The 57,671-nt window shown below is 73.6% G+C and carries 38 protein-coding genes, 1 other RNA gene and 2 pseudogenes (1 of these 41 running past the window's edge); 29 read left to right on the forward strand and 12 right to left on the reverse strand.

The features are described 5' to 3' along the window. Together ACRWNP_RS04475 and ACRWNP_RS04480 are read right to left on the reverse strand one after the other, a co-directional pair. On the reverse strand, positions 1 to 2,149 hold a 2,149-nt coding region (locus tag ACRWNP_RS04475; RefSeq protein ID WP_431959608.1), incomplete at its 3' end, for a bifunctional glycosyltransferase/CDP-glycerol:glycerophosphate glycerophosphotransferase. 24 nt (positions 2,150 to 2,173) lie between these two features. Further along, positions 2,174 to 5,878, reverse strand: a complete 3,705-nt coding sequence (locus ACRWNP_RS04480) for a CDP-glycerol glycerophosphotransferase family protein (protein WP_431959609.1) — start codon at positions 5,876 to 5,878, stop codon at positions 2,174 to 2,176. A 138-nt stretch (positions 5,879 to 6,016) separates the two neighbouring features. Here ACRWNP_RS04480 and ACRWNP_RS04485 point away from each other — a divergent pair, with 138 nt between their 5' ends. After that, complete coding sequence (locus ACRWNP_RS04485) at positions 6,017 to 8,116, forward strand: bifunctional glycosyltransferase/CDP-glycerol:glycerophosphate glycerophosphotransferase (RefSeq protein ID WP_431959610.1); 2,100 nt, start codon at positions 6,017 to 6,019, stop codon at positions 8,114 to 8,116. Between the two features lie 290 nt (positions 8,117 to 8,406). On the opposite strand, the gene ACRWNP_RS04490 is transcribed toward ACRWNP_RS04485, so the two are convergent. The 5 genes from ACRWNP_RS04490 to ACRWNP_RS04510 all read right to left on the reverse strand — a co-directional run bounded on the left by ACRWNP_RS04490 (position 8,407) and on the right by ACRWNP_RS04510 (position 17,704). Next, positions 8,407 to 10,620 (reverse strand): bifunctional glycosyltransferase/CDP-glycerol:glycerophosphate glycerophosphotransferase, encoded by a 2,214-nt coding sequence (locus ACRWNP_RS04490; RefSeq protein WP_431959611.1) that lies wholly within the window; start codon positions 10,618 to 10,620, stop codon positions 8,407 to 8,409. 120 nt (positions 10,621 to 10,740) lie between these two features. Continuing rightward, entirely contained in the window at positions 10,741 to 11,661 is a 921-nt protein-coding gene (locus ACRWNP_RS04495) for a carbohydrate ABC transporter permease (RefSeq protein ID WP_431959612.1), read from the reverse strand. Continuing rightward, positions 11,658 to 12,935 (reverse strand): carbohydrate ABC transporter permease, encoded by a 1,278-nt coding sequence (locus ACRWNP_RS04500; protein WP_431959613.1) that lies wholly within the window; start codon positions 12,933 to 12,935, stop codon positions 11,658 to 11,660. The genes ACRWNP_RS04495 and ACRWNP_RS04500 overlap by 4 nt, the downstream gene beginning before the upstream one ends. An 81-nt stretch (positions 12,936 to 13,016) precedes the next feature. After that, a complete protein-coding gene (locus ACRWNP_RS04505) occupies positions 13,017 to 14,402 on the reverse strand; it encodes an ABC transporter substrate-binding protein (protein ID WP_431959614.1) in 1,386 nt (461 codons plus the stop codon). 218 nt (positions 14,403 to 14,620) lie between these two features. Beyond that, positions 14,621 to 17,704, reverse strand: coding sequence for an FtsK/SpoIIIE domain-containing protein (locus ACRWNP_RS04510; RefSeq protein WP_431959615.1), 3,084 nt, complete (start codon positions 17,702 to 17,704; stop codon positions 14,621 to 14,623). Positions 17,705 to 18,079: 375 nt separating this feature from the next. Between ACRWNP_RS04510 and ACRWNP_RS04515 the strand changes: the two genes are divergently transcribed. The 4 genes and pseudogenes from ACRWNP_RS04515 (at position 18,080) to ACRWNP_RS04530 (ending at position 24,497) form a co-directional block, all read left to right on the forward strand. Continuing rightward, positions 18,080 to 19,807 carry a protein kinase domain-containing protein gene (locus ACRWNP_RS04515; RefSeq protein ID WP_431959616.1) on the forward strand — a complete coding sequence of 576 codons (1,728 nt, stop codon included), beginning with the start codon at positions 18,080 to 18,082 and terminating at the stop codon, positions 19,805 to 19,807. Positions 19,808 to 20,064: 257 nt separating this feature from the next. After that, positions 20,065 to 21,300 (forward strand): annotated as a pseudogene (locus ACRWNP_RS04520) (serine/threonine-protein kinase); the annotation flags it as partial. A 995-nt stretch (positions 21,301 to 22,295) separates the two neighbouring features. Next, positions 22,296 to 23,414: a peptide chain release factor 2 gene (gene prfB, locus ACRWNP_RS04525; protein WP_431959617.1), complete on the forward strand. Its 1,119-nt coding sequence runs from the start codon at positions 22,296 to 22,298 to the stop codon at positions 23,412 to 23,414. Between the two features lie 264 nt (positions 23,415 to 23,678). After that, the gene (locus ACRWNP_RS04530) at positions 23,679 to 24,497 is read left to right on the forward strand and encodes a hypothetical protein (protein WP_431959618.1); all 819 of its coding nucleotides are present in this window, start codon (positions 23,679 to 23,681) and stop codon (positions 24,495 to 24,497) included. 149 nt (positions 24,498 to 24,646) lie between these two features. Here the strand turns inward: ACRWNP_RS04530 and ACRWNP_RS04535 are convergent, their stop codons facing one another. Beyond that, positions 24,647 to 24,838, reverse strand: a complete 192-nt coding sequence (locus tag ACRWNP_RS04535; protein ID WP_406265207.1) for a hypothetical protein — start codon at positions 24,836 to 24,838, stop codon at positions 24,647 to 24,649. Between the two features lie 275 nt (positions 24,839 to 25,113). On the opposite strand from ACRWNP_RS04535, the gene ftsE reads away from it, so the two are divergent. The 5 genes from ftsE (at position 25,114) to ssrA (ending at position 29,036) form a co-directional block, all read left to right on the forward strand. Beyond that, positions 25,114 to 25,803 (forward strand): cell division ATP-binding protein FtsE, encoded by a 690-nt coding sequence (gene ftsE / locus ACRWNP_RS04540; protein ID WP_431959619.1) that lies wholly within the window; start codon positions 25,114 to 25,116, stop codon positions 25,801 to 25,803. A gap of 44 nt (positions 25,804 to 25,847) precedes the next feature. Further along, on the forward strand, positions 25,848 to 26,765 hold the full coding sequence (gene ftsX, locus ACRWNP_RS04545) for a permease-like cell division protein FtsX (protein ID WP_431959620.1): 918 nt from the start codon (positions 25,848 to 25,850) through the stop codon (positions 26,763 to 26,765). A 67-nt stretch (positions 26,766 to 26,832) separates the two neighbouring features. Next, positions 26,833 to 27,996, forward strand: a complete 1,164-nt coding sequence (locus tag ACRWNP_RS04550; protein ID WP_431959621.1) for a S41 family peptidase — start codon at positions 26,833 to 26,835, stop codon at positions 27,994 to 27,996. A gap of 54 nt (positions 27,997 to 28,050) precedes the next feature. Then, complete coding sequence (gene smpB, locus ACRWNP_RS04555) at positions 28,051 to 28,533, forward strand: SsrA-binding protein SmpB (RefSeq protein ID WP_431959622.1); 483 nt, start codon at positions 28,051 to 28,053, stop codon at positions 28,531 to 28,533. Positions 28,534 to 28,649: 116 nt separating this feature from the next. Next, positions 28,650 to 29,036: a transfer-messenger RNA gene (ssrA, locus tag ACRWNP_RS04560) on the forward strand. A gap of 289 nt (positions 29,037 to 29,325) precedes the next feature. On the opposite strand, the gene ACRWNP_RS04565 is transcribed toward ssrA, so the two are convergent. Continuing rightward, complete coding sequence (locus ACRWNP_RS04565; RefSeq protein ID WP_431959623.1) at positions 29,326 to 30,534, reverse strand: MFS transporter; 1,209 nt, start codon at positions 30,532 to 30,534, stop codon at positions 29,326 to 29,328. Positions 30,535 to 30,632: 98 nt separating this feature from the next. On the opposite strand from ACRWNP_RS04565, the gene ACRWNP_RS04570 reads away from it, so the two are divergent. The 6 genes from ACRWNP_RS04570 to ACRWNP_RS04595 all read left to right on the forward strand — a co-directional run bounded on the left by ACRWNP_RS04570 (position 30,633) and on the right by ACRWNP_RS04595 (position 39,833). Further along, complete coding sequence (locus tag ACRWNP_RS04570) at positions 30,633 to 31,622, forward strand: LysR family transcriptional regulator (protein WP_431959624.1); 990 nt, start codon at positions 30,633 to 30,635, stop codon at positions 31,620 to 31,622. 103 nt (positions 31,623 to 31,725) lie between these two features. Next, positions 31,726 to 33,117, forward strand: coding sequence for a nitrate/nitrite transporter (locus tag ACRWNP_RS04575; RefSeq protein WP_431959625.1), 1,392 nt, complete (start codon positions 31,726 to 31,728; stop codon positions 33,115 to 33,117). 154 nt (positions 33,118 to 33,271) lie between these two features. Further along, entirely contained in the window at positions 33,272 to 34,417 is a 1,146-nt protein-coding gene (locus ACRWNP_RS04580; protein ID WP_431959626.1) for a uroporphyrinogen-III synthase, read from the forward strand. Positions 34,418 to 35,293: 876 nt separating this feature from the next. After that, positions 35,294 to 37,573, forward strand: coding sequence for a HelD family protein (locus ACRWNP_RS04585; protein WP_431959627.1), 2,280 nt, complete (start codon positions 35,294 to 35,296; stop codon positions 37,571 to 37,573). Positions 37,574 to 37,931: 358 nt separating this feature from the next. Further along, complete coding sequence (locus tag ACRWNP_RS04590) at positions 37,932 to 39,353, forward strand: NAD-dependent malic enzyme (RefSeq protein ID WP_431959628.1); 1,422 nt, start codon at positions 37,932 to 37,934, stop codon at positions 39,351 to 39,353. Between the two features lie 198 nt (positions 39,354 to 39,551). Next, positions 39,552 to 39,833 carry an HU family DNA-binding protein gene (locus tag ACRWNP_RS04595; protein WP_018564081.1) on the forward strand — a complete coding sequence of 94 codons (282 nt, stop codon included), beginning with the start codon at positions 39,552 to 39,554 and terminating at the stop codon, positions 39,831 to 39,833. Between the two features lie 81 nt (positions 39,834 to 39,914). On the opposite strand, the gene murA is transcribed toward ACRWNP_RS04595, so the two are convergent. Then, complete coding sequence (murA, locus tag ACRWNP_RS04600; RefSeq protein WP_431959629.1) at positions 39,915 to 41,249, reverse strand: UDP-N-acetylglucosamine 1-carboxyvinyltransferase; 1,335 nt, start codon at positions 41,247 to 41,249, stop codon at positions 39,915 to 39,917. 253 nt (positions 41,250 to 41,502) lie between these two features. On the opposite strand from murA, the gene ACRWNP_RS04605 reads away from it, so the two are divergent. The 10 genes and pseudogenes from ACRWNP_RS04605 (at position 41,503) to ACRWNP_RS04650 (ending at position 52,596) form a co-directional block, all read left to right on the forward strand. Beyond that, entirely contained in the window at positions 41,503 to 42,081 is a 579-nt protein-coding gene (locus ACRWNP_RS04605) for a YqgE/AlgH family protein (protein ID WP_431959630.1), read from the forward strand. Between the two features lie 11 nt (positions 42,082 to 42,092). Continuing rightward, positions 42,093 to 42,374 carry a DUF3039 domain-containing protein gene (locus tag ACRWNP_RS04610; RefSeq protein ID WP_431959631.1) on the forward strand — a complete coding sequence of 94 codons (282 nt, stop codon included), beginning with the start codon at positions 42,093 to 42,095 and terminating at the stop codon, positions 42,372 to 42,374. Positions 42,375 to 42,441: 67 nt separating this feature from the next. Further along, entirely contained in the window at positions 42,442 to 43,602 is a 1,161-nt protein-coding gene (locus tag ACRWNP_RS04615; protein ID WP_431959632.1) for a hypothetical protein, read from the forward strand. A 98-nt stretch (positions 43,603 to 43,700) separates the two neighbouring features. Next, positions 43,701 to 44,570 (forward strand): annotated as a pseudogene (locus ACRWNP_RS04620) (family 20 glycosylhydrolase); the annotation flags it as partial. A gap of 261 nt (positions 44,571 to 44,831) precedes the next feature. Then, positions 44,832 to 45,743, forward strand: coding sequence for an FAD binding domain-containing protein (locus tag ACRWNP_RS04625; RefSeq protein WP_431959633.1), 912 nt, complete (start codon positions 44,832 to 44,834; stop codon positions 45,741 to 45,743). Further along, on the forward strand, positions 45,740 to 47,044 hold the full coding sequence (locus ACRWNP_RS04630; RefSeq protein WP_431959634.1) for a (2Fe-2S)-binding protein: 1,305 nt from the start codon (positions 45,740 to 45,742) through the stop codon (positions 47,042 to 47,044). The genes ACRWNP_RS04625 and ACRWNP_RS04630 overlap by 4 nt, the downstream gene beginning before the upstream one ends. Positions 47,045 to 47,105: 61 nt before the next feature. Continuing rightward, positions 47,106 to 49,439, forward strand: a complete 2,334-nt coding sequence (locus ACRWNP_RS04635; RefSeq protein WP_431959635.1) for a xanthine dehydrogenase family protein molybdopterin-binding subunit — start codon at positions 47,106 to 47,108, stop codon at positions 49,437 to 49,439. A 364-nt stretch (positions 49,440 to 49,803) separates the two neighbouring features. Next, positions 49,804 to 51,135, forward strand: coding sequence for a ferredoxin reductase family protein (locus tag ACRWNP_RS04640; RefSeq protein ID WP_431959823.1), 1,332 nt, complete (start codon positions 49,804 to 49,806; stop codon positions 51,133 to 51,135). 14 nt (positions 51,136 to 51,149) lie between these two features. Then, on the forward strand, positions 51,150 to 51,767 hold the full coding sequence (locus ACRWNP_RS04645) for an FMN-binding protein (RefSeq protein WP_431959636.1): 618 nt from the start codon (positions 51,150 to 51,152) through the stop codon (positions 51,765 to 51,767). A gap of 31 nt (positions 51,768 to 51,798) precedes the next feature. Then, a complete protein-coding gene (locus ACRWNP_RS04650) occupies positions 51,799 to 52,596 on the forward strand; it encodes an FAD:protein FMN transferase (protein ID WP_431959824.1) in 798 nt (265 codons plus the stop codon). Here the strand turns inward: ACRWNP_RS04650 and ACRWNP_RS04655 are convergent. Beyond that, positions 52,564 to 53,775: a S8 family peptidase gene (locus ACRWNP_RS04655; protein WP_431959637.1), complete on the reverse strand. Its 1,212-nt coding sequence runs from the start codon at positions 53,773 to 53,775 to the stop codon at positions 52,564 to 52,566. The two genes, ACRWNP_RS04650 and ACRWNP_RS04655, sit on opposite strands and share 33 nt — an antisense overlap. Before the next feature lie 277 nt (positions 53,776 to 54,052). Here ACRWNP_RS04655 and ACRWNP_RS04660 point away from each other — a divergent pair, with 277 nt between their 5' ends. Together ACRWNP_RS04660 and ACRWNP_RS04665 are read left to right on the forward strand one after the other, a co-directional pair. Then, on the forward strand, positions 54,053 to 54,562 hold the full coding sequence (locus ACRWNP_RS04660) for a SigE family RNA polymerase sigma factor (RefSeq protein WP_431959638.1): 510 nt from the start codon (positions 54,053 to 54,055) through the stop codon (positions 54,560 to 54,562). 61 nt (positions 54,563 to 54,623) lie between these two features. Then, entirely contained in the window at positions 54,624 to 55,331 is a 708-nt protein-coding gene (locus ACRWNP_RS04665) for a hypothetical protein (protein WP_431959639.1), read from the forward strand. 925 nt (positions 55,332 to 56,256) lie between these two features. Here the strand turns inward: ACRWNP_RS04665 and ACRWNP_RS04670 are convergent. Continuing rightward, a complete protein-coding gene (locus tag ACRWNP_RS04670; protein WP_431959640.1) occupies positions 56,257 to 57,126 on the reverse strand; it encodes an alpha/beta fold hydrolase in 870 nt (289 codons plus the stop codon). Positions 57,127 to 57,271: 145 nt separating this feature from the next. Here ACRWNP_RS04670 and ACRWNP_RS04675 point away from each other — a divergent pair, with 145 nt between their 5' ends. Further along, positions 57,272 to 57,671, forward strand: the 5' portion of a protein-coding gene (locus tag ACRWNP_RS04675; RefSeq protein WP_431959825.1) for an MFS transporter. The gene runs 968 nt beyond the window's last position; the window shows 400 of its 1,368 coding nt (coding positions 1-400); the start codon lies at positions 57,272 to 57,274; its stop codon lies beyond the right edge, outside the window.

The following is a 57,671-nucleotide window of genomic DNA, read 5'->3' on the forward strand; positions in this document are numbered from 1 at the left end:
AGAGCCGCCGCACGACGCGCTCGGCGGCCCGGCCGTCGTCGAAGGCGCAGAAGCGCCGGCGGAACGCCTCGCGCAGGACGGCCGCCTCCGGGCTGTTCCAGGCGCCGTCGCGAAAGACCGCGATCAGCTCGTCGTCGCTGGTGGAGACCGCGCCGGGGGTCTCGCCGGGCGCGCCGGACAGCAGGTCGAAGTAGACGCCGCGGCTGGCCCGGTAGACCGGCCAGTCGTCGGCGTGGACGACGATGGGCCGGTCGAGGAGCGCGTAGTCGAACATGATCGACGAGTAGTCGGTGACGAGGGCGTCGGCGGCCAGGCACAGCTGTTCGACCGACGGGTGCCGGGAAACGTCCACCAGCAGGCCCTCGTCGTGCAGCGCCTTCAGCCGGGGGTCCTCGCCGTGGAAGTAGTGGATGCGGGTCAGCAGGACGAAGTCCTCGCCGAGCGCCCGGCACACTCGTTCCACGTCCAGCCGCGGCACGAAGTTGCGCTGGTAGTCGCGGGTCGTCGGCGCGTACAGGACCGCGGTGCGGCCGGGGGCGATGCCCAGGGCCGTGCGGGCGCGGGCGACCTCGGCGGCGCCGGCGGTCAGGAAGACGTCGTTGCGCGGGTAGCCGGACTCCAGGTGCTGCCAGGAGGAGGGGTAGACGCGCTCCCAGATCTCGCTGGAGTGCGGGTTGGAGGACAGGCTGTAGTCCCAGCGGTCCACCCGCTCCAGCAGGCGGCGGAAGCTCATGCCCTTGGCCGAGGCGGGGTAGCGCTGCTGGTCGATGCCCATCTTCTTCAGCGGGGTGCCGTGGTGGGTCTGCAGATGGATACTGCCGGGCCGCTTGCGGATGTCGTTGGGGAAGTTGACGTTGCTGATCAGGTACGTGGCCCGGGCCATCAACCGCCAGTAGCGCCGGGTGCGCGGCACGACGTAGTCCACGCCCTTGGGCACCCGGGGTACGTCGGACTTGCGGACCAGCCACACCCCGTGGATGCCCGGGGCGATCTCGCGCGCCTTGTGGTAGATCGCGGCCGGGTTGCAGAACACACCGCGGTCCCAGTACGCCGAGTACACCGCGAGGCCGGGGTCGAGCGGTCGCCGCAGGTGGTAGGCGTACAGGGCGGCCTTGGCCCGCTGTGCGACCTGCCGGCGCAGCCGCCGCCTGCGCCGGGACAGCTCCTTGCGGGCCCCGCGCGCAACGTCGCCCAGCCGGGCAAGCAGCCAGCTGCCGCGGGCCAGCCGCCGGCAGCCGGCGGCCTTGTCCGCTGGCGGCACGAACCCCTCCGGGACGTGGCGGGCGTACCAGCGGGCCGCGAGCCGGAAGAACTCGCCGCGCAGCCGCGGCGGGATCCGGCCGGGGTTGCCGAGGCAGAACAGGAGGTGGCTGACGGCCCGCTCGAACAGCATCGGCCGCAGTGGTGCGAGGTGCTCGCGGCCGGGCGCGTCGAGGAAGTCGAAGAGCCGGGTGTACTGGTCGAGGATGACGAAGTGGTTGCGGCCGGGGCTGCGGGTGCTGGCACCGCTGCGCCGCTGCCGGTACTCCAGCACCACCCGCGCCAGACAGGAGATCCGCTCGGCGCTGAGCATCGTGACGTAGGAGAGGAGGGCGTCCTCGTAGATGCCGTCGCTGAAGGAGAAACCGTGCCCCCGGTAGAAGGCGCGGCGGTAGACCCGGTTGGAGGTCATCGCGAACAGCCGCAGGAACTCGGGGCGTTCGGTGATCCGGAAGACCTCGGTGCCGGCCGAGGCGAGCAGCTCCCCGAAGACGCTCTTCTCGGCGGCCTCCCACCAGTAGGTGCGCACGTGGTCGAAGTAGAGGATGTCCGGGTCCCCGTCCTGCTTCAGCCGCTCCGCGACCGCCTCCAGGGAACCGGGGGCCAGGGTGTCGTCGCCGTCGAGGAAGAGCAGGTAGTCGCCGGTGGCCCGCTCGGCACCGGTGTTGCGGGCCCGCCCCACGCCCAGGTTCTCCTCGTGGTGCAGCGCGATCACCCGGGAGTCGCGGGCCGCGTACTCGTCGAGGATGCGGCCGCAGTGGTCCGGCGAACGGTCGTCGACCGCGATCACCTCGAGGTCGGGCAGTGACTGCGACAGCACCGAGTCGAGGCAGGCGCGCAGATAGCCCTGCACCCTGTGGACCGGGACGATGACGGAGAAGCGGGGCATGTGGATCCTGGGTTCCCTCAGGGGTCAGTGACGGTCGGGTTCGAGCAGCCGGTCGACGGCTCGGGCCGCCGCGCCGCCGTCGTCGAGGTGGCAGAAGGTCGCCCGGAAGTGCGCGTACGCGTCGGCGCTGTGCCGGACCACGGTGCCCAGGTCGCGCAGCGCGCCGGCCAGTTCGGCGGTGGACTGCAGCAGCGGGCCCGGGGCCTGGGCCTCGAAGTCGGGGTAGAAGCCACGCAGGGTGTCGCGGAAGTGCTCCAGGTCGGGGACGAGGAAGAGCATAGGGCGTCCGGTGTTGGCGAAGTCGGCCGCCGGTGACGCGTAGTCGGTGACCAGGACGTCGGCGATGAGCAGCAGCTCCGCCACGTCCGGGTGGCAGGACACGTCGCGCACGAACCCGGAGCGCGGGGTGCGGACGCGGTCGGCGACCAGGGGGTGGGAGCGGAAGAGCAGCACGTGGTCGGCGCCCAGGGCGCGTTCGGCCTCCGCCAGGTCCAGGTGGGGCGACATGCGGTAGTGCTCGGCGTCGTACGCCAGGTCATCGCGGCGTGTGGGCGCGTAGAGCACGACGGTGCGGTCCCCCGGGATCCGCAGCCGGTCGCGCAGCGCGGCGGCGACCTTGTCGCGGTCGTCGGCGAAGAGCACGTCCGTGCGGGGCAGTCCCGTCTCGGCGACCGGTCCGTCGTAGCCGAGCGCGGCGCGCAGCAGCGGGGTGCTGTACGCGTTCGGCGACAGCAGCAGGCTCCACTGGGCGCCCGGGTCGCGCGGCGGGCGGGGCAGGTGCACCAGGTCCGCGCACAGGGTCCCGGCGAGGTCCCGGCCGGTGCGCTTGAGGGGCGTGCCGTGCCAGGTCTGCAGCACGGTCTGGTCCGGGCGGCGTGTGAACCACGGCGGCAGGTGGGTGTTGGTGACGACGTAGCGGCAGCGGGCGAGCGCCTCGTACCAGGCGGCGCTGTGCAGCACGACCGGCCGCGCGGTCGCCGGCGGGGGAGCCTGGCCGTCCCTGACCACCCACAGGTGCTCCAGGCCGTCGGCCGCGCGGCGGCGCAGCAACTCCTCGTGGACGGCGCGCGGAGAGTCGCCGTACGCCCGTCCGTCGAAGGCGCTGTAGAGCACCGCCTCGCGGCGCGGCAGGGCGCGGGTGCGAGGGTGGTGGCTCTCGCGCAGCACCCGCTGCCGGTACGGGCCGCGCTGCGGCTCCGGCACGGTGGGCCGGGCGTCGAGGAACAGCCGGTCGTGGAAGCGCCGGTCGACGGAGAAGGACTTGCCGCCCGCCTCCGCCGCCATCGGCAGCGCCTCGAACACCCCGGGCGCGACCCGTACCGGAGCTTCCGCGCCGGCCCCGTCGCGCAGGTGCAGGTACCAGCGGCCGGCGGGCAGCGGGACGGTGCCGGCGAGGGACTCCAGCGTGCCGGGGCGCAGGGTGGCGGTGAAACGGCGCCCCTCGTACGGGCCCGGCCCCGCGGCGTCCTCCGGCCCCGGCGACGCCCCCTCCGGCCCCGGCGGCAACGGCAGGATGGCGCTTGACGGCGACGGGAAGCCGGGCCGGCGTCCCGGCGGACCGTCGGACTGGACCGGGACGGCGTGCTCCACGCGGTGCGTGCCGTGGCGCAGCACCAGTTCGGCCGGACCGGGGGCGGAGCCGGGCGCGAGGCGGCCCGCCACGACCAGGGCACCCTCGGCGGTCCAGCCGATGGCGTCGGCCACCGGCTGCGGGGTGCGGTCGCGCAGCACCAGCTTCCCCGAGGCCTTCGCCTCGACCAGCAACCGCCGCGGTGTCCCGCCGAGGCGGGGGTCGGTGCCCAGGTCGTAGTGCCCGGCGGGCAGCGCGCCGTCCAGGTGGACGGGGTCGGCGTGCCCGGGGCTCAGCAGCGCCACGTCCCAGCTGTCGGTGTCCTCGGGGCGGATCTCCTTGGGCCCGGCGTCCAGCGCCGACCGGGCGGCCGCCAGGTCGGCGAGGGGCACGCGGGCCCGGCGGCCGCCGTCGTCCGCCTCCCCCCGCGCCACGGGCTCCAGCGGGTACTCCAGCACGGTGGGCGTCGCGGAGTGCGTCAGCCGCACCCGCGTCGCCTGCGGCGCGCCCGTGAAGTCCAGTTCCACCGCGGCGCCGTCGCCGGTCGCCCGGTGCCCGGTCAGCCGCCGCACCTCCGGCTCCACCGACAGGTGCAGCCGCCCCCGCCGGTAGTACGGCACCAGTCGCATGCCGCCGCCGGCCGCGTACGACGGCGGGGACGCCCCCGAGCCCGCGTCCGCGGCCCGCAGGGCCGCCCTGCGGATGACCCCCTTCGCCGCGACGATCACCCCGAGCCGCCAGTGGCCGGCCCGCGGTTCGCCCTGGCGGCGGCCGGTGGTCAGCCGCGCCGGGTCGATCGTGATCTCGAAGCCCGACCAGTCGTAGCAGTGTTCCTCCTGGCGCGAGTTGAGGGTCGCGACGGGCTCCTGCCGGACCCTGACCGGCAGCAGCACCACCTTGGACCGGCGGCCGTGGCCATGGACGGCGACGGCGGTGATGTGCGCGGCGCCCTTGCGGTCCGCGTCGATGTTGCGCAGGTAGGCGTAGCCGCGCAGGACGAGCCGTCCGTTCTCCCGCACCACCTCGCGCACCCGAGCCCGGACCGGGAAGTCCGAGCGCCGCAGCCGGGCGGCCGAGGCCGGCAGGGCGATCCGGCCGCCGTCGGCGCCGCGCAGCACCGCCCGCTTGCGCAGCGGCGGGCCGGTGACGCCGAAGCCGGCGGAGTTGCGCTGCTCATGGTCGAGCACCGCCAGCAGGTCGTCGAGGCGGTCCTTGACGATCAGGTGCCACTTGATGCGCAGCCCCGCGGGCAGCTCAGGGAAGAGGGTGGGGTCGACCCGGGTGAGCCAGTCGCGGCAGCGTTCCATGAAGACCCGCCGGTACTCGGGGCCGGCCATCGGCAGGGCGTCGATGAAGTACAGCAGGTCGTCGGTGAGGACCGAGCGGTCGTAGGCCCGTTTGAAGGAGGTCCAGCGGGTGCGGGCCGGGTCGCCGAGGAAGCGGCTGACGTGGTCGACGGCGGCGATCCGGTCGCGCACGCCCTTGACGTCGGTGCGGCGCCGCGTGATGGAGCCCTCGCGGATCCGCCAGTAGTACACATGCTCGTGGGCCACGTCGACGGCGTCGGCGAGGAAGTGCGCGGGGATGGTCAGCGGGGTGTCCTCGTAGAGCACGCCCTCGGGGAAGGCGAGGTGGTGGCGCTCCCAGAAGGAGCGGCGGAAGACCTTGTTCCAGGCGACCCGGTCCGACAGCAGGCTCAGGTCCCGGGTGATGTGGGTGCCGGTGACGGTGCGGGTCATGTCCCGGTGCTGCCAGGCCTGGCTGCGGCCGTCTGCGGTCAGCCGCCACACGTTGCCGGTCGCGAAGTCCGAGCCCGACCCGTCCAGCAGCCCCACCAGGTTCTGGTAGGCGCGCGGCGGGAGGATGTCGTCGCTGTCCAGGAAGCACAGGTACTCGGTGCGCGGGTCGGCGTGGCGGGTGCCGGTGTTGCGGGCGTGGCCGAGGCCGCCGTTGTCCTGCCGTACCAGGCGGAAGCGCGGGTCGCGGTCGGCGAAGTCCTGGGCGATCTCCGGGCTGGAGTCGGTGGAGCCGTCGTCGACCATGACCACGTCGAGGGCGTCGAAGGTCTGCGCGGCCACCGAGCGAAGGCACTCCTCCAGCCAGCTCTCGACGTTGTGGACCGGAACGACGACAGTGAGGCGGGGCGTGCGCGACACCATGGTGACGTGGCCCTTTCCGGAACGAGGGCGACAGGGGGACGAGGGGTTCAACTCGTGACCGCCTTCTCGGTCACCTCGCCTGCGCCTTTCGGGTGATCCACCGGGCGCCGGGGTCCAGTCCTGCTTACGCTCGGCCCTATGCCTCGGTTCAGCGTGATCGTCCCGGTATGGAAGGTCCAGGGCTACGTCCGTGCGTGCCTGGAGTCGGTGCTCGGGCAGCGGTACGCGGACCTGGAGCTCATCGCGGTCGACGACTGCTCGCCCGACGGATCGGCCGCCGTCGTCGACGAGGTCGCCGCCGCAGACTCCAGAGTGCTCCCGCTCAGGCAGCCCCGCAACGGCGGCGCGGGCCCGGCCCGGGACGCGGGGGCGGCCCGCGCCAGCGGCGACTACCTGCTCTTCCTCGACGCCGACGACCTCCTCGCGCCCGGCGCCCTGGCCGCCCTGGACGCACGGCTGCGGTCCACCGGCGACCCGGAGGTGCTGCTCTTCGACCACGAGGAGCTCGACGTGTGGGAGCACCGCGCGGAGAGCGAGGACGGTCCCTTCCTGCACGCCGCCGCCCTCGCCGGGCACGCCGTCTTCCGGGCCACCGAGCGCCCCGAGTGCCTGACCGTCCTGCCCGCCGCCTGGAACCGGGTGGTGCGGCGCGACTACTGGGGCGGGTTCGGCTTCGGTGCCGGGCCGTACGAGGACGTCCCGGTGGCCTACGAGATGCTGCTCGCCGCCCCGCGCATCGCCTGCCTGGACCGGGTCTGCGTCACCTGGCGCAGGCGCCGCCACGGCAGCTTCTCCAGCACGCCTGGCCCGCAGCACCTCGCCCTGGCCGACCGGTACGACTCCCTGCTGGCCCGGCACGACCTGCCGGTGCTGCGCGCCGAGCGGGACCGGCGGCTGCGTGCCGTCCTGGACGACCCCGGGCGGCTGCGCCCGCAGGACCGCGCCGCCTTCTTCCGCCGCGCCGGGCTGCCCGGCACCTTCGCCGCCCACCGTGCCGCGGAGCTGCGTGCCCGGGCCGCCCACCGGCTGCGCGTACGCCGCAACGCCGCCGCCCGCGAGGTGTACCGCCGCTGGTACGCCCTGGAACGCCGCCGCCCGCTCGACGACGAGCTGGTGGTCTACGCCGCGTACTGGAACCGGGGGGTGCTGTGCAGTCCCGCGGCGATCTACCACAAGGCCCGCGAGCTCGCCCCGCACCTGCACGGGGTGTGGGTGGTACGGCGCGACGGGCGGGACGCCGTCCCCGAGGGCGCCGACTCGGTGGAGGTGAACTCCCGCCGCTACTGGGAGCTGCTGGCCCGCGCCCGCTTCCTGGTCAACAACGCCAACTTCACCGGCGAGGTCGTCAAGCGCCCCGGCCAGGTCTACCTGCAGACCCACCACGGCACCCCCCTCAAGCACATGGGCATGGACCTGCGCGCCCACCCGGCGGTGGCCAGGGGCATGAGCTTCCGCCGCCTGCTGGAGCACGCCGACCAGTGGGACTACTCGCTGTCGGCCAACCCCCACTCCAGCGAGATCTGGGAGCGGGTCTACCCCGGCGGCTACCTGACGCTGCCCACCGGCTACCCCCGCAACGACGCCTACTTCACCGCCGGCGCCGACGACGTGCGGCGGATCCGGGCCCGGCTGGGCGTCCCGGACGGGGTCAGGGCGATCCTGTACGCCCCCACGCACCGCGACTACCAGCGGGAATTCGTCCCGCAGCTGGACCTGGCACGGCTGTGCCGGGCGCTGGGGCGGGAGTACGTGGTGCTGGTCCGCGCGCACTACTTCTACCCGGGAGCCGCCCCCGCGGCGCTGCCGGAGGGGGCGCTGGACGTCTCCGCGCACACGCCGCTGGAGGAGCTGTGCCTGGCCTCCGACGCGCTGCTCACCGACTACTCGTCACTGATGTTCGACTACGCCGGCCTGGACCGCCCGATCGTGGTCCACGCCGCCGACTGGGAGGTCTACCGGGCCGCCCGCGGGGTCTACTTCGACCTGGTCTCCGGGCGCCCCGGCGAGACCCCGGGCGTGGTCGCCCGCGACGAGGCCGCGGTCGCCACCGCCTTCCGCTCCGGCACCTGGGCCTCGCCCGAGGCCGCCGAACTGCGGGCGGCCTTCCGGGCCCGCTTCTGCCCCTGGGACGACGGGCGGGCGTCCGAGCGTGTCGTACGGCGCGTGCTGCTGGGCGAGCCGGATCTGCTTCCCGTCCTCAAGCCGGACGAGCGCACCCCGGCGCCGCCGCCCGGGTGAGCCCCGGCGCCACGGGGAGCGCCGTCCTCCACCCGGTGGGCCGCGACTCGGCGCCGGGGTCGAGGAGGATCCGTCGCGGGCCCGAAGCGGCGCCCGTGCGGCGGGCCTGGTGCCCCGTCCGCACGCTGCGGAGTGATGCGGAGCCCGGGGGCGCCGAGGTCCGTGCCTCACCCGCCGGGCGCACACCGCCGGCCGAGGTCGCGGGCACGGTGTCCGGGCGGCGCGCTCCGGACGAGATCGCCTCATGCCCCCGGGCACCGGCCCGGTGACGCCGGGCCGTGCCCGTGCGGCTACGGGCGTGCCGCCGGGGCCGGGGTGCGGCGCTCCGGTGGGAGGACGGCGGGCTGCCCGCCGTCCTCGCCGAGGAAGACCCGCCGTACGACCCGCTCGGCGGCACGGCCGTCGTCGTACGGGCAGAAGCGGGCCCGGAACGCGGCCCGCAACTGGGCCGAACGGGGACCGCGCCAGGTGTCCGTGGTGAGGATGGACAGGAGTTCGTCCTCGTTTCGGGCGACCGGCCCGGGGGCCTCGGCGGTGATGTCGAAGTAGGTGCCGCGCGCGGCCCGGTAGGCCGTCCAGTCCTCGGCGTGGACCACGATCGGGCGGTCGAGGGCCGCGTAGTCGAACATCAGGGGGGAGTAGTCGGTCACCAGGGCGTCCGCGGCCAGGCACAGCTCCTGGGGCGAGGGATGGGCGGAGACGTCCAGCACGGTGTCGGGCAGCCCCTCGGGCAGCGTGGCCGCGCCGCGGTGACCGTCCGGCGCGCGGTACAGGACCACGCGGCCGGGGCCGAGTTCGCGGGCCAGCCGGACCAGGTCGACGGGCGGGTGGAAGCCGCGCCGGTAGTCGCGGTGCGCGGGCGCGTACAGGATCGCGGTGGACTCCGGCGGGATGCCGAGTCCGGCGCGGATCCGGCGCACGTCGTCGGCGTCGGCGCGCAGCAGGATGTCGTTGCCGGGCCGGCCGTGCTCCAGGGTGGTGTAGCCGGCCGGGTAGGCCCGTTCCCAGACCACCGTCGAGTGCGGGTTGGCGGACAGGCAGAAGTCCCAGCGGTCGGTGTGGGCGAGCATCCGGGCGAAGTCCCGGCCCGCCGAGGCGGCCGGGTGCCCCTGGACGTCCAGGCCCATGCGGCCGAGCGGGGTGCCCTGGTGGGTGTGGAGGTTCACCTGGCCGCGCCGTTTGCGGTAGGCGTGCGGGAAGTTGACGTCGTTGACCAGGTAGGTGGCGCGCGCCAGCGCCGTCCAGTAGGCGGGCGAGCCGGGCTGGAGCCGGCGAACGCCGCGCGGCAGGGTGCGCGCGTTCGCCGGGGTCGTGATCCACGCGGTGCGGATGTGCGGGGCCAGCTCGCGGACGGCGGCCTCCAGGGCGGCGGGGTCGCCGCCGTACCCGGCGTAGCGGCCGGCCGCGAAGACGGCCAGGTCCGGGTCGAGGGGCCGGTGCCGCTGGATCCGGTAGTGCAGCCGCAGGGCCGCCTCCCGGGCCGCCCGGGAGGTGTCCTTCGCGAGCCGCCGCAGCTTCCTGCGCAGCGCGTTGACGGTGCGTACGGCGTCGAAGACCTGCCGCGCGCCGAGCCGTACGAGCAGCCGCCGGGTGGCGCCGGGGACGCCGTGCGCGCGCGGGCCGGGCTCCTGCGGGCGGTAGCGGCGGAAGTGGACGCCGCAGCGCTGGAAGTAGACGCCCCGGGCCGAGCGGGGCAGCCGGCCGGGGGTGTTGTAGACCGCCAGCAGGTGGTCGGTCATCCGGCTGAAGAGGGCCGGCCGCCAGCCGTCGAGGGCGGGATTGCGGTCGAGGAAGGCGAAGACCCGGTCGTACTGGTCGAAGACGTCGAAGTGCCGGCTGCTGGTGGTGCGCAGGATGCTGCCCCGGCGGCGCTGGCGGTAGTGCACGCAGACCCGGTCGAGCACCGCGATGCTGCGGGCGGCCAGCAGCAGGGGGTAGGTCCAGGGGACGTCCTCGTACCAGCCGGGCGGGAAGGCGAGGCCCCGGCGCTGGACGAAGTCCCGCTTGTACGCCTTGTTCCAGGCGACCGGCAGCAGCCGCAGCAGTTCGGGGCGGTCGTCGAGGGGCCCGGCGGGGCGTCCGTCCTGGGCGAGCAGCGGAGCGCGCTGGTTGCGCACGACGCGGCCGTCCCAGTAGGTGCGGGCGTAGTCGTAGACCAGCACGTCCGGTTCGGCGGTCTCCTTCAGGCGGTCGGCGACGGCCTGCAGGGAGCCGGGGGCGAGGACGTCGTCGCTGTCGAGGAAGAGCAGGTAGTCGCCGGTGGCCCGGGCCGTCCCGGCGTTGCGGGCCGGGCCGAGGCCCACGTTCTCCTTCAGGTGCAGGACGGTCACCCGGCGGTCGCGGGCCGCGAAGGCGTCGAGGATGGCACCGCACGCGTCGGGGGAGCGGTCGTCGACGGCGATCACCTCGAAGTCCGAGAAGCTCTGGCCGAGCACGGACTCCAGGCACTCGTGCAGGTAGGCCTGCACCTTGTGGGCGGGCACGATGACGCTGAACCGGGGCAAGGCAGCACATCCGTAATGTCGGCTTACGCGGCGTATGCCCGTTATATCCCGGGCATGCGCCGCGTACGGCGACCCGTCCGGCGACGGAGTGTTGCCCCTGACCTGCGGTGCTTCACGGGGCTACTTCACGGCGCCCGCCATGACACCGGAGACGAACTGGCGCTGGAAGGCGAAGAAGACGACGAGCGGGACCACCATCGACACGAAGGCCCCCGGTGCCAGGACGTCGATGTTGTTGCCGAACTGCCGGACCTGCTGCTGCAGGGCGACCGTGATCGGCTGCGAGCCGGTGTTGGAGAAGATCAGCGCCACCAGCATGTCGTTCCACACCCACAGGAACTGGAAGATGCCCAGCGAGGCGATCGCCGGGCCGCCCAGGGGCATGATCACGGTGGCGAACAGCCGCAGCTCGCCCGCGCCGTCCAGCCGTGCCGCCTCCAGCAGTTCCCGCGGGATCTCCGCGAAGAAGTTGCGCAGCAGGAAGACGGCGAACGGCAGGCCGAAGCCGACGTGGAAGAGCACCACGCCGATGATGTCGCCGAAGATCCCGATCTGGCCGAACAGCTTCGCCACCGGGATGAGCGCGATCTGCACCGGCACCACCAGCAGCCCCACCACCACGAGGAACAGCCAGTCCCGCCCCGGGAACTCCATCCAGGCGAAGGCGTAGCCCGCCAGCGCCCCGATCACCACCACCAGCAGCGTGGCGGGCACCGTGATCAGTGCGGTGTTGACCAGCGAGGAGGTGACGGTGTCGTTGCCGAGCAGTTCCCGGTAGTTGGTGACGGTCAGCTGCGAGGGCGTGGTGAAGACCTTCCACCAGCCGGAGCCGGCGATGTCCACCGGACCCCGGAAGGAGGAGATCAGCAACCCCACGGTCGGCATCAGCCAGAACAGGGCCACCAGCACGAGGAACACCCGCAGCACCCCGCCGCCGGTGCGGGCCGCGACCCGCGAGGCGAAGGACTGCCGGACGGCGGCCGCGGTGGCCCGCGCCCGCGCCGGGCCCGCCGGTTCCGCTGTGCCTGCGACGGTCGTCATCGTCGGGCCTCCCTGCGCAGTCGGCGGATGTTGAAGACCATGACCGGGACGACGAGCAGCAGCAGGATCACACCGATCGCGCTGCCCACGCCCTGGTCGTTGCCGGCCCCGAAGGACGACAGATACAGCTGCAGGGCCAGTACGTTGGCCTCGTCCTTCGAGGTGTCGGGCGCGATGATGTAGACCAGGTCGAAGATCTTCATCACGTTGATCATCAGGGTCACGACGACCACGACCAGCACCGGTGCCAGCAGCGGCACGGTGATCCTGCGGAAGACCTGCCACTCGCCCGCGCCGTCGATGCGCGCCGCCTCCATCAGCTCCCGCGGCACCCCGGCCAGGCCCGCCGCGATGAGCACCATCGCGAAGCCCGCCCACATCCACAGGTAGGCCCCGATGATGGCGGGCGTCACCAGGGTGGGGCCGAGCCAGTCGACGCCGTTGTAGGGCTCCGCGAAGTTCGAGGCGGGCAGCCGCAACTGTGCCCCGGCCGCCGAGGCGGGCAGCGCGAAGGTGCCGTCCGTGCCGGAGGTGGCGGAGGCCACCACCCGCCCGTCCCGCACGGCCTCGACCTTCACGCCCTCCAGCGCCTTCTCACCGGCGTCGATCACCCCGGGCCTGCCGCCGCCGCCCGGTTTGAAGTCCAGCCACACGGTGCCGGTCACCCCCGGCCCGGCGGCGGCCTGCCGGGCCTGCGCGGTGTCCGCGGGCAGCTTCGCCGCGGGGATGCCGATCAGCGGCAGCCCGACAGCCGTCCCCTCCCCGGCGGCGTCCCGCGTGGTGAACGAGCCGCCGCCCGAGGCGGCCAGCGAGCCGTCCGGCCGCGGCCGGGCCCCCGGGTACGCCGAGGACTCGGCGAAGGTGTCGTGGACACCGACCACGACCGCGTTGGCCGCGCCGCGCGCCGGGTCCTGCTCGTACACCAGACGGAAGATGATCCCGGCGGCCAGCATCGAGACGGCCATCGGCATGAAGACGACCAGCTTGAAGGCGGTGCCCCAGCTCACCCGCTCGGTGAGCACCGCGAAGATCAGCCCGAGGGCCGTGGCCAGCACCGGCGCCACGACCACCCAGATCGCGGTGTTCCGCAGCGCCGTCAGGGTGCTGTCGTCGCCGAAGACCGCGGCGTAGTTGTGCAGGCCGACGAAATCCGAGCCGGCCTTGTCGAACAGGCTGCGCCAGGTGGTGTAGCCGATGGGGTACACCACCAGCGCGCCCAGCAGCACCAGCGCGGGCAGCAGGAACAGTCCCGCCACCCAGCGCCTGGTGCCCATGACGCTCCTGCCGCGGGCGGGGGGCGCGCCGCCGGGAGCGGCCGGCCCCTTCGCCGTGGCCGCCGTCGCCATCGCGGCCGCCTAGCCGGCGTACGCCTTGGCGGCGTCCGCTTCCAGTTTGGCCTGCGCGCCGGCGACGTCGGAGGGGTTCCGCAGGAAGTCCTGCAGGTCCTTCCACTCGCCCTTGCCCGCGGTGCCGCCGAAGGCCGCTGGGGCCTGGTCGGACATGTCGAAGCGGAAGTCGTCGCCCGCCGCGATCAGGCCCTGGGCGATCGACCGCGAGACCTCGTTCGGATAGGCCGACAGATCCAGCGACTTGTTCGGCGAGACGAAGCCGCCCGAGGAGGCCCACACCTGCGCCGCGTCGGTGGAGGCGAGGAAGGCCAGCAGCGCCTGCGCGCCCTTGCCGTCCTTCAGCGCCACGGCGACGTCACCGCCGCTGACCACCGGCGCCTTGCCGGAGCCCACCGCGGGGAAGGGGAAGACCTTGGCGTCCTCGCCCACCCTCGCCTTGGTGTTGTCGCCGATGAACGCGCCGACGAAGTCGCCCTCGTAGACCATGGCGGCCTTCGGCGGGTTGCCGGTGAAGGTCTGCGTCACGGACTTCGGGAAGTCGGTCTTGAGCGCGCCGTTCTGCCCGCCGGCGATCAGGTCTTTCTTGCCGAAGAGCTGGGCGAGTGTGGTGAGCGCGTCCTTCACCGAGGGGTCGGTCCACTTGATCTTGTGCTCGGCCAGCTGGTCGTACTTCTCCGGGCCGGCCTGGGAGAGGTAGATGTTCTCGAACCAGTCGGTCAGGGTCCAGCCGTCCGCGCCGCCCACCGATACCGGGGGAGTGCCCGACTCGAAGAGGGTCTCGGCGGTCTGGAGGAAGTCGTCCCAGCTTCCCGGCGGTCCGGAGATCCCGGCGTTCTCGAAGGCCGCGGTGTTGTACCAGACCAGCGACTTGTTGGCGGCCTTGGCGTAGACGCCGTACTGCTTGCCCTCGTACGCGCCCAGGTCCTTCCAGCCGGTGGTGAAGTTCTTGTCGAGCTGTGCCTGGACGTCGGAGGAGAGCGGCTTCAGCCAGCCCTTCTGCGCGAACTGGCGCAACACTCCGACCTGCGGGAGGAACGCCACGTCCGGCGGCCGGCCGCCCTCGATCTTCGTACCGAGGAAGGTGGAGACGTTGTCGCCGGTGGGCACGAAGCCGACCTCGGCCCCGGTCCGCTTGGTGAACTCGTCCAGCACCTTCTGGAAGTTCTTCTGCTCCGGCCCGGTCCACACCGCCGCGACCTCGAGCTTTTGGCCCTTGAGGTCCGGCAGTGAGACGCTCCCGCTCGCGCCGGAACTGCTCCCGCCCCCACCGGGGTCGCCCTTGTCGTCGTCGCCTCCGCCGCACCCGGCGGCCGTCAGCGCCAGGGCGGCTGTCGCCAAAGCGGCGACGACCGTTCGTCGTGTACGTCGCGTGCGCCTGCTGGATGTCCGCATCTGCCTGCCCATCCCCTCAGCGCGGACCCGCGCCGCGGTGGCAGCCCGCCGCATGGCCGTGGCAGCTGCGCCGGGCGTCCCGTCCCCGCGTCATCCGCTGTTGCGCGTTCAGTCCTACGCCCTGTCTGATAACCGCCGCAATAGCGCCTCAGCGCGCGGGCGTTGGATCGTGACCGTCATGTGACCGGACGGGCCAACGGGGTACCGGAACGGGGCGGTCAGAGCAGCGGCGGCGCCGGATCGGCCGCCGCGGACTCCGCGGCACGTTGCAGGGCACTGGCCAGCAGGGCGAGGTCGGTGGGGCCGTTGCCCAGTTCGCGGACCGGCCGGCGCGCCGGCGGATCGCCCATGCGGTCCCACTCCAGCGGGACCACCGTGGGCCGCAAAGTCGCGGTACGCGGGATCCGGCCACTGACCCGGCCGGCCTGGAAGGCGGTGACGGCCCCGTCCGGCCGGCGCAGGTAACCGCGGCCCGGCAGGTCGTCGTCGACGGTCGCCGGCTCCTCGACGGCGACCAGCAGCGCGGCCGACTCCGGCTCCTCGGTGCGCAGTGCGATCCGCAGCCGCGCCGCGTCGTCGGTGTCGGTGCCCGCGGTGCGTTCCGGGCGGCCGGTCGCGGCGACCAGGTGGACGCCGAGGCGCTCGCCGTCGCGCGCCACGCTCTCCAGCGCGCGGACCACCGAGCCCGCGGCGGGCCGGCCGGGACTGCCGAGCGCGGGCGCGACCAGGGCGTCGAAGTCGTCGACCACGACGACCAGCCGGGGCAGCGGCTCGGTGGTGCGGGTCCGTACCCGCACCGCGCCGCGCACCTGCGGGTCCGCGGCACCGGCCGGGGCGTGGCCCGGCTCGGCCTGGCGAGGCACCGCGGGCAGCCGGCGGCGCTCGTGCCACTGCCCGAAGTCCGCTCCGTCCAGCAGTTCGTCACGGCGTTTCAGCTCCGCCGCGAGCGCCTGCGCGAACTCGCGCATCCGCACCGGGTCGGAGGCGGCCAGATAGGTGGAGACGTGCGGCAGGTCGGTGCAGGCGCGCAGCCCCTCGCCGCGCTCCGCCCCGGCGCCGTCGACGAGGATCAGGGCCAGCCGGTCCGGCCGCTCGCCCGCGGACAGGGCGGCGGCCACCGAGCGCAGCAGCTCGGTCTTGCCGGCGCCCGCGGCCCCGCCGACCAGCAGGTGGGGCCCCTCGGTGACCAGGTCGACCAGCACCCGGCCCTCCGGTCCCGTGCCCAGGACGGCCGCGGCGGCACCACCGGAGGGAGCGGGCTCGGCCCAGCGGGTGGCGATCTTCGCCGGGGTGGCGAGCGCCAGGTCCAGCTCGTCCAGGAGCCGGGCCGTGGGCGGCAGCGCGGAGCGCGTACGGCGGGGCGCCGCGGCCTCGCCCTCGCGCAGTGGGGCAAGAGCCCGTGCGAAACGCTCGGCCCAGGCCGCCGACACCGCCTCCATCGTCATGTGCTCCGGGCCGTGCGGCTCCATCCGCAGTGTCGTCGCGACGTCGCCCTCCAGCACGGCGACGGCACCGCACCGGGCGGCCAGCCGCTCCGGGCTCTCGGCCAGGCACAGCAGGTGCACCCCGGCCGACGGCCCGGCGGCCGCGATCCGGCCGGCGGCCTCGCGCAGATAGGCCGAGCCCGGGTCGCCGTCCATCACCAGCAGGGTGTACGGGCCCTCGCGGCGTGCCGCGGCCTCGGCCACCTCCTCGGGGGTGGCGGTCGCCCAGCCCGTGCCGAGCGGCCCCTCCTCGATACGCCGGACCACCTCGGCGACGCGGGCCTCGGCCTGCTCCCGGTCCGTCGCGGTGAGCAGCCGGCAGTCCTGGCCGTGTGCCGGGCGCAGATGCGGCAGCCAGTACAGCCACCCCCACTCCTCGGCCCGCTGCTCGGCGGGGCGGGAGCGGTCGGCGCTGATCAGGACGACCTCCAGCACGCCGGGCGCGTGCAGGGCGCACAGCTGGGCGATCACCGCCCGGGCCAGCCCGGACAGCCGCGGACGCGGCCCGGCGAGGCCCAGCACATGGGTGTGCGGGTCGCGCAGGTCCACGGTGAACGGCACGGCGGGCAGCGTCCGGTAGCCGTCCTCGGCGGTCAGGTCGGCGGTGCCGAGCCGGAGCGTGAGCAGGTCGGGATGGCCGGGGGCGCGCTCCCACAGCCGCGGGCCCGGCCCGAGCGCGGTGAGCAGGACGGCGGCGGGATCGGGCCAGCGCTCGCGCAGCGCGGCGGCGTCGGTCCGGTCGTACGTCGTCCCGCCCCCGGCGCCGGCGGCGTCCGGGTCACCGCGTCCGGTGGTCAGGCGCCTGGCCCAGCTCCCTATGGCGCCGGCCATCCGGCTGCCGGCCTCCGCGGCCCGCCCGCCGCCGCGGCGGCCCGGGGGCAGCGCGACCGTACGGGTCTGCTCGGACAGGCCGCGCTGCGGGGTGTCGCGCCGGGCGGGGGTGCCCTGCGCCGCATCCGCCGGGGCCTGCTCGGGCGTCGGCGCGGCGGGGGAGTCCACCCCGACGGCCCCGGACCCGGTGCCGGTGGTCGTCGGGCCGTCGGCGGGCGCCGCCTCCCGCGCGGCGGACCGCTGCGGGGTGGCGTCGGCGGGAGGGGCGGGACACCAGGTCACCACGCGGCCGCTTTCCGGCCAGGAGGCCGGGGGGAGGGTCACCTGCAGGTGCCCCTCGGCGTCGGGGACGGCGGGGACGGAGGCGGGCGGCGCAGGGACGGCCGAGCCCGGGGGCGCCGGCTCCAGCCGGAGGGTCGACTCGCCGATCCGCAGCAGCGCGCCGGCCGGGAAGGGGACCGCGCGCTCGCCCACGGGAGCGCCGTCGAGGGCGGTGCCGTTGGTGGAGCCGAGGTCGGCGACGGTGACCCGGCCCTCGCCGTCCACCGTGATGGCACAGTGCAGCCGGGAGACGTCAGGGTCGTCCAGCGGCACGTCCGCGTCCACGGACCGGCCGACCCGGATCCGGCCGCCCTGCAGCAGATGGACGCCGCCCGCGTCGGGCCCGCCGACGACGTGCAGCCGGGCGGCGGCCGTGGGGCGGCCGCCCTCGTGCCCGTCGGCGGGGGCGTGCAGCGACAGGACCGCGCCGTCGAGCAGCGGTGGCACCCCGAGCACGGCGGTGGCCGGGTCCAGTCGCTCGCTGCCCGCGTAGAGCGGGGGCGTGGACTTGCCGGCCCGCGCGGGCTGGCCGGAGCCGCCCGAGCCGGACGCGAGGGCGCCGGCCACGGCACCGAGGGGCGTGCCCGCCGGCGCGGTGACGAGCACGTCGCAGGAGCGCGCCGCGCGGCCGCCGCGCGGCCCGAGAACGGTCAGCCGGATCTGCATCTCCGTCCACGGTCCCTTCTGCCCGGATCCACCGCGGCGCGGGCCCCCGGCCCCACCCCGCCGTGCCCGGGACGTCGACACGTACAAGAGCGGAACGGCGGGCTCGCCTTGCTCAGCCGGCCCAACTGGCCCGCTTGCCCGGCGATACGCGATCCGCGAGACGCATCCTCCCACTCGCCGCCGACAGCTTGCCGCCGGTGCCCATCTTTGCGATCTTGAATGGTCAGCATTGGGCGGAAAGAGCAACCAAACGACCGTACCCCGCGTCATAACCCCACACCCGCCCCGTACCGGAACGCAGCCCCGCTCCCACGTGGCGGCACTACAGTGGGCGAAACAGGCCACGGACCAGGCCAAGATCCAGGGAGCGCGAACGTGCGGCCGGTAGGCAGCAAATACGAACTGGTGGAGCCGCTCGGGCGCGGAGCCACGGGCACCGTGTGGCGGTCCCAGGTGCGGGACACCGGCGAGACCGTCGCGATCAAGGTGCTCAAGGAGGAGCTGGCGGGCGATCCCGACATCGTCATGCGCTTCCTCCGCGAGCGCTCGGTCCTCCTGCGGCTGCGCCACCCCCACATCGTCCGGGTCCGCGACCTGGTCGTGGAAGGTGAGCTGCTGGCCCTGGTGATGGATCTGGTCGAGGGTCCCGACCTCTACCGCCACCTGCGCGAGAACGGCCCGTTCTCGCCGGTCGGCGGCGCCCTGCTGACCGCCGCGGTGGCCGACGCGCTCGCCGCCAGCCACGCCGACGGCGTGGTCCACCGGGACCTGAAGCCCGCCAACGTCCTGCTCGCCACCGTCGCGGGCCCGGACGGCACCCAGCAGATGCACCCGATGCTGACCGACTTCGGCATCGCACGGCTGGCGGACTCGCCCGGCGTCACCCGCACCCACGAGTTCGTCGGCACGCCCGCCTACATAGCGCCGGAGTCCGCCCAGGGCCGCCCGCAGACCTCGGCGGTGGACATCTACGGTGCCGGCATCCTCCTGTACGAACTGGTCACCGGCCGCCCGCCCTTCAGGGGCGAGAGCGCGCTCGAAGTGCTGCACCAGCACCTGAGCGAGGAGCCGCGCCGCCCTTCCACCGTGCCCGAGCCGCTGTGGACGGTCATCGAGCGCTGCCTGCGCAAGGAGCCCGGCGAGCGGCCCAGCGCGCAGAACCTGGCGCGCGCCCTGCGCGTCGTCGCGGCGGGCGTGGGCGTGCACTCCTCCCCGGCGCAGTCAGAGGCGGCGCTCGGCGTCGCCGCGCTGCTCGCGCCGGACCCGGCCCCCGCGACCGTCCCGGACACCCCGCTCGTCCCGCCGGGCACGGCCGACCCCACCCAGGTGCTGCCGAACCGGTCGCCGGCCGGCGCATACGACGCGTACGACCCCAATGCCGCCACCAGCGTCCTGCCCGCGTCCGCGGCGGGCACGGCCGACGCGACCCGGGTCATCCCCGGCGGCTCGGCACCGGCCGCGTCCGGCGACGGCACCCGCGTGATGCCGCCGGTGCCGGACGGGCATCCGGACGCCGGTGCCCCGCAGGGCCCGCACCCGTGGGAGTCGCAGCTCAACCGCGCGCGTGCGCGCGCCGAGCAGACCGAGATCCAGTACCTGGACCCGGAGCAGGACCCGCTGCGCCGCAGGCCTCGCCGTCAGGCCGCGCAGCAGCAGCAGCAGCCGCAGCCCCCGCAGGCGTACCAGCAGCGGCCGCAGCAGCCCCAGTACCGGCAGCCGGCGCAGCCCGCCTACGCGCCCCAGCCGCATCCGCAGCAGTACGCGCCGCGGCCCCAGCAGCCCGCGCCGCGCTATGAGCAGCCGCAGCACCAGCGGTACGAGCCCCAGCGGCCGTCCGCGCCCGAGCCGGCCCCGCACCGCGAGCCGCGCCCGCGCAGCGCCAACCCGATGAGGATCCCGGGCCTGGGGTGCCTCAAGGGCTGCTTCACGATGATCATCGTCCTGATCGTGATCGTCGTGCTCGTCTGGTACCTCACCCCGGTCCCGGAGTGGCTGGACACGGGCAAGAGCCTGTGGGGCACCGTCAGCGACGGCGTCCAGAACTTCTGGGACTGGGTCTCGGGCCTCGGCGGATCGTCGGGCGGCTCCGGCAACACCCCGTAGTACGGCGGTACGGCGGCGAGACCGCCCGGGCACGGCGTGGGGCACTGACCGCGCCGTGCCTGCCGGTGCGCCGGTGGCGTCGGCGTCGCTGGCGCACCGTCACCTTCCCGTGAGGCCGGTGTTGGTGATTTGTCGACTTCTGGAGGGTGATTTCTCCCGGAGAAGCCGCACTCACCCCCGACAGGTTCCCCCAACCGGCTCGCATCCGCGTAGCTTTGTCGCCAACACGACGGCACGTCGGAGGAGTCGGAGCAGCCTTGGGACGGAAGATCGGCAGCCGGTACACCGCGCACCAGGTGCTGGGGCGGGGTTCCGCGGGCACGGTGTGGCTGGGCGAGGGCCCCGAGGGCCCGGTCGCCATCAAGCTACTGCGCGAGGACCTCGCCTCCGACCAGGACCTCGTCGGCCGCTTCGTCCAGGAGCGCACGGCCCTGCTGGCGCTCCACCACCCGAACATCGTCGGTATCCGCGACCTGGTGGTCGACGGCAGCGACCTCGCGCTCGTCATGGACCTGGTCCGCGGCACGGACCTGCGCTCCCGGCTGGAGCGCGAACGCAGGCTCACCCCCGAGGCGGCCGTCTCCATCACCGCGGACGTCGCGGACGGCCTGGCCGCCGCCCATGCCGCGGGCGTCGTCCACCGCGACGTCAAGCCGGAGAACGTCCTGCTGGACTCCGCAGCCCCGCCCGGACCGGGCGGGGCGCCCCCGGCGCTCCTCACCGACTTCGGCATCGCGCGGCTGGTCGACTCCCCGCGCCGCACCCGGGCCACCCGCATCATCGGCACCCCCGACTACCTGGCCCCGGAGATCATCGAGGGCCTGCCGCCGCGCGCCTCCGTGGACATCTACGCCCTCGCCACCGTCCTGTACGAGCTGCTCGCCGGCTTCACCCCGTTCGGCGGCGGCCACCCGGGCGCGGTGCTGCGCCGGCACGTCACCGAGTCGGTCGCACCGCTGCCCGACCTGCCCGACGAACTGTGGCAGCTGCTCTCCCAGTGCCTCGCCAAGGCCCCCGCCTCCCGGCTCAGGGCGGCTGAGGTCGGGGCACGGCTGCGCGAGCTGCTGCCCGCCCTCGCCGGACTGCCCCCGCTGGAGGTGGACGCGCCCGGCGACCACCACGGAGAGGATGCCTACGGCCGCGAGCCCGGTTCCGTCACCGAGCCGTACGACCCGCCGGCCGGGCAGCCACGCGGCGCCGTGCCCCTGGTCCGCGGCTCCGCACCGGACTCGACGCGCGACACGCACACCAGCATCAAGCTGCCCACCGCGGAGGAGCTGGCCGGCGGCCGGCCCGCCGCGGTCCCCGGCCCGCGCACCCGGCACCGCCACCGCGCCGTCCCCGACGCGCTCCAGCGCCGCCGCGTCAAGATCGGCGCGGCGGCGGCGGCCGCACTTGTCGTCGGGCTCGGCGGCTGGGCGATCGCGGCCTCCGGCTCCGACGACGACGGCGGCTCCACCAGCCGCGAGGACAAGCCGTCCGGGCAGGCATCGACCACCCCGACCGCCCCCACGGGCGCCGCCGCCTCCCCGCAGGGCGCGGTCAGCAGCCCGGCGGGCACCGCCGAGGAGGCCGCGCTGCGCTGGTCCGGCTACACGGCGCTGCCCCGTTTCCCGGACCGCGCCGTCCATCCGGTGGGCGGCCCCCGGGCGATCTCCGTGTCCGGGACGACGTACGTCTTCACCCGGGGCAGCGACAAGAACGTCTGGTACCTGGTCTCCGGCACCTGGCACCGGCTCACCGGGATAAGCGTCGCCGACGACCCCTCGGTGGTCTCCCCGCGCGCCGGGCAGCTGGACGTCTTCGCCCTCGGCACCGACCACAGGGTCTACCGCCGCACCCTCAGCGGCGGCACGTGGGGCGACTGGTACCAGGTCGACCAGCCGGCCCGCTTCACCACGACCCCCGCCGCCGCGTCTTCCGCGCCCGGCCGGATCGACCTGGTGGGCTGCTCCGGCGGTGACCTCGTCACCTCCTCCTGGGTCGACGGCCGCTGGAACGCCTGGGCGCTGGTCCCCACCGCGGGCCGCGTCACCGCCGCCCCCGGTCTGGTCTCGGCCGCGTCCGGCACCCTCGACGCCTTCGCCGTCCGCAAGGCCGACGGCGCCGTGCTGCGCCTGCCGTACGTGAACGGCGCCTGGCGTCCCTCCGAGATCGTCACCGGCCTCGACGCCACGGGCCGCCCCGAGCCGGCCGTCTCCGGCGGCCGGCTCTACGTCCTCGCCCCCGCCGACGACGGGGCCCTGGCCGCGGCCGTCTCCGAAGGCGGCGCATGGACGCCGGTCCGGCTGTCCGCCAGCACCCCCTCCCACCCCGGTGTGACCACGGCGGACGACACCCTGACCCTCTACCTCCGCCGTGCCGACGGCACGCTCGCCCACGCCTCCGCCCCCGTCCCGGCCTGATCGGCGCGCGGCTCCCGGCCGCCGGCGGGCCCGCCCCGGCTCACCGGCGCGGCAACGCGCGGCGTGCCGGTACGCTGGGGGACGTGGCAGTCCTGGATGTATCCGAAGAGCTCAAGTCCCTCTCGTCGACCATGGCCTCGATCGAGGCCGTTCTGGACCTCGACAAGCTGAGGGCCGACATCGCCGTGCTCGAGGAGCAGGCGGCGGCGCCGTCGCTGTGGGACGACCCCGAGGCGGCGCAGAAGATCACCAGCAAGCTGTCGCATCTGCAGGCCGAGGTCCGCAAGGCCGAGGGGCTGCGCGGTCGCATCGACGACCTCGGGGTGCTCTTCGAGCTCGCCGAGGCCGAGGACGACGCGGACACCCGCGCCGAGGCGGAGGCCGAGCTGGAGTCGGTGCGCAAGGCGCTGGACGAGATGGAGGTCCGTACCCTCCTGTCCGGCGAGTACGACGCCCGTGAGGCGCTGGTCAACATCCGCGCCGAGGCGGGCGGCGTCGACGCCGCCGACTTCGCGGAGCAGCTGCAGCGCATGTATCTGCGGTGGTCCGAGCGGCACGGCTACCCGACCGAGGTCTACGAGACCTCGTACGCGGAAGAGGCCGGCATCAAGTCCACGACCTTCGTGGTGAAGGCGCCGTACGCCTACGGCACCCTCTCGGTCGAGCAGGGCACCCACCGACTGGTGCGCATCTCGCCCTTCGACAACCAGGGCCGGCGCCAGACCTCCTTCGCGGGCGTCGAGGTGCTGCCGGTCGTCGAGCAGAGCGACCACGTCGAGATCGACGAGACCGAGCTGCGGATCGACGTCTACCGCGCCTCCGGCCCCGGCGGCCAGGGCGTCAACACCACCGACTCCGCGGTCCGGATCACCCACATCCCGACCGGCATCGTGGTCTCCTGCCAGAACGAGCGCTCCCAGATCCAGAACAAGGCCAGCGCGATGAACGTCCTGCAGGCCAAGCTGCTGGAGCGGCGCCGCCAGGAGGAGCAGGCCAAGATGGACGCCCTCAAGGGCGACGGCGGCAACTCCTGGGGCAACCAGATGCGTTCCTACGTGCTCCACCCGTACCAGATGGTCAAGGACCTCCGGACGGACTACGAGGTCGGCAACCCGCAGGGCGTCCTCGACGGCGACATCGACGGCTTCCTCGAGGCGGGCATCCGCTGGCGCAAGCAGCAGGACCAGGGTGCCCGCGTCTGACGCGGCATCATCTTTGCGAAATCCTCACAACTGCCGTCCAATGGGCGGCAGTTGTGCGTTTTGGGTCACAGCCGCATAAGCAAGTGGCCGTCATAGTGAGCCAATTCCGGCATTGTGCTTGGAACGCCCTTGACGACGCTGTGAAATCTGGGAATCGTGATGCGCGGCATGCGTATGACTGGGGCGTGAGCGAACGGGGGCGAGCGCGGTCGGTGGCTCACGCCCCGGCCTTGAACGTGAACCGCCCCGCAGGACGCTCCCCCTGTGACGCTGCTCCATGGACGAGAAGCTACTGGGGGTAGTTGCCAGATGAGCAAGAAGAACACGCGGCTGCGGGTGGCCCGCATAGCCGCTGCCGCGGTGATCGCGGCCGGCGCCTCGCTGACGGCCGCCGGTGCCGCGCAGGCCGTCGGCCTGGACATCGGCCTGAGCGCCGGCGAGACCGAGGTCGGCGTTTCCGCCTCCTTGAACGGCGACGAAGATCCCACCTCCGGAGTTTCGGGTGACCCGACGGGTGGTGACCCGACGACGGGTGACCCGACGGGTGGTGACCCGACGACGGGTGACCCGACGGGTGGTGACCCGACGGGTGGTGACCCGACGACGGGTGACCCGACGGGTGGTGACCCGACGGGTGGTGACCCGACGACGGGTGACCCGACGGGTGGTGACCCGACGACGGGTGACCCGACGGGTGGTGACCCGACGACGGGTGACCCGACGGGTGGTGACCCGACGACGGGTGACCCGAGCACCGGTGGCAACGGCAACAGCGGTGGCAACGGCAACAGCGGCGGAAACGGCAACAGCGGCGGTTCCACCGACGGCGGCACCACCGATGGCGGCGACGGCACCACCTGCACCCTCGACGGTGACAGCGTGACCTGCGCCGACAACACCGACACCGACAACGCCGGCAGCAGCGAGGTCGTCACCCAGGGTGACACCAAGGAGGAGCTGGCCGAGACCGGTGCCGGCGAGACCATCTTCCTGCTGATCGGCGCCGCCACGATGATCGCGGGCGGTGTCGGCTTCCGCCTGATGCCGCGCCTGGTCGGCGGCGGCCGCAACGCCGCGGTCTGAGGCCCACGCCCGGACACCGGCGCACACAGGGGCCCGCGGCGCACGCGCCGCGGGCCTCCGCGCGTCCGCGTGAGGCCCCGGGAACGTCACAGGGGCCCGTCGCGCCGAAGCGCCTCGGGCCCCTGTGTTCGTCGTATGTGCGCGCCGCGCTACACGGCGGCCTCGTGGACCACCCACGCCACCGCGAGCAGTGCGACCAGCAGGGCGATGAGGGCTGCCGGAGAGACGGCCGCGAAGGGGTTCTCCTGCTGCATGCGGGCACGATGGGCGCGGCAGACGGCACAGCGGCCCTCGCTGACGGGGCCGGCGCAATTGGCGCACACCAGTCGGTCGACTGTCATGCGGTCGCCTCCTCCCAGGCGGCCGGGCGGCCGCTCCATGAACAACGCGCGACAGGGACGGTACGTTCCCGAGCCCCCCGACCACTGTGCCAGTTTCCGGGACGCTCGGCGCGCCCCGCGCGATTCCTGCGACTCCGAAGAGTGACGCATGTGGCCAATGCCTGCTTTGTCCCCCCGTGGTCGGTGAATAAACCCGTCATCCCGGACCGCGGACTGCGCGGGCCGCGGGCATTCGCGTAAGGTCGCCTCCGATCCCCTGTATCCGGAGTGCGACCGTGATCCGATTCGACAACGTCTCCAAGACCTACCCCCGGCAGAACCGTCCTGCACTTCGGGACGTTTCGCTGGAAATCGAGAAGGGTGAGTTCGTCTTCCTGGTGGGCTCCTCCGGCTCCGGGAAGTCGACCTTCCTGCGGCTGATCCTGCGCGAGGAGCGGACGGACACCGGCATGGTGCACGTGCTCGGCAAGGACCTCGCCCGCCTGTCCAACTGGAAGGTGCCGCAGATGCGCCGCCAGTTGGGAACGGTCTTCCAGGACTTCCGCCTGCTGCCCAACAAAACGGTCGCGGAGAACGTGGCGTTCGCCCTCGAGGTGATCGGCAAGCCGCGCGGCACCATCCGCAAGACGGTCCCCGAGGTGCTCGACCTCGTCGGCCTCGGCGGCAAGGAGGACCGCATGCCGGGCGAGCTGTCCGGCGGTGAGCAGCAGCGCGTGGCGATCGCCCGGGCGTTCGTCAACCGCCCGATGCTGCTGATCGCGGACGAGCCCACGGGAAACCTCGACCCGCAGACCTCCGTGGGCATCATGCGGCTGCTGGACCGCATCAACCGGACCGGCACCACGGTGGTGATGGCCACCCACGACCAGAACATCGTCGACCAGATGCGCAAGCGCGTCATCGAGCTCGAGAAGGGGCGACTGGTCCGCGACCAGTCCCGCGGCGTCTACGGCTACCAGCACTGAGCCTGGACCCCGCCCTGCACACCGCGGCCTTCTGAAAGGACAACATGCGCGCCCAGTTCGTGCTCTCGGAGATCGGCGTCGGCCTCCGGCGCAACCTCACCATGACCTTCGCGGTCATCGTCTCCGTGGCCCTCTCGCTCGCGCTCGCCGGCGGCTCGTGGCTCGCCCGCGAGCAGGTCGACTCGATGAAGGGCTACTGGTACGACAAGGTCCAGGTGTCGATCTTCCTCTGCAACAAGAACGACGCCAAGACCGACCCCAACTGCACCAAGGGCGCCGTCACCGAGGAGCAGAAGCAGGACATCGAGAAGCAGCTCAAGGCGCTGCCGCTGGTGGAGAAGTACTTCCACGAGAGCGCGGAGGACGCCTACAAGCACTACAAGGAGCAGTTCTCCGACTCGCCGCTGGCCGACTCCCTCACCCCGGACCAGATGCAGGAGTCTTTCCGGGTCAAGCTCAAGGACCCGACGAAGTTCCAGGTGGTCGCGAGCGCCTTCCAGGGCCGTCCCGGCGTCCAGGAGGTGCAGGACCAAAAGGCCCTGCTGGACAACCTGTTCGGGCTGCTCAACGGCATGACGCTGGCCGCGCTGGTGGTACTGGCGTTCATGCTCGCGGTGGCGATGATGCTGATCGTCAACACGGTGCGCGTTTCGGCCTTCAGCCGGCGCCGTGAGACCGGGATCATGCGGCTGGTCGGCGCCTCCAGCTTCTACATCCAGATGCCGTTCATCATGGAGGCCGCGTTCGCCGGTCTGGTCGGCGGTGGCCTGGCCTGTCTGATGCTGCTGGTGGGCCGCTACTTCCTGATCGACCACGGCCTGTCGCTGCAGACCAAGGTGCCACTGATCAACTTCCTCGGCTGGGGCGAGGTGGCCCAGGTGCTGCCGCTGGTGCTGGTGGTGGGCATGCTGATGCCCGCGCTGGCGGCCCTGATCGCGCTGCGCAAATACCTCAAGGTCTGATTCGCGCCAAGGGCGCCGTACGGCCAACTTTCCGTACAGCGCCCGCTTCTCGCCTAGACTGCCCGACGTGCTGAGCCACTGTCCGCCCGGAAGACAACGCCGTCTGCGCCGCGCCGCGGCGCTGACAGTGGTCTTCGGGGCGGTCCTGGCGACGGGCGCCGCGGCGGGCTCCTTCGGGGGCCTCGGCGCGGAACGGCGGACGCCGCCGAACTCGCGCATCCCGGCCGGCCCCGTCGCCGACATCGACGAGATCGCGGAGGCGATCGCGGCGGGCAAGGTGGGCCCGCAGGCCGCGCAGGCCCTGGTCAGCCGCAGCGGCGACCGCTGGTCCTCCTTCTACACCGCCCAGGAGTACGAGGGCTTCCAGCAGTCCCTGGACGGCCGGTACGTGGGGGTCGGCCTGTGGGTGCGGCGCACCGAAAACGGCCGCATCGGCATCGACCGCGTCCAGTCCGGCAGCCCCGCCGCCCGGGCCGGCGTGCGCGCCGGGGACCGGCTGGTGAGCATCGACGGCACGGAGGTCACCGGCCGTCCCGTCACCGAGGTCGTCGCCCGGCTGCGCGGTTCGGACGCCGCCGGCACCGTCGTGTCCCTGGGCCTGCGGCGCGGTACGCGCTCCTGGGAGGTCTCACCGCGGCGGGCCCTGCTGCCGACGGAGTCCGTTCGGGTGCGGCACGTTCCCGGCGGCGTCACCGTGGTCAAGGTCGACGCCTTCACCAAGGGCGTCGCCGGGCAGGTCCGCCGTGTCCTGGCCGGCCGGCCGGGACACGAGGGCATACTCCTGGACCTGCGCGGCAACTCCGGTGGCCTGGTCACCGAGGCCGTCGGCGTGGCCTCCGCGCTCCTGGACGGCGGCCTGGTCGCCACGTACGACGTCCACGGCAAGCAGCAGGCGCTCTACGCCGCCGACGCGGGCGACACCGACACCCCGCTCGTCGTGCTCGTCGACGGCGGCACGATGAGCGCGGCCGAACTGCTCGCCGGTGCCCTCCAGGACCGCGGCCGTGCCGTCGTCGTGGGCTCCCGCACCTTCGGCAAGGGGTCGGTGCAGATGCCCAGCCGGTTGTCGGACGGCTCGGTCGCCGAACTCACCGTGGGCCACTACCGGCTGCCCGCGGGCCGTCGGGTGGACGGCCGCGGTGTCGAGCCCGACCTGTTGGTCAGCGGTGGCGCGGACGCCGAGTCCGAGGCCCTCGGGGTGCTGGACGGTCTGGGCACGCCGGCCCGCTGACCGGCGCGCAAACCGGTACCCCCGGCCTCGCCGAGGTGCGAGAATGGCGGCGCTATGGCAAAGGAAACGGGTCGCAAGCTGATCGCGCAGAACAAGAAGGCGCGGCACGACTACCACATCCTCGACACCTACGAGGCGGGCCTGGTGCTCACCGGCACCGAGGTGAAGTCGCTGCGCCAGGGACGCGCGTCCCTGGTCGACGGCTTCGGCCAGCTCGACGGGGGCGAGGCGTGGCTGCACAACGTGCACATCCCCGAGTACACGCAGGGGACGTGGACGAACCACTCGGCGCGGCGCAAGCGCAAGCTGCTGCTGCACCGGGCGGAGATCGAGAAGCTCTTCCAGAAGTCGCAGGAGACCGGTCACACGATCGTGCCGCTCTCCCTGTACTTCAAGGACGGCCGGGCGAAGGTCGAGATCGCGCTGGCCAAGGGCAAGAAGGACTACGACAAGCGGCAGACCCTGCGCGAGAAGCAGGACCGCCGCGAGGCGGACCGGGCCATCTCGGCGGCGCGCCGCCGGCAGCGCGGGCAGTGAACGCCGCCCGCGCCCACGCGCGGGAATGCGCTGGCCACCGTGCGCGTTCGTCACGTACGATGGCGGCAGTCCCACCGGACGGTGACCGCCCGGTGAGCAGCTTGAAAAATCAACATGGGGATGATCGGTTTCGACTGGGGATGTCGAAGCAGGGGAAGCGAGCCGAGAAAGCGGCAATGATCTCGTAAACCATATGCCGAAAAAAATAATCGCCAATAACAAGAGCGATTCCTCCGCCTTCGCCCTCGCTGCCTAATTAGCAGCTAGCGAAGACTCCGCGGAGTGTCAGCCCGGGGCTGTTCCCGACCCGGATCCTGGCATCAGCTAGGGGACTAAACCACTGGGCCCGGCCACGGGGCCCGGTGGGAAACCAAACAGTGGCTGGGCCCGTCGGCGGCTTGTCCGCGTGACTGCCGGGGCCGAGAAAAGCACAGCGGACTGCGCTCGGAGAAGCCCTGGTTCCGCACCACAGGACGCGGGTTCGATTCCCGCCATCTCCACTGACCCAACGGAAGGCGATGCCTGCCGCGCACTGCGCGGGAGGCATCGCCTTCCGTCGTTTCCAGGGGCTCACAGAGCGCTTGGGGCGATCCACCGGCGCAGGGATACACGTTCCCCGCACTCACGCGGGCGCCCGGCGCGCCGAGCGTGCACACCGCCGTCACGGGCCTGCCGTTGTGGGAGGGCAAGGCCTTCGTGCTCGCGGTCGCGATGGCCGAGCACACCATGAGCGTGCTCGTCGTCTCGCCGGCCGCGGGGGACGGCGGCGCCCGGCGGCTGACGGCCGGCACGTCAGGCCCGGCGCCGGGCCGTCCGCAGGGAGGCCGCCGCGACCAGCGCGGCGGTGGCCGCGGCGATCGCCGGTATCGCGTACGCGGGCAGCGCGCCCCGCTGCTCCACGACGGACCCCGCGGCGAAGGAGCCCGAGGCGATGCCGCCCAGGAGGGCCGTGACGGCGAGCGTCATCCCCTCGTTGAGGCGGCCGGGAGGGACCTGGCGCTGGATCAGGGCCATGCCGTTGATCATCGTGGGTGCGGTGGCCATGCCCGCCAGCAGCAGCGCGGGGGCCAGCAGCCACAGGCCGCCGAGGGCCGCCGCGGGCAGCGGGCCGAGCATGAGGACGGCCATCAGGGCGACGCTCGCGGCGAACCGGCCCCCGGCGGTGCCGCGGGGCCGGCGCAGCCCGTACAGCAGGCCCGCCACGCACGAACCCGCCGCCTGGAGGGCGAGCACCGCCCCGGCGGCGCCGCGGTGCCCGTGGGCGTCGGCGAAGGCGATCGTGGTGACCTCCAGGGCGCCGAAGACGGCCCCGGTCGCCAGGAACGTCAGCAGGACGGCCGGTACCGCGGCCCGCCCCGCTGCCACGTCCCGGCCGGCCGTGGCCCGCGGCACCGGCGGCGGCTCGGTGCCGCGCTGCGCGGCGAAGAGCAGGATGCCGCCGAAGAGCAGCAGCGCCCCGGTCAGCGTGCCGGCCTCCGGGAACAGAGAGGTGCACAGGAAGGCCGCGAGGACCGGGCCGAGCATGAAGCAGCCCTCGTCCGCGGCCTGCTCGAAGGAGTTGGCGACATGCCGGGCCCGCTCGTCCTCGCGGTACAGGTGCGCCCAGCGCGCCCGCGCCATGCCGCCGGTGTTCGGCGTCGTGGCGGTGGCGGCGTACGCGGCGAACAGCGTCCAGGCCGGGGCGTGCAGCCGTACGCACACCACCAGCGCGAGCGAGCCCAGCGCGGCGAGCCCCGCGGCCGGCACGGCCACCCGGGCCTGGCCGTGCCGGTCGATCAGACGGGCGGTCCACGGGGCCACCACGGCCGTCGCGGCGAGTCCGGTGGCGGTGACCGCCCCGGCCAGCGCGTACGAGCCGTACCCCGCGGCGATCATGACGACCGCACTGACGCCGAACATCCCCATCGGGAGCCGGGCCAGGAGGTTCCCGGTGGTGAAGGCCCGGGTGCCGGGCAGGGCGAAGAGCCGCCGGTAGGGGGCGGCGAAGGCGAGCGCGGTCATGCGATCACTCTCCCGGGGCGCCCCCGGCGCGGTCCAACACCTGATCAGCGCCCATTGACGCGTTCCCGTTGTCAATCGCGGACGTGTTCAATGGACGGATGCCGCACGCCATCGACCCGCGCCTGCTGAGGGCCTTCACCGCCGTCGCGGAGGAGCTGCACTTCACCCAGGCCGCCGCCCGCCTCCACGTCGCCCAGCAGGCGCTGAGCCGGGACGTCCGGCGCCTGGAGCGGGAACTGCGGGCCGAGCTGTTCGTACGGACGACCCGATCGGCGCGGCTGACCGCCGAGGGGGAGCGGCTGCTGCCGTACGCCCGGCGCGTGCTCGCCGCCCACGACGAACTGGCCGCCGCCTTCGCGCCCGCCGGCCGTCCGCTGCTCGTCGACATCGGCGCCCCCGTGGGCACCGGCCACCGGGTGCTGACCGCCGCCCGCGCCGCCGCGCCCGAACTCGAACTGACCGCGCGCTTCCACAGCGGGCTCACCGGCGCCGCTGCCGGGATCCTCGCGGGCCGCCTGGACGTCTCCTTCGGGCGCGCGGCGGGCCTCGCCCCCGCGGTGCTGGACCGGCTGGAGCACCGGCCGGTCCGCTACGAGCGGATGGCGGTGCTGCTCCCGGACGGCCACCGGCTGGCCCCACTCGCCGAGGTGCCGCTCGGCCGGCTCGCCGGGGAGTCCCTCTACGCCGCCGCCGGGAACCCGGACACCGCCGAATGGACGGACCTGGCCCAGCGCCTCTTCCAGGGCCGGGGCATCTCCGTGGCCGCGCCCTTCCCCGCCATCGACGGCCCGGAGGAGTTCGTCCGCCTGGTGCGCAAGCACCGCTGGCCCGTACTGGCCAGCACCGAGTTCATCGACCTGCCCGGCTTCGTCCTGCGCCCGCTCACCGCCCCCGTACCGCTCGCCCCGGTCTCCATGGTGTGGCGGCGCGGACTGCGCCACCCGGGACTGGACGCCCTGCTCCGGACGGCGCGGCGGCTCGCCGACGAGGACGACTGGCTCACCCCGCCGGACGGCGCCTGGCTGCCGGAGCCGGACACCCGCGTGATGGCGCCCCCGGCGCTCACACCGGGACCGCGCACCGGGTGAGAGCAAGGTTGCGTGGCGGTCACCTCAGGCCATCGGGCGGAAACGCGCCGTTCCTACCGTCGTGGGCATCATCCGACGAGCGACATCAGGGCCTGGAGGCGTCATGACTGCCGCGAGCACCACAGCACGCAAGGGCGGCCGCTGGATCGAGCGGTGGGACCCCGAGGACGAGGAGTCCTGGGAGAACGGCGGCCGGCGCGTCGCCCACCGGAACCTGCTCTTCTCCGTCCTGTCCGAGCACGTCGGCTTCTCGGTCTGGACGCTCTGGTCGGTCATGGTGCTCTTCATGGGCCCGGAGTACGGCATCGACCCCGCCGGGAAGTTCTTCCTGGTCGCCATGGCCACGGCGGTCGGCTCCGTGGTCCGCGTCCCGTACACCTTCGCCGTGGCGCGCTTCGGCGGCCGCAACTGGACCGTCCTCAGCGCGCTCATGCTGCTGCTGCCGACGATCGCCGCCGCCGTCGTCATGGAGCCCGGCACCTCCTACGGCACCTTCCTCGCCGTCGCCGCGCTGACCGGTGTCGGCGGCGGCAACTTCGCCTCCTCCATGACCAACATCAACTCCTTCTTCCCGCTGCGGAGGAAGGGCTGGGCACTCGGCCTCAACGCGGGCGGCGGCAACATCGGCGTGCCCGTCGTCCAGCTGGCCGGCCTGCTGGTCATCGGCACGGCCGGCGCCGGTCACCCGCGGCTGCTGCTCGCCGTCTACATCCCGCTCATCGTGGTCGCCGCCACGCTCGCCGCCCTGTACATGGACAACCTGGCGCCCGTGCGGAACGACACCGGCGCGGCCGCCCTGGCGGTGAAGGACGGCCACACCTGGATCATGTCCTTCCTCTACATCGGCACCTTCGGCTCCTTCATCGGCTACAGCTTCGCCTTCGGGCTCGTCCTGCAGAACCAGTTCGCCCGCACCCCGCTGGAGGCCGCGTCCATCACCTTCGTCGGCCCGCTGCTCGGCTCGCTCATCCGCCCCGTCGGCGGGCGGCTCGCCGACGCCTACGGCGGGGCACGGATCACCTTGTGGAACTTCCTGGCGATGGCCGCAGCCACCGCCGTGATCGTCCTCGCCTCGGCACAGAAGTCCCTGACGCTGTTCTCCGCCGCCTTCGTCGCCCTGTTCATCCTGACCGGCCTCGGCAACGGCTCCACGTACAAGATGATCCCGGGCATCTACGCCGCCAAGGCCGCCGCCAAGGGGCTGACCGGTGAGGCCGCGGCCGCCTACGGGCGCCGGCTGTCCGGAGCCGCGATGGGCCTGATCGGCGCCGTCGGCGCGCTCGGCGGCCTCGGCATCAACCTCGCCTTCCGGCAGTCCTTCCTCACCCGGGGCACCGGCACCCCGGCCTTCGTGGCCTTCCTGGCCGTCTACGCGGTCTGCTTCGTGGTCACCTGGGCCGTATACCTGCGCAGGCCCGCGCCGGCTCCCGCTCCGGCGGCCGGGCCCGGTACGAGGGCCGAGCCGGAGCCGCAGCTCTCCTACGCGGAGGTGTAGCCCCGGCCAACTGCGTAACAACGGGGAAATGCCGGTGATCCCGGACCGTCACCGGGGCTTGGAACCATGCGCGGAACGGGGCGCACGACTCCGGGACCCGGGACGGTCCCGGGCCTCCGTTGCACGTGTACCTCCGGCGGAGCGAGGCAGAGCCATGCAAGTGCGACACGCAGACGTCCTTCCCCTGGCGGGCTTCACGGTCGGCGTCACCGCGGCCCGTCGCGCCGACGAACTGTGCGCCCTCCTCGAGCGGCGCGGCGCCGTGGTCATGCGGGCCCCCGCGCTGCGGATCGTCCCGCTGCCGGACGACACCGAACTGCTCGCCGCGACCGAGCGGTTGCTCGACCGCGGCCCCGACGTCGTGGTCGCCACCACGGCGATCGGCTTCCGCGGCTGGATCGAGGCCGCCGACGGCTGGGGGCTCGGCGAGCCCCTTCTGGAACGGCTGCGCCACGTCGAACTGCTCGCCCGCGGCCCCAAGGTGCGCGGCGCGATCCGCGCGGCCGGGCTCAGGGAGTCCTGGTCACCGGCGTCCGAGTCGATGGCGGAGGTCCTGGACCGCCTGCTGGACGAGGGCGTCGCCGGCCGGCGCGTCGGCGTCCAGCTGCACGGGGAGCCGGTGCCCGGCTTCAGTGAGGCGCTGCGCGCGGCCGGCGCGGAGGTCGTCGGCGTCCCCGTCTACCGCTGGATGCCGCCGGAGGACCTCGCGCCGGTCGACCGGCTCATCGACGCGGCCGTCGCGCGCGGGCTGGACGCGGTCACGTTCACCAGCGCCCCCGCGGCGGCCTCCCTGCTGGACCGGGCCGAACGCCGGGGCCTGCGCGGCGAACTACTCGACGCCCTCCGCCACGACATCCTCGCGGCCTGCGTGGGCCCCGTCACGGCGCTCCCGCTGCAGGCCCACGACGTGCCCACCACCCAGCCCGATCGGTTCCGCCTGGGGCCGCTCGTCCAACTGCTCGCCGCGGAGCTCCCGGGGCGGGCGCGCCCCCTCCCCGTCGCCGGGCGGCGCCTGGAGATCCGCGGTCACGCGGTCGTCGTCGACGGGGAGTTGCGGGCCGTCCCCCCGGCCGGGATGGCCCTGCTCCGCACCCTCGCCCGGCGCCCCGGGTGGGTGGTCTCCCGGGCCGACCTGCTCCGGGTGCTGCCGGGGGCGGGACGCGACGAGCACGCCGTGGAGACGGCGATGGCGCGGCTGCGGGCGGCGCTGGGGGTGCCGAAGCTCATCCAGACGGTGGTCAAGCGGGGGTACCGCCTGGCGCTCGATCCGGCCGCGGACGGCAAGTACGCCTCCGCGTGAGCCGTAAGCGGCGCCGTTGTCGTGTGCGGGTCCGTTGCGCCTGCGGCGGGCGGTTCCCCCACCGCCCTCCCGATTGCCCGGCGCGGTCAGTGCGGGCCTCGCACCGTGGGCCTGGGTCGGTGCCGCGCCGGGGCACGTCCCCAGCCTTCGGCCGGGGGGACCCCCACCTCGGGGCTCGCGGTTTACCCCCACGTCATCTGGCGCCGGGTCCGCCGCTCGTCCCCTGCGGGGCACCCCGCCACACCCCTCCCGTCGCATGGCCGGCTGACAGCCGGGCGAGGTGGAGGTAGCGGGCAGTCGTCCCGCAAGGCGGGACGGGTGGGCGCACCCCACCCACCGGCGTGCACACGCCGACGAGACCGTGCGCACCGGGCAGGTGCGGCGCCGTTGTGGGGTTGCGCCAGCCCTCCCCCAGCTACCGCTGGGGGTGCCCCCAGCCTCCGGCGAGCGGCCGACCCGCAACCAGGTCCGGCCGTTGGTCGCGGAACCGGCGGAGGGGGCGGGGGCGTAGGCGTGGGCGTTCTGGACGCTGACGTGTATGTGCTGTGCGGCATCCGGGGTCCGACCTGCACCGCCGCCATGCACATGAATATGCGGTCCAGAATGCCGACCCCGGGGACCCCGACCCTGGCCGACCCAACGCACCCCGCGAGGCGGCAACCAACCGCGCCGGGCAATCGGGAGGGTGGGCGGGGAAACCCCCAACGGCAACCACGACGCACCCGCACGCGGCGACACGGGGTACCCCGCACCCTTCGGGAGGCACTCGCCGAGTGGGCGGGAAACGCCTGGTTGGCGTACGGTGACAGGCTGCCCCGTTCGCCGGGGCGGCGCGCGCGGCGCGTGACGTACGGAAGAACAAGAAGGGGGTCCTGCGTGGCAGCGGTCCGGGACACGGAGATCGCGGTCGAGCAGACGCATCTGGACCGGGTGTACGACCGGCTCGAGGAGAAGATCCACGAGGCGGAGTTCCTCATGGACGACGCCGTCAAACGCGGCCAGGTCGGCACGCCGGGCGCGCTCGCGGAGCGCGACGCCCAGGTGTTCCGGGCGGGGCTGCACCTGAACCGGCTGAACTCGGAGTTCGAGGACTTCCTCTTCGGCCGGATCGACCTGCTGCGGGGCAAGGACGGCAAGAAGGGCCCGGACGGTGCGTTCACCTCGGTGGAGCCCGCGGACGACGCGATCCGGCCCGACGGCATGGCGGACGTCGCCGAAACTCTGCACATCGGGCGGCTCGGCGTGCTGGACGCGGACTACGCGCCGCTGGTGATCGACTGGCGGGCCCCCGCGGCGGCGCCGTTCTACCGGGCGACCCCGGTCGCGCCCGGCCGGGTGGTGCGGCGGCGCGTCATCCGCTCCAAGGGCCGCAAGGTGCTGGGCGTCGAGGACGACCTGCTGCGCCCGGAGCTGACGACGGGACTCCCGGTGGTGGGCGACGGCGCGCTGATGGCCGCGCTGGGCCAGGCGCGCAGCCACACGATGCGGGACATCGTCTCCAGCATCCAGGCCGAGCAGGACGTGGTGATCCGGGCCCCCGCCGCATCCGTCACCGAGGTGACCGGCGGTCCCGGCACGGGGAAGACGGCGGTGGCCCTGCACCGGGCGGCGTACCTGCTGTACCAGGACCGGCGCCGGTACGCGGGCGGCATCCTGGTCGTCAGCCCGACGCCGCTGCTGGTGGCGTACACCGAGGGCGTGCTGCCCTCGCTGGGCGAGGAGGGCCAGGTCGCGATCCGTGCCGTGGGCTCGCTCGTGGACGGCGCCGAGGCCACCACGTACGACGATCCCGCGGTCGCCCGGATCAAGGGCTCGCTGCGGATGCTGAGGGTGTTGCGCAAGGCGGCCCGCGGCGTGCTGGAGCACGGGGCCGGGGCCGGGGCGGGACGCTGCCCGGACCGGCTGCGGGTCGTGGCGTTCGGCCGGCGGCTGGAGCTGGACGCCGAGGAGCTGTCGGGGATCCGGCACTCCGTGCTGGGCGGCACGGCGCCGGTGAACCTGCTGCGGCCCCGGGCCCGCCGCCTGCTGCTGGACGCGCTGTGGCGCAAGGCCGGGCGCCGCTTCGACGACCCGGAGCTGGCCGCCGAGGAGCGGCAGGGCTTCGACGAGGACATCTCCACCGAGCAGGAGTTCACGGACTTCCTGGCCGCGTGGTGGCCGGTGCTGACCCCGCGCGGGGTGCTGGCGGCGCTCTCCGACGAGAAGCGGCTGGGGCGCTGGTCGCGGCGGGTCCTGACGCCGCCCGAGGTGCGCCGTGTGGCGCGCTCGCTGCGCCGTCTGGACGCGGCGGGCAACGGGGCGCTGTCCGTGCACGACGTCGCGATGCTCGACGAGCTGGAGGCGCTGCTGGGCCCGCCGCCGAAGGTGCGCAGCCGCGAGGCGGACCCGCTGGACCACCTGACCGGCCTGGAGGAGGTCACCACCTACGCGGACCGGATGGCGGCCGGGCGGCGCAGCCGGCAGGACCGGCTGGACGCGGAGCGCACGGAGTACGCGCACGTGATCGTCGACGAGGCGCAGGACCTCACCCCGATGCAGTGGCGCATGGTGGGCCGCCGCGGCCGTGCCGCGACCTGGACGGTGGTCGGCGACCCCGCGCAGAGTTCCTGGACCGACCCCGACGAGGCCGCCCTGGCCCGTGACGAGGCCCTGGGCACGCGTCCGCGCCGCCGCTTCACGCTCACGGTGAACTACCGCAACCCGGCAGAGATCGCCGACCTGGCGGCGAAGGTGCTGGCGCTGGCCATGCCGGGCAGCGAATCGCCGCGAGCGGTGCGCTCCACGGGGCTGGTGCCCCGGTTCGTGGTGGCCGCCGACGGGCACCCCGGCGAGGCGGTGCGCGCCGAGGCGGAGCGGATGCTGGGCGAGGTCGAGGGCACCGTGGGCGTGGTCGTGGCCATGGGCCGCCGTGAGGAGGCCCGGCGCTGGCTGGCGGGGCTCGGCGAGCGCGTCGTGGCGCTGGGCAGCCTGGAGGCCAAGGGCCTGGAGTACGACGCGACGCTGGTCGTCTCGCCCGCGGAGATCGCGGACGAGTCCCCGGCCGGCCTGCGGGTGCTGTACGTGGCGCTGACCCGGGCGACCCAGCGGCTGACGGTGCTCTCGGGGGCGCGGGACCTGCCGGACGGCGCCGGCGTCCCGGACCTGCTGCGGGACTGACTGACCCCTCTCATGACGACGGCGGGGCGCCCCTTCGTGAGGGGCGCCCCGCCGGACGTATGTGACACCGACCCGCCATGCTCGCCTCGCGGCAAGTGGGCGCTCGAAGCGCCTAAGGTTGGGCCCGGGGGCTTGGATCGAGCCGGTGCCTCACCCAGGCTAACAAACGATCCGGGATTGTCATTCCGTTCGTGTGCGCCGTTCCGGTGGCGGCTGGGGGAACATTAAGCACGCAAGCTTCCGTTGACACCCATCGCTGCTCGACAGTTTGTCGTAGGCCCCCCGGGTTTACGCGTACCCACCGGTAGGTGGCAGCATCGAGGGCGCACTAAGCAGCGACAGCGGAGGAACAGCGGCCATGGCAACGGCGCCGAGCGTCTCGTACTCAATCACGGTGCGGCTGGAGGTGCCCGCGAGCGGCTCCGCGGTCAGCCAGCTCACCACGGCCGTGGAGGCCTCCGGTGGCGCGGTCCACGGCCTGGACGTGACCGCTTCCGGCCATGAGAAGCTGCGCATCGACGTGACGATCGCCGCCACGTCGACCGCCCACGCGGACGAGATCGTCGCCAAGCTGGCGCAGATCGAGGGCGTCGCGATCGGCAAGGTCTCCGACCGTACGTTCCTGATGCACCTCGGCGGCAAGATCGAGATGGCGTCGAAGCACCCTATCCGCAACCGTGACGACCTCTCCATGGTCTACACGCCAGGTGTGGCCCGGGTCTGCATGGCGATCGCAAAGAACCCCGAGGACGCCCGCCGGCTGACCATCAAGCGCAACAGTGTCGCGGTGGTCACCGACGGCTCGGCCGTGCTGGGCCTCGGCAACATCGGGCCGAAGGCCGCGCTGCCGGTCATGGAGGGCAAGGCGGCGCTCTTCAAGCGCTTCGCGGGCATCGACGCCTGGCCGATCTGCCTGGACACCCAGGACACCGACGCGATCGTGGAGATCGTCAAGGCGATCGCCCCCGGCTTCGCCGGCATCAACCTGGAGGACATCTCGGCGCCCCGCTGCTTCGAGATCGAGGCCCGGCTGCGCGAGGCCCTCGACATCCCGGTGTTCCACGACGACCAGCACGGCACCGCCATCGTGGTGCTCGCGGCGCTCACCAACGCGCTGCGCGTGGTCGGCAAGCAGGCCGGCGACGTACGGGTCGTCATGTCGGGCGCAGGCGCGGCCGGCACGGCCATCCTGAAGCTGCTGCTCGCGGCGGGCGTCAAGCACGCCGTCGTGGCCGACATCCACGGCGTCGTGCACAGCGGCCGGGAGGACCTGGTCGCGGCCGGCCCAGAGTCGGCGCTGCGCTGGATCGCGGACAACACCAACCCGGAGGAGATCACCGGGACGCTGAAGGAGGCGGTGCGCGGCGCGGACGTCTTCATCGGCGTCTCCGCCCCCAACGTCCTGGAGGGCGAGGACGTCGCGGCCATGGCCGACGGTGCCATCGTCTTCGCCCTGGCCAACCCCGACCCCGAGGTGGACCCGGCGGTCGCCCGGGAGACCGCCGCGGTGGTCGCCACGGGGCGCAGCGACTTCCCCAACCAGATCAACAACGTGCTGGTCTTCCCGGGTGTCTTCCGTGGACTGCTGGACGCCCAGAGCCGTACGGTGAACACCGACATGATGCTCGCGGCGGCGGCCGCCCTCGCGGACGTCGTCACGGAGGACGAGCTCAACCCGAACTACATCATCCCGAGCGTCTTCAACGACAAGGTCGCGGGCGCCGTCGCGGGCGCCGTCCGCGAGGCGGCGAAGTCGCACGGCCTCCCCGCGACGTCGTGACGACGGAGCGTCATCGAGCCGTACACGACCCGCTTTTTGTGTGACTCTCCCGGGTGCCGGATTGGCGTTTCCCCCAGAAATAGGGGCAGGATGCGTACCTGGGCGGTGAGGGCCGCACCGCAGAAGCGCGATGAGCGTCTTCACAATGCGTCTTCCCCGACGGTCGACGTTGGGGGTTTCCATGCAAGGAGTACTTAGATGAACCGCAGTGAGCTGGTGGCCGCGCTGTCCGAGCGCGCCGAGGTGACCCGCAAGGACGCCGACGCCGTTCTGGCCGCGTTCGCCGAGGTTGTCGGCGAGATCGTCGCCAAGGGCGACGAGAAGGTCACCATCCCCGGCTTCCTCACCTTCGAGCGCAGCCACCGCGCCGCGCGCACCGCGCGCAACCCGCAGACCGGTGACCCGATCCAGATCCCGGCCGGTTACAGCGTGAAGGTCTCCGCGGGCTCGAAGCTCAAGGAAGCCGCCAAGGGCAAGTAATTCCGCGCGCCGACGCGACATGTGGAAGGGCGGCCCCCCCGCGGGGAGGCCGCCCTTCCGTGTGTCCGCAAGGGTGCCGGGTCAGTCGGTGCCGGGCAGCTCGACCTTGGCGCCGAGCTTCTCCAGCTTCTGCATGAAGTTCTCGTATCCGCGGTTGATCAGGTCGATGCCGTGCACCCGCGAGGTGCCCTGCGCGGCCAGGGCCGCGATCAGGTACGAGAAGCCGCCGCGCAGGTCCGGGATGACGAGGTCGGCGCCCTGCAGCCTGGTGGGGCCGCTGACGACCGCGGAGTGCAGGAAGTTGCGCTGGCCGAAGCGGCAGGGGGTGCCGCCCAGGCACTCGCGGTAGAGCTGGATGTGGGCACCCATCTGGTTGAGCGCCGAGGTGAAGCCCAGCCGGGACTCGTACACCGTCTCGTGGACGATGGACAGGCCCGAGGCCTGGGTGAGGGCCACGACCAGGGGCTGCTGCCAGTCGGTCTGGAAGCCGGGGTGGACGTCGGTCTCCAGGGCGATGGCGTTCAGCGGGCCGCCGGGGTGCCAGAAGCGGATGCCGTGGTCGTCGACCTCGAACGCGCCGCCCACCTTGCGGAAGACGTTGAGGAAGGTCATCATCTCGCGCTGGCTGGCGCCGCGGACGTAGACGTTGCCCTCGGTCGCCAGGGCCGCGCAGGCCCAGGAGGCGGCCTCCAGGCGGTCCGGGAGGGCGCGGTGGTTGTAGCCGCCGAGCTTGTCCACGCCGGTGATGTGGATGGTGCGGTTGGTGCCCATCGTGATGATGGCGCCCATCTTCTGCAGGACGCAGATGAGGTCCTCGATCTCCGGCTCGATCGCGGCGTTGCTCAGCTCGGTGACGCCCTCGGCCAGGACGGCCGTCAGCAGTACCTGCTCGGTCGCGCCGACCGACGGGTACGGGAGCTCGATCTTGCAGCCGCGCAGCCGCTGCGGGGCCTCCAGGTACTGGCCCTCGGGGCGCTTCTCGATGACCGCGCCGAACTTGCGCAGCACGTCGAAGTGGAAGTCGATCGGCCGGCCACCGATGTCGCAGCCGCCCAGGCCCGGGATGAAGGCGTGGCCGAGACGGTGCAGCAGGGGCCCGCAGAACAGGATCGGGATCCGCGAGGAGCCCGCGTGCGCGTCGATGTCGGCGACGTTCGCGCTCTCCACCTTGGACGGGTCGAGCACCAGCTCCCCGGGCTCGTCGCCGGCCTGCACCGTCACCCCGTGCAGCTGCAGCAGGCCCCGCACGACGCGCACGTCGCGGATGTCGGGCACGTTGCGCAGCCGGCTGGGTTCGCTGCCCAGCAGCGCGGCCACCATCGCCTTGGGCACGAGGTTCTTCGCACCGCGGACATGGATCTCCCCCTCGAGGGGGGTGCCACCGTGGACGAGCAGTACGTCGTTAAGGCCGGTCATTGCTCTCGCGTTCCTGGAGACGGGCAGAAAGGAAGCTCGGTCCCCGCAGGCACCAAGCAGAAATGGTAATCGGCCTTCCGGCGCCGGGAAGAGGGCTGTGAGGTCCCACTCATGTAATGGGTTCGCTACAGCACCCTGCGCGTTCGCGCCGTCCCGGAGGGTCGCCGTCGCGGCGGCCCGCCCCCGGTCCCGGCGCCCGAAAAGGGTGCGGTTGCCACCCCGCGCGGCGGCGGAATGCGGGATTATGTTGACCATGACCGAAGTGTCATCGCTCACCGGCAGACTGCTCGTCGCGACGCCCGCGCTCGCGGACCCGAACTTCGACCGGGCGGTGGTGCTCCTCCTCGACCACGACGAGGAGGGCTCGCTCGGCGTCGTCCTCAACCGCCCCACGCCCGTCGGGGTCGGCGACGTCCTGGAGTCCTGGGCCGGCCTGGCGGGCGCGCCCCAGGTCGTCTTCCAGGGCGGGCCCGTCTCGCTGGACTCGGCGCTGGGCCTGGCCGTGGTGCCCGGGGAGCCGCGGGACGGCGAGGACGGGGAGCCGCTCGGCTGGCGGCGGGTGTTCGGCGCGATCGGCCTGGTGGACCTGGAGGCGCCGCCCGAGCTCCTCGCGGCCGAGCTGGGCTCCCTGCGGATCTTCGCCGGGTACGCCGGATGGGGGCCCGGCCAGCTGGAGGACGAACTGGTCGAGGGCGCCTGGTACGTGGTGGAGTCCGAACCGGGGGACGTCTTCTCCCCGGACCCCGATCAGCTGTGGCGCTCGGTGCTGCGCAGACAGCGCAGCGAACTCGCGATGGTCGCGACGTATCCGGACGATCCGTCTCTGAATTAGGCTTGCGTGCCATGAGCACTCTCGAGCCCGAGCGCGGGGCGGGCACCGGCACCCTCGTCGAACCGACCCCGCAGGTGTCGAACGGCGATGGCGACCACGAGCGCTTCGCGCACTACGTCCAGAAGGACAAGATCATGGAGAGCGCGCTCTCCGGATCGCCGGTGGTCGCCCTCTGCGGAAAGGTCTGGGTGCCCGGCCGGGACCCCAAGAAGTACCCGGTCTGCCCGATGTGCAAGGAGATCTTCGAATCCATGCCCACCGGTGGCGGGGACAAGGACAAGAGCGGCAAGTAACGGCCGCCTCGGCACCCGGCAGGTACGGCCGCGGCGCGGCGGCCGTACCTCGCGCGTTCGGGGGGACATGGCGCAGGACGACGCCGTCACGGCGGACCGGGTCTTCGGGCTGTGCGAGCGGGGGCGCTTCGAGATGGCGCACTCGCTCGTCGACGACGCCTTCGTCACCCGCAACGGCAGCTTCGGCTACCTCGTACGGGCCAGGGTCTTCGCGTACGAGCGGCGGGCCGACCGGGCCCGGGAGGCCGTCGACTGGGCGCTGGCGCACGCGGAGCCGGGCGACCCGGACCCGCCGCTGCTGGCCGGACTCGTCCTGCTGATGCTCGGAGACGCGCACGCCGCCCTCGGGCTCGGGCTGCGGGTCGCCGCCGATCCCCGCGAGTGGCGCGCCCGGGTGCTGGTCGCCGACTCCTGCCGGATGCTCTCCCGCGGCCCCGAGGCCGTCGCCGCCGCCCGGCAGGCGGTGCTGATCGCACCCCGCGAGGCCGAGGCGCACGTCGCGCTCGCACGGGCGCTGGATCTCTCGCTTCGTCCGGCCGCCCGCGCCGAACGCCGCGCGGTCGTGGCGCGGGCCATGGAACTCGGCGCCGCGCCCGCGGACGTTGCGGGGCGGCGCCAGTGGCCCCGGGCCGCCCCCGCGCTGCTGGTGGCCGCGCTGGTGCTGTTCGCCGACCCCCCGGTGCTGGCCGGCGGGGTGGCCGTGCTGGTGGCGCTGGCCGGCTGGCTGTGGCTGCTGCAGGCCCGCCGCTCCGGCAGCAGCGGCCGGGGGCGGCTGCAGACCGTACGCGCCCTGGCCCGGGCCGAGTTGAACGGGGACCCGGCCCGCGCTCGCGCCGTGGCCCTCACCGCCGGGGCCTGCCTGCCCGTGCTCCCGTTCGCCGCCACCGGCCTGGTGGCCGCCTCCGCGGCCGACGGCGCCCCATGGCCGCTTCCGGCCGTCCTGGGCGTCGCGGCCGGCGCCGTCGTGGTGCTGCTGGCCGCCGCCCGCGCGGTGCGCTGGTGGTACGGCGACACCTTCCTGCAGCGCGACTTCCTGCCCAGCCGGCACACCGTCCTCCAGCTGACCGCGGTCGTCGCCCTCATCGGCACCGCCGTGGCCCTCTCCGCGGCTCAGGCGACCTCCACGGCGCTGTGGTCGGCGGTGGCAGTGGCCCACGTCCTGTGGTTCGTCGTCGGCATGCTGATCCCCTTCCGCGCCCTGAACCGCGCCCGCCGGGCCGGCGGCTGAGGCGCCGCGGCGTCCGGAAATCGGCGATTCGTCCGTTCCAGTTGCCGCGGGCGCGGCAGGATGGTCGTCATGGGCCTCATCCCGGCACCCGTCGAGGCGTCGCCGCGTACCCGGAACCCGGCAACACGGACGTCGTGGACACCACCGCCCTGCCGGTGCTGACCGGTTGGGGCATCAACCCGAACGTGCTGGCGCCCACCGAGGCCACCGTGCGCTTCTACGAGAACGTCCTCGCCGAGCTACTGGAGGTCTTCCCCTCGGAGTTCGTGCACATCGGCGGCGACGAGTGCCCCAAGGACCAGTGGCGCGCCTCCGCCACCGTCCAGGCCCGCATCAAGGAACTGGGCTTGCGTGACGAGGACGAGCTGCAGAGGTGGTTCGTGCGGCACTTCGACACCTGGCTGAGCGGGCGCGGCCGCCGGCTGATCGGCTGGGACGAGATCCTGGAGGGCGGGCCGGCCGAGGGCGCCGCCGTCTCCTCCTGGCGCGGCCACGCGGGCGGCGTAGCGGCCGCCCGGGCGGGGCACGACGTCGTGATGTGCCGGGAGAGCCAGGTGTACCTGGACTGGCGCCAGTCGGACAGCGAGGACGAGCCCGTGCCGATCGCGCACGTCCGCACCCTGGAGGACGTCTACCGTTTTGAGCCCGTCCCGGACGAGCTCACCGCCGAGGAGGCCGCCCACGTCATCGGCGCGCAGGCCAACATCTGGACGGAGGCGATGGATTCGGTCCGCGCGGTGGACTACATGGCCTTCCCGCGGCTCGCCGCCTTCGCCGAGACGGTCTGGAGCCGGCTGCCCGGTCCCGCCGCCCGCGACCACGAGGGCTTCGCCGCCCGAATGACCACCCACTACGGGCGACTTGACGCACTGGGGGTCGAACACCGGCCGCCGGGCTGTCCGCTGCCGTGGCAGCGGCGTCCGGGCGTCATCGGACGCCCGATCGAGGGGCCGCCCCCGATCGTGTGAGGCCCGCCACAACCCGCGGTGGGGCGACGCGGGAGATGGCAGGGTGGTATGGCCAATCACGGCAAGGCGCACGAAGGAGGCCGTTCCCGTCGCAACCTGGAGAAAGTCGCAAACCGGACGGAGTTCGATCCGGAAGGCAGGTTCTCCTTTGCGACCCTCGCGTTGATCACCCCGGAAGATGTGCCAGAGTTGCCACGTCCGGGCTGTCAGCACGTACCGTACGGCTACCGCACCGCGGACAGCCGGGGAAGGGGCAGCTGCGTGAGCACGTACGCACGGCAGGCAGCGCGCAATGTGGCGTTGCCGACCTCGCTCGACGAGGCCGTGGCGGCCTTGGCCGCCACGCCCACCGCCGTGCCCGTCGCCGGAGGCACCGACCTCATGGCGGCCGTGAACTCCGGGCTGCTGCGCCCCGCGGGACTGGTCGGCCTCGGGCGGATCAGCGAGATCCGCGGCTGGCAGTACGCGGACGGCGCGGCGCTGCTCGGCGCCGGCCTCACCCACGCCCGCATGGGCCGCCCGGACTTCGCCGCGCTCATCCCCGCCCTTGCCGCCGCCGCCCGCGCCGCCGGGCCCCCGCAGATCCGCAACGCGGGCACGCTCGGCGGCAACATCGCCGGCGCCGCCCCCACCGGCGACTCGCTGCCCGTGCTGGCCGCCCTGGAGGCGTCCGTCCTGGTCGCCGGCCCGGACGGCAACCGCGAGCTGCCGGTCAGCCACCTGCTCACCGGCATGGACCCGCTGCGGCCGGGCGAGGTCCTGGCGTACGTCCGGGTCCCGCTGCTGCACGCGCCGCAGACCTTCCTCAAGGCCACCGGCCGCACCGGTCCCGGCCGCGCGGTCGCGTCCGTCGCCGTCGTCCTCGACCCCGCCCGCCGGGGCGTACGCTGCGCGGTGGGAGCCGTCGCACCGGTGCCGCTGCGGCCGCTCGAGGCCGAGCGCTGGGTCGCCGGGCTGATCGACTGGGACGGCGAGCGCACACTGGCGCCGGAGGCCCTCACGGCCTTCGGCGAGTACGTCGCCGCCGCCTGCATCCCCGACCCGCTGCCGGCCGCGGACGGCGGCGTGGGGGGAGCCCCGCCCGCGGCCCCCGAACTGCCCCCCGCGGCCGTCCAGCTGCGGCGTACGGTGGCCGCACTGGCCCGCCGTGCGCTGGGGAGGGCACTGGCATGAGTGACGACGTGTACGACGACAGGACACCGGACGGGCGCATGACCGACCAGCCGCAGGAGGGGTCCCCGCACGGCGGGGGATTCAGCCCGGGGCACGGGGTGTGGGAGCCCCTGCCCCACGGCGAGTACGACCCCGACCAGACCATGCACGTCTCCTTCGCGGCGCAGCTGTCCATGGCCGAGCCCGGCGCCGATCCGCTCGCCGCCCCGGGCCACGGCTACGCGCCCGAGCCGCCCGCCGCCCCGGTCGCCGGCGAGGACGCGGCCACGACGTGGGTGATCCCCGTCGTACGCGAGGACCCCGCCGCCGACGACTCCGGCGAGTACTCGGTGGGGGCCTTCGTACCCACCCCGACCAGCGACTCGGCGCAGCCCTGGACCGCCCCCGCCGCCCTGCAGGCGCCCGCGGGCGCGGCCGACGGCGGCTGGTCCCTGCCCGCGGACGCCACCGGCCAGTGGACGCTGCCGCCGGCCCCGGACGGCACCGCCGAGGAGTCCGGCGAGTACCGCATCCCGCCCGTGTCGGCCCCCGCTCCGGCCCCGGCCGCCGCCGAGGAGCCCCGGCCGGGGCCGGACCCCGGCGAGGACGGCACCCACCCGCAGGAGCCCGCCACGGACCCGGTGGCGGATCTTGCGGCGGACCTTGCGGCGGAATTCGCCGCGCAGGAGCCGCCGACCCCGGAGGAGGGGGCCGACGGGCCCGGCGAGGGGCCCGTCGCGGACGCGCACAGCGAGCACCCCGTGGCCTCCTACGTCCTCAACGTCAACGGCACCGACCGGCCCGTCACCGACGCCTGGCTCGGCGAGTCCCTGCTCTACGTGCTGCGCGAGCGCCTCGGTCTCGCCGGCGCCAAGGACGGCTGCGAGCAGGGCGAGTGCGGCGCCTGCTCGGTCAAGGTCGACGGCCGGCTCGTCGCCTCCTGCCTGGTGCCCGCCGCGACCGCCGCGGGCAGCGACATCCGCACCGTCGAGGGGCTGTCCGCCGACGGCGGTCCCTCGGACGTCCAGCGGGCGCTTGCCGAGTGCGGGGCCGTGCAGTGCGGTTTCTGCATCCCGGGCATGGCGATGACCGTGCACGACCTGCTCGAGGGCAACCACAGCCCGACCGAGCTGGAGACCCGGCAGGCCATCAGCGGCAACCTCTGCCGCTGCTCCGGCTACCAGGGCGTCCTGGAGGCCGTCCGCCAGGTCGTGACCGAGCGCGAGGAGACCGCCGAGGCCGCCGCGGACGACACCGCGGGCGACCCGGCCGACGGCATCCGCGTCCCGCACCCGCGCCCCTCCTCCGGAGGCCCGGCGTGAGCACCCCGAACCTGCTGACCCCGCACCACCTCCCCCCTCGCGGCAGCGAAAGGTACGCGCGATGACGGGCCCCGACGCCGCGACGGCCACCCCGGCCGTGGGCACCCCCGCGCCGGTCGCGACCGGCGCCGAGCAGCAGTCCGCGCCGCACGGCATCGGCGCCTCCCTGCCCGCCACCGACGCCTACGCCAAGGCCCAGGGGACGTACCCGTACGCCGCCGACCTGTGGGCCGAGGGACTGCTGTGGGCGGCCGTGCTGCGCTCCCCGCACCCGCACGCCCGCATCCTGTCCATCGACACGACGGAGGCCGTCGCGCTCCCCGGCGTGCGGGCCGTGGTGACCCACGAGGACGTCCCGGGCGACGCCATGCACGGGCGCCGCGTCGCAGACCGCCCGGTCTTCGCCAAGGACACCGTCCGGCACCACGGCGAGGCCATCGCCGCCGTGGCCGCCGACCACCCCGACACCGCCCGGCTCGCCGCCGCCGCCATCCAGGTCGAGTACGAGGTCCTGGAGCCCGTCATCGACCCGGAGCGGGCCTTCGCGGCACCCCCGCTGCACCCCGACGGCAATCTGATCCGGCACATCCCGCTGCAGTTCGGCGACCCGGACGCGGTCGGCGAGGTCATCGTCGAGGGCCTGTACCGGGTCGGCCGCCAGGACCCGGCCCCGGTGGGCGCCGAGGCCGGGCTCGCCGTGCCCCGCCCCGACGGCGGCGTGGAGCTGTACGTCGCCTCCACGGACCCGCACACCGACCGCGACCTGGCCGCCGCCTGCTTCGGGCTGGAACAGGACCGGGTCAAGGTGGTGGTCACCGCGGTGCCCGGCGCGATGGGCGACCGCGAGGACTCCGGGGTGCAGATCCCCCTCGGACTGCTCGCGCTGAAGACCGGCTGCCCGGTGAAGTTCGTGGCCACCCGCGAGGAGTCCTTCCTCAGCCACAGCCACCGCCACCCGACCCTGTTGCGGTACCGCCACCACGCCGACGCCGAGGGCCGGCTGGTCAAGGTCGAGGCCCAGGTGCTGCTGGACGCCGGCGCGTACGCCGACACCTCCGCCGACGCCCTGGCCGCGGCCGTGGCCTTCGCCGCGGGCCCCTACGTCGTGCCGCACGTCTTCGTCGAGGGCTGGGCGGTGCGCACCAACAACCCGCCCTCCGGCCACGTCAGGGGCGAGGGCGCGATGCAGGTCTGCGCGGCCTACGAGGGCCAGATGGACAAGCTCGCGGCCAAACTCGGCCTGGACCCGGCCGAGATCCGCATGCGCAACGTCATGGCCACCGGCGACCTGCTGCCCACCGGCCAGACGGTCACCTGCCCGGCGCCCGTCGGTGAACTGCTCAAGGCCGTGCGCGACACCGACCTGCCCCCGCTGCCCGTCGACGACGACGAGTCCGAATGGCTGCTTCCCGGCGGCCTGGAGGGCGCGGGCGAGCCGGGCGCGGTGCGCCGCGGCGTCGGCTACGCGCTCGGCATGGTGCACATGCTGGGCGCCGAGGGCACCGACGAGGTCTCCACCGCCACCGTCCGCGTCCACGACGGCGCCGCCACCGTCATCTGCGCCGCCGTCGACACCGGCCAGGGCTTCGCCACCCTCGCCCGGCAGATCGTGCAGGAGGTCCTCGGCGTCGAGGACGTCCGCGTCCTGCCCTCCGACACCGACCAGCCCCCGGCCGGCGCCGCCGCCCGCGGCCGCCACACCTGGGTCTCCGGTGGCGCCGTCGAGCGCGCCGCCAAGATGGTCCGCACCCAGCTGCTGCAGCCGCTGGCCGGGAAGTTCGGCATGTCGGCGGAACTGCTCTCCATCGCCGACGGCAAGATCACCTCGTACGACGGGGTGCTCTCCACCACCGTCGAGGAGGAACTGGCCGGCAAGGAGCTGTGGGCCACCGCCCAGTGCCGCCCGCACCCCACCGAGAAGCTCGACGACACCGGCCAGGGCGACGCCTTTGTGGGCCTCGCCTTCTGCGCCGTGCGCGCCGTGGTCGACGTCGACATCGAACTCGGCGCGATCCGGGTGGTGGAGATGGCTGTCGCCCAGGACGTCGGCCGGGTCCTCAACCCCGCACAGCTGCGGGCCCGGATCGAGGCCGGCGTCACCCAGGGCGTCGGCATGGCCCTCATGGAGGACCTCCGCGCGCCGCGCGGCGTCATCAAGCGGCCCAACCTGACCGGCTATTCGCTGCCGACCGCGCTCGACGCGCCCGCGATCCGCGTGGTCCGGCTCATCGAGGAACGCGACGTGCTCGCCCCCTTCGGCGCCAAGGCCGCCAGCGCGGTCCCCGTCGTCGTCTCCCCGGCAGCCGTCGCCTCGGCCGTCCGCGCGGCCACCGGCCGCCCGGTCAGCCGCCTGCCCATCCGCCCCCAGCACGCGGTGGTCCGGCCGCAGACGTGACGCCCCGCCACACGCGCTGAGGGGCCCGGTCCGCACGGACCGGGCCATGGTGGACGGTCTCCGCATCGAACCGCCCGCGCTGGCCGTGAAGATGCTTCCCCACCCCGGGAGCGGTCTGGCACGACGGGACGGTCCGCGTGCACTGGGCCTCAGAAACGGCGCAAGGGAGCGGCCTGGCGGTATGACGCCCTGGGCCCTAGACTCCGTGTTCCCTGACGCTGCAGGTCCGGCATCCCCGTACTCCCAGGGGTAAGATGCCGCGCTCAGGGGCGACCAGGGAGCAGGGGGCCGACTCAGGAACCAGGGAAAGAGAACGACCCCCTTGACGACGATCCAGCACAGCCGTGCGGGCAGACGGCAGGCCATGCGCCGGATCCGCCCCCGGCGTTCCCCCGCGATACCCCTGGCGGCACTGGCCTGGTTCGGCGCGGCAGCCACCCTGTGGCTGTGGTGGAGCAACACACCGTATGTGCCCCGGACCGTCGGCGACTGCCTGACGGCCGCCGGCCGGATCACGGGGCTGCTGTCCGGATACGTGACCGCCATCGTGATCGCGCTGATGGCGCGCGTTCCGGCCCTGGAGCGCCGGGTGGGCACCGACCGGGTCACCCGGTGGCACGCGATGAGCGGACGGTACGCGCTGTCCCTGGTCGTCGCGCACGTCGTGCTGATCCTCTACGGCTACGCGCTCCAGGCGGACACCGGCATCGTGGCGCAGACGGTCTCCGTCGTCACCGAGTACCCGGAGATGGTGAAGGCGACGGCCGGGACCCTGATCCTGCTGCTCGTGGGCCTTGTCTCGGTCGGCGCACTGCGCAGACGCCTGCGCTACGAGACGTGGTACTACCTGCACCTGCTCACCTATGCCGCCGTCTACCTCGCCTTCTGGCACCAGCTCGCCACGGGCAGCGAATTCGTGACGGGCACCGTCGCGCGCACCGCCTGGTACGCCCTGTACCTTCTGGTCGGCGCGCTGGTGCTCTGGTACCGCGTGCTCACTCCTGTAGGGCTCAACCTCCGGCACCGCATGCGGGTCGAGTCGGTCGTGCAGGAGACGCCCGGCGTGGTGTCCGTGCTGATCCGCGGACGCCGGCTGCACAGGCTGGGTGCGGAACCGGGACAGTTCTTCCGCTGGCGGTTCCTGGCCGAGGGGCTGCGCTGGACCTCGAACCCGTACTCGCTGTCGGCGCCACCCCGGCCGGATCTGCTGCGGGTCACCGTGAAGGCGGCCGGCGGGCACAGCGCGGCGCTGGCCCGGCTCCGCCCGGGCACCCGGGTGTGGGCGGAGGGCCCTTACGGGGCGATGACCGCGGGCCGCCGCAGCCGTGGCAAGGTGCTGTTGCTCGCGGGCGGCGCGGGGATCACGCCACTGCGGGCGCTGTTCGAGACCCTGCCCGGGGGGCCTGGGGATCTCACCCTGCTCTACCGGGCGCGCACGGCCGAGGAGCTCGCGCTCCGGGACGAGCTGGAGGCGATCGCGGACGCCCGCGGTGCGCAGCTGCTGTACGCGGTGAACAGCCCGGACGGCAGACGGCCCGCGATCACCGCGAAGAAGCTGCGGAGGATCCTGCCGGACATCGCCCGCCATGACGTCTACCTGTGCGGGCCGCCGGGCCTGGCCGAGGAGTCCTACGCCGCGCTCCGCGAGGCCGGCGTCCCCGACCGCCGCATCCACCACGAGTCCTTCGAGTTCTGAGTCCGGTGACCTCCGTGAAGAAGAAGCATTCGCTCCGTCGTGTCGTGCTCACCAGCGCCGTCACGGTCTCCGGCATCGTGCTGATGCTCGCGCTCAAGCCCGGCACGGACCCGTCCGTCCATCAGGCCGGTGCTCCCTCCGCCCCGGTGACGGCGGTCCCCTCCGCATCCATGGCCGTCTCCACGTCCACCCCCGCCTCCGCTTCTCCCTCCGTGTCCGCCTCGGCGTCGGGGAGGGCAGGACACCGGCGCGCCACGTCGTCTCCGGCCGCTTCGATCTCCAGCTCCTTCCCCACCGCCCCCAGGAGGACCAGCACCGCCCCGTCCACCCCGAAGACCACCACGGCCGCGCCCACCACCCGTACCGTCACCGGTCCCACCGTCCAGACGAACTACGGGCCGGTCCAGGTGCGGATCACGCTCACCGGCACCCGGATCACGGGGGCGACCGCCGTCCAGTACCCCGACGAGACGGCACGGAGCCGGGACATCAACTCCACCGCCGTCCCCAAGCTCAACCAGGAGACGCTGGCCGCGCAGAGTGCGAGCATCGACTCGGTGTCCGGTGCCACTTACACCAGCACGGGCTACAAGCAGTCGCTGCAGAGCGCCCTGGACCAGGCCGGTGTCTGAGCCCGCGCGCCTGCGCCACGTGGAACACGTCATGGGCACGGTCTTCTCCTTCGACGTCCGCGGCTTCACGCACCTCCCGCGCGTGCGTAGGGCGCTGGAGGAGTCGGTCGCCTTCCTGCACATGACCGACGCCGTCTTCTCCACCTACCGCTCCGACAGCCAGATCAGCCGACTCGCCCGCGGCGAGCTGGATCTGCGGAGTTGCGATGCCGAGGTGCGCGAAGTGCTGCGGCTGTGCGAGGAGGCCGAACGGCAGAGCGACGGCTGGTTCTCGGCCCGGTACGAAGGCCGGCCCGGCACCGGTCCCGACCCCACGGGCCTGGTGAAGGGCTGGGCGGTCGAGCGCGCCGCACGGACGCTCGCCGAGGCCGGCGCGGAAGCGGTGTGCGTCAACGGCGGCGGCGACGTCCAGACGGTGGGCGGTCCCTGGCGGATCGGCATCTCCGATCCCCTGACCCATGGTGCCGTTGCCGCGGTCGTCGAGGTGGGTGCCGAGGCCCATGAGACGGCCGTCGCCACGTCGGGCCCCGCCGAACGGGGCTGCCACATCCTCGATCCGCACACCGGGCAGCCGCCGGCCACTCGACTCGCCTCGATAACCGTCGTCTGCCCCACCCTCACCGCCGCCGACGCCTGGGCCACCGCCGCCTACGCCATGGGCGACGCGGCCCGCACCTGGCTCAGTACACACCCTGGCGCGCAGGCCTTCGCCGTCACCACTGACGGCGTCACCTGGCACACGACCGGTTTCCCGCGGTCGGCCGGTACGGCCGACCCCGGGAAACCGGTACGGGTGCTACGGGGTGACGCGCAGCAGCAGGTTGGGTGATCCGCTGCCGGGGCCGGCGACCACTCCGGAGGTGGCCGCCGAGGTCAGGGCGCTCGCCACCTGGGAGGGCGAGGCCGACGGATGTCCGGCGAGATAGACGGCGGCCGCGCCCGTGACGTGCGGGGTCGCCATCGAGGTGCCGGAGATGGTGTTGGCGGCGGTGTCGCTGTTCTTCCACGCGGAGGTGATGGACGATCCGGGCGCGAACAGGTCCAGCCCGGAGCCGTAGTTGGAGTAGCTGGCCCTGGCGTCGGTGCTGGTCGTGGCGCCGACGGTGATCGCCTCGCTCACGCGCGCGGGCGAGTAGGAGGAGGCGTTCGCCCCGTCGTTGCCCGCGGCGACGGCGTAGGTGACCCCGGAGGCGATCGAGTTGCGGACGGCGGTGTCGATCGCGGTGTTGGCGCCGCCGCCCAGGCTCATGTTGGCCACGGCCGGCTTCACGGCGTTGGCGGTGACCCAGTCGATGCCGGCCACGACCTGGGCGGTCGTGCCCGATCCGGCGTTGTTCAGGACACGTACAGCGACGATCTTCGCCTTCTTGGCGACGCCGTACGAGGTGCCGGCGACGGTGCCCGCGACATGGGTGCCGTGGCCGTTGCCGTCCTGGGCGACGAAGTCGTTCTGGACCGCGTCGTAGCCGTAGGAGGCCCGGCCGCCGAAGTCGGTGTGCGTGATGCGCACTCCGGTGTCGATGATGTACGCCGTCACGCCGGCTCCGGCCGTGTCGGGGTACGTATAGCTGTTGTTCAGGGGGAGCGCCGCCTGGTCGATGCGGTCCAGTCCCCACGAGGGCGGGTTGGTCTGCGTGGCGTCGATGCTGACCGTGGCGTCCTGGATGACCTGGGCGACGGCGGGGTCCGCGGCGAGCCGCCCGGCCTCGGTCGCGGTCATGTGGGCCGCGTAGCCGTTGAGGGCGGCGCGGTAGGTGTGATCGACCACGCCGCCGTGGCGGGTCACCACGCTCCGGCCCCCGGCCGAGGTCGATGTGAGTCCGGAACTCTTCTTGAGGATGACGATGTAGCTGTCCTTGACGGCGCCCTTGACGTCGGCGCCGATGATGCGGCCTTCGGCCGGTGCAGCCTGTGCGGGGGTTACCGCGGTCAGACCGAGGGCGGCGGCGGTCACCACCGCCGAGAACGCTGCGGCGATCCGCCGCTGGGTTCTGTGCGTCACTGCCATCGCGGGGGAGTCCTCCTGCAATCGCTGGTGCGTTACGGGACGACCGACATCGTGATGCATCTGACGCGTACATTATAAGAGCGTCTTGGAGGGATCTGCCTCGCCGTAGGCCCCAACGGCTTGACGTTGATGCACTCCCCGGCGATCCGCGCGTTGAACTGAGACGGTGAAGACGAAGGGGCGGTACCCCGCGACGGCGAGATCTCTGCCCCTCCGGGTGGGACGTAACCCCGCGGCCACAGCGTCTTCAGAGTGTGGACGACGAACAGGATCTCGGATGAAGCGCCGGCACGAAGAGGAATTCATGGCGTTCGCCGCTGCGCGATTCGCACCTCTGTTCCGCTCTGCGTGTGTGCTCACCAGCGGTGATGTGCACCTCGCGGAGGATCTGGTGCAGGACACGCTGGGCCGGATGTATGCCAACTGGCGCAAGATCACGCAGGTGGACGACCCGGCGGCCTACACCCACACCGTCCTCGTACGGACCTACCTGTCCTACCGCCGCCGGCGCAGCAGTTCCGAGCAGCCCACCGACACCCTGCCGGACTCCGGTGCCGCCACCGAGCACGACGCCACGCTGCGGGTCGCGCTGCTCGACGCTCTCGGCCGGCTCTCCGCCCGGGACCGGGCCGTCCTGCTCCTGCGGTACTGGGAGGACCGCAGCGTCGAGCAGACCGCCGCGATCCTTCAGATCCGGCCGGGCGCGGTACGCAACCAGAGCATGCGTGCGCTCGCCCGGATCCGGGACCTTCTGGGCCACGACCTGTCCGAGCTCGTCAGCCCCTGAACTCCGGTGCCGCGGCACCACCTCGCCCTCTTCACCGACCTCCGAAACGCGGTGACCCGCCATGCCCATCGAAGAAGACTTCACCGAAGCCCTCCGAACCACCCTCATGACCTTCGAGCCGCCCAACGCGGCCCCGCTTCTTCAGGGCTGTGTCCGCGACGGCCGACGCAGGCGCCGCCGCCGCGCCGCGGCCGCCGGTGTGAGCGGAGCAGCCGTCCTCGCGCTCGTCGGGCTCGGCGCTGTGGTCGTCCCCGGGCTGCTGTCCGACGGGCGGCCCGCCGACCACACGCTCGCCGGTCCGGCGGCCTCGGCCACGACCGGCTCGGCATCCGCCACCCCGGAGCCGGCCTTCACCGGCACGCTGCCCGCCGACCGCGCCCTTGCCATCCTGACCACGCTGCTGCCGAGCGGCCTGACCCATTCGAGCCCGCCTGGCGGCCGGCAGTCGGGGCAGCTGTGGGTGGACGACGGGCACGGCAAGTCGCTGTTCGAGGTGCACGTTTCCCGGCAGACCTCCACCGCCGCGATCCGCAGCCACGTCTTCGCGGGCACGAACCCCATGGCCGACGGCACCCTGATCGCGTCCCGGCAGGCACCACCGGGAACGAGCCCTGGGCACGAGGTGGTGAACGTGCTTCATCCCGACGGGCTCTACGTCACCATCTCGGTGTGGCAGGCACCGAGCCAGAACGTCCCCTCGACCCGTACCACGCCGATCCTGACACCGGCCCAACTGCGGGCCATCGCAACCAGCCCGCAGTGGCGGTAGCGCTCGCAGCGGCCGTGCGGCGGGCCGGCACGATCACGGCGCAGAGCTCACTTCGGTGTTCGGCGACTGTCCGGCCGCGCCCGCACCGGCGGCTGATCCGCCTTCAGACGCGGAACGGCCGCACCTGGGCGACCGGGCACGCAGCGACGTCCGTCCACAGCCGCACCCCGGCGGGTGTCCGCACGTCTGTCATGGCGAGACGATGTGTCGGCGCTCGCTCACCGCGACGCGGCGCAGCGGGACAGCGCGTCGCGCGCGGAGGCGCCGTCGGCGCTGCCCAGGGCACGTCGTGACCCAGGCGAGAGAGGCAAGGAAGATCAGTGAGAAGAGTTCCCCGGGCGATCGTGTCGGCTCTGTTGTGCTTCGGTGCGCTGGCGGCATGCTCCGCCGGGCCCGAAGCGGCACGTGCGTCGCGTGCGCCGGAATCCGCCCACACAGCGGAGGCGGTCAGGCCGTCGGCCGACCAGCCTTCGGCGCATGACCAGACCACACCGCGCACCACCCGGCCGAGTCGCCGTCCGCCCGCGTCCCACGCCCCCAGCTGGCCCGACAGGTCGGTTCGCAACAGCGCCGGCCCCCACATCGGCGCCTTCTTCCGGCGGTACCTCACCGGCGACAGGCGGTTCGACGCGATGCTCCCCGGCGAACGGCAGCCCCTCGCGCACGTCGCCCGCGTCGACGTGACGACCCGCCCTCACTGACCCCGGCGCTGTCGCTCCTCCTCCCGGAGGTGCCGGGAGGAGGAGCGGACCACAAGCCGGTGGAGGCCGTGCGGGAATCGAACCCACGTGACGTGAGTTGCAGTCGAGCCCCTGAACCACTCGGGCACACGGCCTTGCGTCGGTGACGTGCTCCGACCATAGGCGGCGTCCCCGGGAGGGGGCCAACGTCTCCCGGGGCCTGCAACGGGACTGCCGTACGCCGTTCACGAACCGCCCGGTGAGGCGGCGCCGGACAGGAACTCCTCCACCACCGGGCGGAACAGATCGGGTTCGTCGACCCAGGGGAAGTGCCCGACGGCGTGCAGAGGGCGCAGGACGGCGTGCGGGAAGCAGGCCGCGACGACCTCGCCCGCGCGCATGCCGGTGATCGCGTCGCGGTCGCCGGTGAGGACCAGGACCGGGCAGGTCACCTCGCGCAGCCGGGCCAGGACGGCGAGCCGGCCCGGCTCGTCCACGCCCTGCCAGAAGCCGGCACGGGGGACCGGGTGCAACTGGCCGCCCTCCGCGGCGGCGTGGGCGCGCTGGGGCTCGTCCCAGTGGCCGTAGGCCATCGGCGCGACCTGGAGCAGCAGCGCGCGGACCCGGTCGAGGTCGTCGGCGGTCTGCAGTTCGGCGAGGGCGGCGACCGCCTCCGGCCACCAGGGCTCGCCGACGCGGCTCTCGAAGATCTCGCGGGCGTCGTCGGGCAGCTCGCCCTGCAGCCGGGAGCCCGGGGTGACCAGCACCAGGTGGGTCAGCCGCTCCGGATAGGCGGCGGCGTACGCCTGCGCGGTCGCGGCGGCCGCGTCGTGCGCGAGCAGCGCGAAGCGCTCCAGGCCGAGGTGCCGGCGCAGCGCCTCCACGTCCTGGGCGAGCCGTGGGAAGGAGTAGGCCGTCGGGTCCGCGGCCGGCGGGCTGCCGCCGGTGCCCCTGCTGTCCGGGACGACCAGGCGCCTGCCTCGGTCCAGGCCGCCCAGGTCGCCCAGGTAGGCGGCGTCCCGTCCCGGGCCGCCGGCGAGCGCGAGCAGCACGGGCCCCTCGCCCCGGTCCGTGTAGGCGAGCTCGGTTCCGTCGTACGACGTGTAGTGCGGCATGGCCTACGCCTTCCCAGCCCGGGCCGGCTTCTCCCGGTCCTAGGCCGAAAGGCCGACCGGGGTGCCAGGGGCAAGTGGCAGGTTGACCCCTTACCCTGTCGTGGTGACCACCGCAGACACCGAGCCGGTATCCGGCCACGCAGGCATGCCCCTCGCCGCGCAGGACACCGGCGCCGACACCGTGCTGGGCAGCCGCTACCGGGCGCTGACCCTCGCGATGGTCTCCGTCGTCCTGCTCATCGCCTTCGAGGCCACCGCCGTCGGCACCGCGATGCCGGTCGCCGCGCGGGAGCTGGACGGGCTGCCGCTGTACGCCTTCGCCTTCTCCGGCTACTTCACCACCTCGCTGTTCGCGATGGTCGTCAGCGGCCAGTGGTGCGACCGCACCGGCCCGCTGGCGCCGCTGGTCGCCGGCATCGGCGCCTTCGCTGCCGGGCTGGTCGTCTCCGGCACCGCGCAGTCCATGTGGCCCTTCGTGCTGGGCCGCGCCGTGCAGGGCATCGGCGGCGGGCTCGTCATCGTCGCCCTGTACGTCGTCGTCGGCC

It is taken from the genome of Actinacidiphila sp. bgisy160 (genome assembly GCF_965342435.1).
Lineage (GTDB): Bacteria > Actinomycetota > Actinomycetes > Streptomycetales > Streptomycetaceae > Actinacidiphila.

Excerpts from the sequence above, each read along its gene's own strand:
- ACRWNP_RS04480 (WP_431959609.1), bottom strand. The coding sequence starts at position 5,878 with ATGGTGTCGCGCACGCCCCGCCTCACTGTCGTCGTTCCGGTCCACAAC.
- ACRWNP_RS04485 (WP_431959610.1), top strand. The coding sequence starts at position 6,017 with ATGCCTCGGTTCAGCGTGATCGTCCCGGTATGGAAGGTCCAGGGCTAC.
- ACRWNP_RS04495 (WP_431959612.1), bottom strand. The coding sequence starts at position 11,661 with ATGACGACCGTCGCAGGCACAGCGGAACCGGCGGGCCCGGCGCGGGCG.
- ACRWNP_RS04500 (WP_431959613.1), bottom strand. The coding sequence starts at position 12,935 with ATGGGCACCAGGCGCTGGGTGGCGGGACTGTTCCTGCTGCCCGCGCTG.
- ACRWNP_RS04505 (WP_431959614.1), bottom strand. The coding sequence starts at position 14,402 with ATGCGGACATCCAGCAGGCGCACGCGACGTACACGACGAACGGTCGTC.
- ACRWNP_RS04510 (WP_431959615.1), bottom strand. The coding sequence starts at position 17,704 with ATGCAGATCCGGCTGACCGTTCTCGGGCCGCGCGGCGGCCGCGCGGCG.
- ACRWNP_RS04535 (WP_406265207.1), bottom strand. The coding sequence starts at position 24,838 with ATGACAGTCGACCGACTGGTGTGCGCCAATTGCGCCGGCCCCGTCAGC.
- ftsX (WP_431959620.1), top strand. The coding sequence starts at position 25,848 with ATGCGCGCCCAGTTCGTGCTCTCGGAGATCGGCGTCGGCCTCCGGCGC.
- smpB (WP_431959622.1), top strand. The coding sequence starts at position 28,051 with ATGGCAAAGGAAACGGGTCGCAAGCTGATCGCGCAGAACAAGAAGGCG.
- ACRWNP_RS04565 (WP_431959623.1), bottom strand. The coding sequence starts at position 30,534 with ATGACCGCGCTCGCCTTCGCCGCCCCCTACCGGCGGCTCTTCGCCCTG.
- ACRWNP_RS04570 (WP_431959624.1), top strand. The coding sequence starts at position 30,633 with ATGCCGCACGCCATCGACCCGCGCCTGCTGAGGGCCTTCACCGCCGTC.
- ACRWNP_RS04575 (WP_431959625.1), top strand. The coding sequence starts at position 31,726 with ATGACTGCCGCGAGCACCACAGCACGCAAGGGCGGCCGCTGGATCGAG.
- ACRWNP_RS04580 (WP_431959626.1), top strand. The coding sequence starts at position 33,272 with ATGCAAGTGCGACACGCAGACGTCCTTCCCCTGGCGGGCTTCACGGTC.
- ACRWNP_RS04590 (WP_431959628.1), top strand. The coding sequence starts at position 37,932 with ATGGCAACGGCGCCGAGCGTCTCGTACTCAATCACGGTGCGGCTGGAG.
- ACRWNP_RS04595 (WP_018564081.1), top strand. The coding sequence starts at position 39,552 with ATGAACCGCAGTGAGCTGGTGGCCGCGCTGTCCGAGCGCGCCGAGGTG.
- murA (WP_431959629.1), bottom strand. The coding sequence starts at position 41,249 with ATGACCGGCCTTAACGACGTACTGCTCGTCCACGGTGGCACCCCCCTC.
- ACRWNP_RS04605 (WP_431959630.1), top strand. The coding sequence starts at position 41,503 with ATGACCGAAGTGTCATCGCTCACCGGCAGACTGCTCGTCGCGACGCCC.
- ACRWNP_RS04610 (WP_431959631.1), top strand. The coding sequence starts at position 42,093 with ATGAGCACTCTCGAGCCCGAGCGCGGGGCGGGCACCGGCACCCTCGTC.
- ACRWNP_RS04615 (WP_431959632.1), top strand. The coding sequence starts at position 42,442 with ATGGCGCAGGACGACGCCGTCACGGCGGACCGGGTCTTCGGGCTGTGC.
- ACRWNP_RS04630 (WP_431959634.1), top strand. The coding sequence starts at position 45,740 with ATGAGTGACGACGTGTACGACGACAGGACACCGGACGGGCGCATGACC.
- ACRWNP_RS04635 (WP_431959635.1), top strand. The coding sequence starts at position 47,106 with ATGACGGGCCCCGACGCCGCGACGGCCACCCCGGCCGTGGGCACCCCC.
- ACRWNP_RS04640 (WP_431959823.1), top strand. The coding sequence starts at position 49,804 with ATGCGCCGGATCCGCCCCCGGCGTTCCCCCGCGATACCCCTGGCGGCA.
- ACRWNP_RS04650 (WP_431959824.1), top strand. The coding sequence starts at position 51,799 with ATGGGCACGGTCTTCTCCTTCGACGTCCGCGGCTTCACGCACCTCCCG.
- ACRWNP_RS04655 (WP_431959637.1), bottom strand. The coding sequence starts at position 53,775 with ATGGCAGTGACGCACAGAACCCAGCGGCGGATCGCCGCAGCGTTCTCG.
- ACRWNP_RS04660 (WP_431959638.1), top strand. The coding sequence starts at position 54,053 with ATGAAGCGCCGGCACGAAGAGGAATTCATGGCGTTCGCCGCTGCGCGA.
- ACRWNP_RS04665 (WP_431959639.1), top strand. The coding sequence starts at position 54,624 with ATGCCCATCGAAGAAGACTTCACCGAAGCCCTCCGAACCACCCTCATG.
- ACRWNP_RS04670 (WP_431959640.1), bottom strand. The coding sequence starts at position 57,126 with ATGCCGCACTACACGTCGTACGACGGAACCGAGCTCGCCTACACGGAC.